Below are 56,718 nucleotides of genomic sequence, written 5' to 3' on the forward strand. Positions count from 1 at the left end.
GGCGGCGTGGTACAGGCGGCCCATTTCGCGGCCCGAGAGCACGATGCGGGCGGTGCGCGCCACGCGGGAGCGTTCGTACAAAGCCAGCGCTTTCGTCCAGTCGTTGTGGTTCACACGCAGGGCTTCGCCCAGAGTGACGGCGTCTTCCATCGCCATGCAGGCACCTTGCGCCATGTACTGCGTGGTGGGGTGGGCGGCGTCGCCCAGGATGGTGGCGCGGCCAAACACCCAGGTGCCGATCGGCTCGCGGTCGGCCGTGGCCCAGCGTTTCCAGGTCTTGGGCAGCTCAATCAGCTGTCGGGCCTTGGGGCTGATGCCCTGGAAGTAGCTCTCGACTTCTTCCTTGGAGCCATCGGTCACGCCCCATTCTTCTTGTTGGCGGCTGTGGAAGGTCACGACCACGTTGTACTGCTCGCCGCCGCGCAGCGGGTAGTGCACCAGGTGGCATTTGGGGCCGGCCCACAGGCTGGCGGCGTTCCACTGCAGGTCCAGCGGGAAGTCTTTTTTCTCGACCACGGCGCGGTAGACCACATGGCCGGTCACGCGAGGGGGGTCGTTCACATACTGCCGGCGCACCACCGACTTGCCGCCGTCGGCACCGATCAGGGCCTGGCCGGTCCAGCGCTTGCCGTTCTGGTCGATGGCGGTGACGGTGTTGTTGGCTTCGTCCTGCTCAATCGAGACGATACGGGTGTTGGTGTGGAACTCGACCTTGCCGGTCTCCTGAGCGCCTTCGAGCAGCGACAAGTGCACGTCCACGCGGTGGATCACGGCGTAGGGGTTGCCAAAGCGCTTGCGAAAGGCCTCGCCGGTTTCGATCTTGCCGACCTGCGACTCGTCGAGCGCGTCGTGCATCACCATGTAATCGGTGTAGACGGCGCGGCCACGGGCCTTGTCGCCCACGCCCAAAGCGTCAAATGCGTGGAAAGCGTTGGGGCCGAGCTGGATGCCTGCACCGATCTCGCCGATCTCGGGCGCTTGCTCCAGCACGGTGACCTGAAAGCCCTGGCGCACCAGGGCGAGCGCGGCGGCCAGACCGCCAATGCCACCGCCTGCGACGATGACGGGAAGTTGAGAAGGCGCAGTGCTCATGGAGACTCCAACAAGTTGACAGTGAAGAAAGTGGTGAGATTATATGCATGCATATCAATTTCACAAAACCCTGTTAATCCCATCATTTTCTAAGTGAAAACCCTTAATTGGATGGCGTGACCAAAGGCCGGGCCACCGCTTCCAGCTGCTGGCGCAGCCATTGGTGGGCCGGGTCTTGCTGGTGGCGCTGGTGCCAGATCATGTACATCGGCATGTCGGGGCAAGGCACGGGCACCGGGGCGCTGGCCAGATCGCGCATCAGGTGGTTTTGAAGCAAGCCGGGTACGGTGGCCAACCATGGCGTGCCCGCAATGAACGAGGGCAGCCCCGAAAAGCCCGGCACCTGCACCGCAAAGCGCCGCACCACGCCACGTGAAAGCAGCAAAGCGTCCAGATCGAGCGGGCGCTGGGGCGTATAGACCACGGTGACGTGTTCGGCGGCCAAATAGTCCTCCGCCGTGGTCGGGGCGCTGCGCACGGCCGGGTCGTAAAACACGCGGTAGCGGTCGGCAAACAGACGCTTTTGCAGGATGTCCGCCCCCTCGGGCGGGCGCGGGCTGATGATGAGCTGGCAGTGTTGCTGGCGCAGCATCTCGGGCGTGGGCACGTCCGAGGGGATCACGCGCAGGCTCACACTGGGCGCTGTTTCACGCAGGCGCTGCATCAGGGCGGGCAGCAGCGCGTCGCGCTGGAAATCGTTGGCCGCGATCGTCACGGTACCGCGCCATTGGGCGGGGTTGAAATTTTCCGAACGCGCAAAGCGCTCCAGCTCTTCCAGCAGCGTGCGGGCCCTCGCGGCCAGCGCCTCGGCCCGGGCGGTGGCGACGATGCCCCGCCCGGACTTGGCAAACAGCACGTCACCAGTGATGCCGCGCAGCTTGTCCAGCAGGTGGCTCACGGCCGACTGCGTCACGCCCAAGCGCTGGGCGGCGGCCGTGATCGAGCCGGTGTCCACCACCGTCACCAGCAGGCGCAGCAGTTTGGCATCCAGATCCAACCAATCGAAATTGTTCATGGGTTATATGAGTATTCATCTGTTTATTTATAGGGATGGTATCCCGATACTTCCAACCAGTCACCGCTTTTTGGAGAAACTCAGATGACCCAACCCACCCGCCAGATCGAAGGCACCACGCCGTTTGACGGCGACATGGCCCGCAAAGGCTATGCCCTCAACAAAATGTGTTTCTCGTTCAACTCGGCCGACAACCGCGCCGCGTTCAAGAACGACGAAGAGGCCTACATGACCCAATACGGGCTGACCGAACCGCAAAAAGCCGCGATCCGCTCGCGTCAGGTGCTTGACTTGATTGCCGCAGGCGGCAACGCCTATTACTTGGCCAAGTTCGCGGGCATTTTCGGCCTCGACATGCAAGACATCGGTGCCCAGCAGACGGGCATGACCAAGGACGAATTCAAGGCCAAGCTCAAAGCTTACGCCTGAAGGATAAGGAATATGCAGGTCGGCGGCTTCAGCCCCGACCTGCAACGCGAAATTGAAAGGACAAAACCATGGCTCAACTCATCGGCGGACTCGCCACTTCCCACATTCCCGCCATCGGCAATGCGATCCACAAAGGTCTGCAAAACGCCCCCTACTGGGCACCGTTTTTTGCCGGTTACCCGCCCGTGCAACAGTGGTTGGGTGCGCAAAAGCCCGACGTGGTCGTCATGTTCTACAACGACCACGGCCTGAACTTCTTCCTCGACAAGATGCCCACTTTTGCCGTGGGCGCTGCGGCCCAGTACAACAACGCCGACGAAGGCTGGGGCATCCCGACGCTGCCACCGTTCAAGGGTGAAGTCGATCTGTCGTGGCAGATCATCAACACCTTGGTGGGCCAGGACTTTGACATCGTGACCTGCCAGGACATGCTGGTGGACCACGCCTGCACCTTGCCGCTCAAACTCTTCTGGCCCGAGGGCGAAGCGCCCGTGACCATCGTACCGATCAACATCAACACGGTGCAATTTCCGCTGCCGTCGGCCAAGCGCGTGTACGCCCTAGGCAAGGCCGTGGGCGAAGCGATTGCGGCTTGGGACAGCAGCAAAAAAGTGGTGGTCTGCGCCTCTGGGGGCCTGAGCCACCAGCTCGACGGCGAGCGCGCCGGTTTCATCAACAAGGCGTTTGACCTGCAGTTCATGGACAGCCTGGTGAGCAACCCCGAATGGGCCACCCAGTTCAGCACGCTGGACTTGGTGGAAAAAACCGGCACGCAAGGCGTGGAACTGCTGATGTGGCTGGCCATGCGCGCCGCTTTGTCGACCGCTGGCCCAAGCGTCAAGGAAGTGCACCGCAATTACCACATCCCGATTTCCAACACGGCCACAGGCTTGATGGCGTTCGAGGTGGCTTGACGATGCCCCGCTCTCTTTTTCTGTGATTTGATCTGTCACCCCGGGCGTAGACGCCAAGTTATTACCCCGGCCGAAGTCCTTGAGTTGTCACCCCGGGCGAAGACCCGGGGTCCAGGGCTTCGTTGCAGGTGTAGATCCCGCATCAAGTGCGGGATGACATTGGGGTCGCGGTGATGTTGTTGGGCTCGGCGCGGGTTGTGGCGGCGTGTCATGGGCTCGGCGTGTTGTGGGGGCAGCGTGTCTTGCGGCGGAGCATCGGGGAAATCCCTTGTCAGTTCTTGGGCGCAGGCTGGCACAAAGCGCATAGAATTAACCGACCGCTCGGTTGGTTAATTCTGATGGCCGAGCTTTGTTCTTTTCTGAAAGCACTTTCCCATGTCCCAAGTCCTGCAAAGTTTCATCGGCGGCCAATGGATCGGCCAGCAAGGCGCACAAAACCTGCGCAGCGCCATCAACGGTGCCACGGTATTCCAAACCCATGCCGAGGCGATTGATTTTGGTGACGCGGTGCACTACGCCCGCACCGTGGGCCTGCCCAATTTGCTCAAGCTGGACTTTCAAGAACGCGCCCAGCGCCTGAAGGCCCTGGCCAAGTACCTCGGCGAGCACAAAGAACAGCTCTACGCCATCTCTGCCCACACGGGTGCCACGCGCGCTGACAGCTGGGTGGACATCGAAGGCGGCGCAGGCACGCTGTTTGCTTATGCGGGTATGGGCAGCAACGAGCTGCCCAGTGGCAACCTGATCCACGAAGGTCCGGCTTTCCCGCTGGGTAAAAAAGGCGGTTTTGCGGGCACGCACATCCTGGTGCCACGCGGCGGCATCGCGGTGCACATCAACGCTTTCAACTTCCCCATCTGGGGTCTGCTCGAAAAGTTTGCACCCAGTTTTTTGGCGGGCATGCCTTGCATCGGCAAACCCGCATCATCGACCAGTTACCTGACCGAAGCCATGGTGCGCTTGGTGGAGCAATCGGGCATCTTGCCTCCAGGCGCGCTGCAGCTGGTGATCGGCTCCACCGGTGACCTGCTCGATCGTTTGAATGGCCAGGATGTGGTCACCTTCACCGGCTCGGCCGACACCGCCGCCATGCTGCGTGTGCACCCGAATGTGGTCAAACACAGCATCCCCTTCAATGCCGAAGCCGACTCGCTCAACTGCGCCATCCTCGCGCCCGATGTGACGCCCGACGACGAAGAGTTCGACCTGTTTGTCAAAGAAGTCGCCCGCGAGATGACCGTCAAGGCGGGTCAGAAGTGCACCGCGATTCGCCGCGCCATCGTGCCGCGCCAGCATCTGGACGCCGTCGCTGAAAAGCTCAAAGCGCGTCTGGCCAAAGTGGTGGTGGGCGACCCGTCGGTCGAAGGCGTGAAGATGGGGGCCTTGGCCTCACATTCTCAACAAGCAGATGTGGCCGAGCGCGTGGCCCTGCTGCGCCAAAGCGCCGAGCTGGTGTTTGGCGGCGGCGTTGATTTCAATCCCGTGGGGCAGGGCGTCGAAGGCGGCGCCTTCTTTCAGCCCACGCTGCTGCTGTGCCAAAAGCCGCTACAAACCGACAGCGTGCACGACGTGGAAGCCTTTGGCCCCGTGAGCACGCTCATGGCGTATGACGGCATTGACGAAGCCCTGCAACTGGCCGCACGCGGCCAAGGCAGCTTGGTCGGCACGCTGGTCACCAAAGACCCACAGATTGCGGCTCGCATCATTCCGGTGGCTGCTGCGCTGCACGGTCGCTTGCATATTCTGGACCGGGAATCGGCGGTGGAGTCGACCGGCCACGGCTCACCTCTGCCCCCGCTCAAACACGGTGGCCCCGGCCGCGCAGGTGGCGGTGAAGAACTCGGCGGCATCCGCGCCGTCAAGCACCTGATGCAGCGCACCGCGCTGCAGGGCTCGCCCACCATGATCGCTGCCGTCACAGGCGAGTACATGCGGGGTGCCAAGCTGATCGAGACCGAGGTTCACCCCTTCCGCCGCTACTTTGAAGAGTTGCAGATTGGCGAGAGCCTGCTCACCCACCGCCGCACCGTGGGCGAGGCCGACATCGTGGCCTTTGGGGGGTTGTCGGGTGACTATTTCTACATGCACTTCGACGAAATCGCAGCCAAAGACTCGCCCTTTGGCAAGCGCATCGCACACGGCTACTTTGTGCTGTCGGCCGCAGCGGGCTTGTTTGTCTCGCCCGCGCCCGGCCCGGTGTTGGCCAACTACGGTCTGGATACCCTGCGCTTCGTCAAGCCCGTGGGCATTGGCGACACCATCCAGGCCCGACTGACGGCCAAGCGCAAGATCGACCGCAACAAGAAAGATGCCAACGGCGTGGGCCAGGGCGTGGTCGCTTGGGATGTGGAAGTGACCAACCAATTGGGCGAGGTCGTGGCCAGCTACGACATCTTGACGTTGGTGGCCAAGAAGGGCTGAACTGGCTTGGCACTGCATTCTTGGGGCATCGGCCCCGAGGGGGTGCCATGAGCAGAGTGGGCGCTTGGCCTACAGCTTGGGCCATGCTGCGTCCGTTGCGGTGAAAATGACCGCATGAACTTCTACGACCAACACGTTCTGCCCTACCTCATCGACTTCGCCTGCGGTCTGCCCATGGTGCAGGCGCAGCGCCGCCAGTTGGTGCCACAGGCGCAGGGCAGGGTGTTGGAGATTGGCATGGGCACAGGCCGTAATCTGGCGTTTTACGACCGCAGCCGCGTCACACGCTTGGTGGGTGTGGACCCGGCCATGCAGATGCACCGCCTAGCCCAAAAGCGCAGCCAAAAGGCAGGCATCGCCGTCGAGCTGATGGGCCTGTCGGCCGAGCAACTGCCCACGGCCGATGCCAGCTTTGATACGGTGGTCTGCACCTACACCCTGTGCAGTATTCCGGATGCGCTGCAGGCCTTGCGCGAGATGCGCCGGGTGCTGGTGCCGGGTGGCCAGCTCTTGTTTTGTGAACATGGCCGTGCCCCGGATGCGGGTGTGCGCCGCTGGCAAGAGCGCTTGCAGCCCCTTTGGGGGCCGCTGGCCGGAGGTTGCCAACTCGGGCGCGACATCCCCGCCTTGCTGCAAGAAGCGGGCTTTGCAGCTCAAACCCAATCGGCCTATCTGGCCGGGCCGCGCCCCATGACGTTTCACTACTGGGGCCAGGCGCAAGCAGCCTGAAACGGCAGCAAGTGAGGGTTAATCCACCATTTTGACGATTTGCAGGGTTTGTACGGGTGCTGGAATCCATTCAGATTGTTAACAATCTGAATGTCATTCAAAAATTCAACCATGCAAAAAATTTACTCTGAAGTCAGTGGCAGCATCTGGAAGGTCGAAGTGGTGGCGGGGCAAACCGTCGCGGCGGGTGATGTTTTGATGATTGTCGAGTCCATGAAAATGGAAATTCCGGTGGAGTCGCCGAGTGCCGGAACTGTTCGCGACTTGTTGGTGGCCGAGGGCGAGGCGGTGCAAGACGGGCAGTGGCTGCTGTCCTTGGATTGAGGGCGTTGTGATGAATACCCACGATTTGCCCCCAGAGTTATTGCGTGACTTGGAGGGTGCGGTGGCGTTTCGCCTCTTTGCCGACCAAGACGAGCCGACCCTGACGGTTTCAGAACAAATTGCATCCCGTGTGGGTGAACGCATCCTCAGCGGGCAGTTGGCCCCGGGGGCGCGCATCGGCGAGCAGGAGTTGGCCGACGAATTCAAAGTCAGCCGGGGCCCGGTGCGTGAGGCCCTGCGTATTTTGGAGCGTGAGGGCTTGGCCACTTTGCTGGCGCGTCGCGGTGCGATCGTGACCGACCTGAGTGCGCAGGAGTTGTCCGAGTTGCTGGACATCCGCGCTGGCTTGTTTGAGGTGGCGGTGCGCAAGCTCATGGCCCAACCCAGTGCCCAACTTTTACCCCTGATGCGGGCAGGCACCGAACGCCTGCAAACCTTGGCTGGGCAAGATGGCGCGGGCGAGCTGTACGCCCAAACCACCTACCGGCTGCTGATTTTGGTGGCCCGCCTGACCGGCAACCGCCGTTTACAGCGCATGCTGACCTCGATTTCTTTGCAGACGCTGCGCTACAGCAAATTGGGCTTGTCTTCGGTGGCGCGACGCCAGCGCTCGGTGTCGCTTTGGCAGCAAGCCATTGTGGCCTTGGAGGCTGGTGATGCCGATCGTGTGGTGCAGCTGACCCGTCAGCGCATTGAAGAGTCTGCCCAAGAAGCGGTGCAGCAATTGGACCTGAAGGGCAAACCATGAACACCAAGTCGAACACCGACCAGAACGCAAGCCCGCAGCGCCAAGGCCCGCTGACCGATCTCAAGGTGATCGAAGTGTGCAGCACGATTGCCGGGCCGGCCTGCGCTCGTTTGTTGGCCGACTTCGGTGCCGACGTGATCAAGATCGAGCCGCCCGATGGTGACCCGGTGCGGCAAATGGGGCAGCATGTGGGTGACGTGTCTTTGTATGCAGCTTCCATCTTGCGCAACAAGCGCTCGATTGCCCTGGACCTCAAGTCCGAGCAGGGACGGGCCTTGGCTTTTGAGCTGATGGTGCAGGCCGACATCGTGGTGGAAAACAACCGCCCGGGGGTGATGGAGCGCCTGGGCTTGGGTTATGAGGCCTTGACGGCACGCAACCCCGGTTTGGTGATGGTGCGCATCAGCGGTTTTGGTCAAGACGGCCCCTATGCCGAGCGACCCGGCTATGGGGCGATTTGTGAAGCCGTGGGGGGCGTGCGCCACATGACGGGCGATCCTGACCGGCCCCCAGCTCGGGTGGCTTTGGCCACCACCGATTATTTGTCTTCGGTCTATGCCGCGTTCGGGGCCATGGCGGCCATTCATTCGCGCGCTCAGACGGGCCAAGGGCAGGTGGTGGATGTGGCTTTGTACGAGGCCGCGTTCACCCAGATGGAGCCAGTGGTGCCCGCACACGACAAGCTGGGCGTGGTGCCCATGCGGGAGGGCTCGAACCTGCCTTCTATGGCCCCCAACAGCTCTTATCCCACCCGTGATGGGGCTTGGGTGCTGATCGCCGCCAACAGCCAACCGATCTGGAAACGGCTGGTGTCCCTGATGCAACAACCCGAGTTGCTGACGGACCCGCGTTTCGAGACGATCCAGGCGCGTGGCCTGCCCGAGCACATGCGTGCCATCGACGCCATCGTCTCCGACTGGAGCCGTGGCCATGAGGCGGCTCAGCTTTTGGCTTTGCTGCACAAAGCCCAGGTGCCCAGCACCTTGATTTACACCATTGCCGACATCTTCAAAGATCCCCATTTCCAGGCGCGTCAGATGCTGCAGCAGGTGCCCCACGCGCAGCTGGGCCACACCACCCAAGCCGGGGTCGTGCCCAGGCTGTCAGCCACACCGGGCGGCATTTACCGCAGCGGCCCCAACTTGGGCGCAGACAGTTTTGATGTGCTGCAGCGCGATCTTCAACTCAGCCCTGAACGTGTACAGGCCTTGGTGGCCAGTGGTGCGGTGGTGCTGCCTTCTTCATCTGTCTGAAAGGAAACCGTCATGCAAGCTCACATCAACCGCCGTCAATCGCTCGGCCTGATCGCAGGCGCTAGCCTGGCCCCCATGGGTTGGGAGGCGCTGGCGCAAGACAGCAGCTGGAAACCCACAGAGATGATCCGCTATGTGATTGGCGTGGCTCCGGGCGGCTCGGTCGATTTGTATGCACGTGGCATCAAGCAAATGCTCGAGTCGCAGCAGCGCCTGCATGGGCAAACCATGCTGGCCGAAAACAAGCCGGGCGCGGCGGGTTTGCTGGGCTTGCAGCAACTGCAACGCAATCGGGGCAACGCGCACCACCTGGGCACCTTTCACACGGGCAGCATTGCGGGGCAAGCCACGGGCATGCTCAAGGCCGACATGCGCGAATTTGTGCCCGTGGCCATGATGGTGGAAGAAACCTCGCTGGTGGCCGTGCGGGCCGACAGCCCGCTGCGCAATGTGCAAGACCTCGTGGCACGTTTGCAGCGCGATGTGTCCTCGGTCAGCTTTGCGGTGGCCCCTGTGCGGGGCCTGAACACGCATTTGGCGATTGCCAAACCCCTCAAAGTCGCGGGGCTGGCGGTGGACAAACTCACGGTGGTGCCTTTCCGCTCTTCGGGGGATTCCATGGTGGCCTTGCTGGGGGGCAATGTGGATGTGGTGTCCGCCACCGGCCCCACCGTCATGCCGCAGGTGCAAGCTGGCAAGGTGCGTGTGTTGGCCAGTGCTTCGCCGCAACGCGGCACGGGCTTGATGGCTGCCGTGCCCACTTGGCGTGAGCAGGGCGTGGCGGCCGACTACATCAGCTACAACGGCGTTTTGTTGCCCGGTGGTGTGGACGCTGAACAAATCCGGTTTTGGGAAAACGCCTTGCGCCAAGTGGCCGAGTCGGCTGCCTGGCAAGCCATGGTCGAAAAATCGGGCAACCGCCCCATGTTCAAAGGCTATGTGGATTCACACCGTTACCTGGAAGCCGAGTTGTCTGAAACGCGCGCCTTGGTCACCGCCTTGGGCTTGGGGGCTGCATGAGCCAGTGGCCTGTTTTTGAGCCTTCGGGCGAGTGGGCAGCTGAACTCACTGAGTTGCAGTTGCGCCGTGCGCAGGCACGCGCCATGGGCGGAGCAGAGGCGCTGGCCCGCTTCAAGGCCAGTGGTCGCCTGAACGCACGTGAGCGCATCGATCACTTGATGGATGCGGGCAGTTTTCGGGAACTGGGGGCGCTGGCGGGCAAAGGCCATTACAGCCGAGAGGGGGCCTTTGAGCGAATGGACCCCACCAACGCCATCGTGGGGCTTGGCCGCGTGCAGGGCCGCAAAGTGGCGGTGCATGCCGATGACTTCACGATCCGTGCGGGCTCGTCGGAAGCCTCCATTGCTGACAAGTGGATTTACATAGAGCGCATGGCGCACCAGTTGCGCATGCCGCTGGTGCGATTGGTCGATTCGGCGGGGGGTAGCGTCAAGCTTTTGATGCAGATCGGCGGGACCAAAATCCCCGAATACCCCAGCTGGCCTGCCAACGAGTTGCTGCAAACCGTGCCCGTGGTGGGGGTAGCCTTGGGCGCATGTGCAGGGCAGGGGGCGGTCAAAGTGCTGTCCTCGCATTTCTCGGTCATGGTGCGTGAGCAAGCACAAGTCATGGCGGCTGGCCCGCATGTGGTGCGTCAGGCTTATGCGCAAGAGGTGGACAAAAACGACCTGGGCGGTCACCGGGTGCACCGCAAAAGCGCCTTGGTGCACAACGAGGCCGAGGACGAAGCCGATGCCTTGGCGCAGGTGCAGCAGTTTTTGAGCTACATGCCGCGCAGCGTGCACCATTTGGCGCCTGTGCTGCCGACACAAGACAGTCCTACACGCGCAGACGATTGGCTCAAAGACGCCATCCCCCGCGAGCGCCGCAAAATTTACGAGCCGCGCAAAATTTTGGCTTCGGTCATGGACATGGACTCGGTGTTCGAAATCGGTCGCTACCAAGGCGGCTCGGTCATCACGGCCTTGGCACGTTTAAATGGGGTGCCCGTCGGTGTGATTGCCAACGACCCCAAAGTGCAAGGCGGCGCGATGACGGTGCAAGCGGCCTACAAAATGGAGCGGCATGTGAAGCTGTGCAGCTTGTTTGGTTTGCCCGTGGTGAACTTTGTGGACCAGCCGGGCAACCAAACAGGCTTGGAGGCCGAGCTGGGCGGGACTTTGTTGGGGGCCATGCGAGTGGGGGAGGCCCTCAACGCTTGCCGCTCGCCTTGGGTGTCGATCTTGGTGCGCCGTTGCTTTGGCATGGCCGGAGCCTTGCACGCGCCCAAATATGGCGAAGCGCTGAACCTGCGCTACGCCTGGCCATCGGCGCGTTGGGGATCTATCCCGATTGAAGGCGGCGTTATGGCCGCGCACAAGGCCGAAATCGATGCCGCGCCTGACCCCGCAGCCAAGCGGGCAGAGCTGGAGGCTTTCTACCTGAACATGACATCGCCGTTTCGCACAGCCGAAAAGTTCGGCATTTTGGACATCATCGACCCCCGTGAGACCCGTGCCATCTTGTGTGACTGGGTCGAGGATGCGCGTGAGCTGGTTAAGCTGAGCCGCGTGGGCGAGAGCGAGGGGTGAGGCTCGGATGACGCCCACATCCGGGATAATCCGCCCCATGAGATCTCCCATTGCTGTTGTTGACGTTGACCGTTGTGAAACTTGGACCCGCTACAAAGCAGGTTTGTGTGACACCTGTGCGGCCAATTGCTGCACCATGCCGGTCGAGGTCAAGATGACTGATCTGGTGCGGCTGGGCATGGTCGATCCGTTCGAGGCCGAGCACGAAGACCCCAAGCAAATTGCCAAGCGCCTGACGAAAGCGGGCGTGATTGACCATTTCAATTTCAAGAACAGCATCTTCAGTTTGGCCCGGCGTGCCAGCGGCGATTGTCATTTGCTGGACGCCAAAACGCGTCGTTGCACCGTGTACGACAAGCGGCCCAATACCTGCCGTTTGCATCCCCAGGTGGGGCCTCGCCCCAACCATTGCCCTTACGGCAACAAGGCCCAATCACGCTGAGCCGCGGGCATTGATCAGGCGCCGGTGGCGCCGCCATCAAAAAAGCCTCCTTGCTTTGCAGCAAGGAGGCTTTGTTTTTGCAGACTGTCAGGCTTACATCGTGTCAATGAAACTGCGCAGTTTGTCCGAGCGGCTAGGGTGCTTGAGCTTGCGCAGCGCCTTGGCTTCGATCTGGCGGATGCGCTCGCGCGTCACGTCAAACTGCTTGCCCACTTCTTCCAGCGTGTGGTCGGTGGACATCTCGATGCCGAAACGCATGCGCAGCACTTTGGCTTCGCGGGGTGTGAGGCTGTCCAGAATGTCTTTGACCACGTCGCGCAGACCCGCTTGCAATGCCGCGTCAATGGGCGCTGTGTGCGTGCTGTCTTCGATGAAGTCACCCAAGTGGCTGTCGTCGTCGTCGCCGATCGGCGTTTCCATCGAGATCGGCTCTTTGGCGATCTTCATGATCTTGCGGATCTTGTCTTCCGGGATCTCCATCTTCTCGGCCAGGATGGAGGCATCGGGCTCAAAGCCGAATTCCTGCAAGTGCTGACGCGAGATGCGGTTCATCTTGTTGATCGTCTCGATCATGTGCACCGGTATACGGATCGTGCGGGCCTGGTCCGCGATCGAGCGGGTGATGGCCTGACGGATCCACCAAGTGGCGTAGGTCGAGAACTTGTAGCCCCGGCGGTATTCGAACTTGTCCACCGCCTTCATCAGGCCGATGTTGCCTTCCTGGATCAAGTCGAGGAACTGCAGGCCGCGGTTGGTGTACTTCTTGGCGATCGAGATCACCAGGCGCAAGTTGGCCTCGATCATCTCTTTCTTGGCATCGCGTGACGAGCGCTCGCCGGCGTTCATGCGCTTGTTGATGTCTTTGAGCTCATCAAGCGGCACCACAACTTGCGATTGCAGGTCCATCAGCTTTTGCTGCAGGTCTTGCACGGGCGGGATGTTGCGGCCCATCACGGCGCTCCAGCTCTTGCCGGCAGCGGCTTGTTTCTCAATCCACTTGAGGTTGAGCAATTGTGATTCCACGCGCTTGCCGTTTTTATCACGGCCGCTGAAGTCAGCGATGAAGTTGTCTTGTGGGTAACCGCATTTGTCCACAATGATGCGGCGCAGCTCGCGCTCTTTCTTGCGCACATCGTCGACCTGGCCGCGCACCATGTCGCACAGCTTTTCAATGGTTTTGGCGGTAAAGCGGATGGTCATCAGCTCTTCCGACAAAGCGGTTTGCACCTTGACATAGGCGGGGGTGCCCCAGCCTTCCTTGTCGTACACCTTGTGCACTTTTTCGAAGTATTCGGTGATCCGGTCAAAGCGTTCCAAGGCCTGGTTCTTCAACTCTTCGAGCTTCTTGGTCAGGGCTTTGGAGCCGCCTTTGCCATCGTCGTCATCGGCTTCGTCGAATTCGTCGAAGTCTTCTTCGGCCACATAGTCGTCGGCCTCGTTCAGGTTGGCGAAACCGTCCACCACGGTGGAGATCACGACCTTGCCTTCACGGATTTCGTTGGCCATGCGCAAGATTTCGGCGATGGTGGCTGGCGACGCGCTGATCGCGGCCATCATGTCCATCAAGCCGCCTTCGATGCGCTTGGCAATCTCGATCTCACCTTCACGGGTCAGCAGTTCCACAGTGCCCATTTCGCGCATGTACATGCGCACGGGGTCGGTGGTGCGGCCGAATTCGCTGTCCACGGTGGACAGGGCGGCTTCGGCGGCTTCTTCGGCTTCTTCTTCGGTCGAGCCCGTGGGCGCGTTGTCGGTGATGATCAGGCTCTCGGCGTCGGGCGTTTGCTCGTACACCGCCACACCCAAGTCGTTCAGGGTGGCAATCACCACTTCCAGGGTTTCGGCATCGACCAGCTTGTCGGGCAAGTGGTCGCTGATTTCGCCGTTGGTCAGGTAGCCGCGCGTCTTGCCAAGCTTGATCAGGGCCTTCAGGCGGTCGCGGCGCTGCTTCATCTCGGCTTCGGTCAGGACGGTTTCGTCCAAGCCGAATTCCTTCATCAAGGCGCGTTCTTTGGCCTTGCTGATCTTCATGCGCAGAGGTTTGACCTTTTCAGCGGTCTCGGAGCCTGCTTCGACGACCGGTTCGCCTTCGAGGTCAGCTTCAATGTCCAAATCGTCATCCAGGCTGGGCTCGGCAATGCTGCCCTTTTTCTTGGGGCCACGCTTGGCGCCGGTCACGGCTTTTTTGGCAGCAGGCTTTTTCTCGGCGGCAGGCGCAGCGGCTTTGGTCGCTTTGGTGGTTTTCTTCACTTCCACTTCGGCCACAGCTTCCTTGGCTTTGGCGGTGGTTTTCTTCACGATCACTTCAGATTTCTTGGCGGGCACGGAGGCGGCTTTCTTCACAGGCTGAGCAGGGGTCGCTCGGGTCGCTGTTGCTTTGACCGCGTTGGGGACTGCTTTGGCTGCTGGTTTTGCTGCCGGTTTGGCAGCAACTTTGGCAGGCACCTTGGCCTTGCTCACCACGGGGGCGGGCTTCTTGGCGGGTGCTTTGGCAGTCACTTTGCTGGCTGCTTTGGGCTTGGCGACGGGCGCGGGGGCTTTTTTGGCAACGACGGTTTTTGCAACGGTTTTGGATTTGGCAGGGGCCTGGGCAGGCTTCTTCGACTTTTGAGCAGGCATGAACACCTCAGAACATCAAAACAGACAAGGAAACGGACACAGTCAGCGCCAAATACATCCCGGCGCGGGCTTGTAGGACACAAATCAACACCCTATATGGGCGTCAAATTTGCAATGGCAAGATGGTGGGCGAACATTTGGAATGCAGTCCTTGCGGAACGGTGACCGGCCCGCATGGGGGCATCGCGCTGTTGGCGGTGGTCTAGCCGGAGGTGCTGCTGTCGCTCTTGCCGAGAAAATGGATTATACCGAAAGTCAAGCCTGGTTCTCACAGTGTAGAAGTGCCAAGCAGGTTTGCCGGAGCTTGTCTGCAAGCGATGTCTGCAGAGCGCAAGCGTCCTTTAGCGTGCAGGTCGGATTGCTGTTTTAGGACGGAAGGCTTTGCAGACCTCGTCGCGGGTTTCCATGTAAGGCCCCCCAATCAAATCGACGCAATACGGCACGGCCGCAAAAATCCCATGCACCACAGCTTTGCCCTCGGCGTCTTTCAGCCCTTCCAGGGTTTCGGCAATCGATTTGGGCTGGCCGGGCAGGTTGATGATCAGGCTTTGGCCTCGGATCACGGCCACTTGGCGCGACAAGATGGCTGTGGGCACGAATTTCAGGCTGATCTGACGCATTTGCTCGCCAAACCCTGGCATTTCCTTGTCGGCCACAGCCAAAGTAGCTTCGGGCGTCACATCGCGCAGGGCCGGGCCTGTGCCGCCAGTCGTCAGCACCAAGCTGCAACCGACATGGACCAACTCGATCAAGGTGGCGCTGATGCGCTCTTTTTCGTCCGGGATCAGGCGGGGCTCAAAGGTGATGGGGTTGTGCAGGGCTTTGGTGAGCCACTCTTGCAGTGCGGGCAGGCCTTTGTCTTCGTAGACACCCGTGCTGGCCCGGTCGCTGATGGACACGATGCCGATCTTGATCGGGTCAAACAAGGATTCACTCATCTTCGGTCTCGTCGGGGGTGTTGTCACTTTCACCGTTGGTCAGCACGCTGCGCACCAGCTTGAACAGTTCGCGGTAAGCACGGCCTTGGCGTGGTGCCAGGCCTTGCGATACCGCAGCGTTGGTGACGGGCACAGCGTCTTTGCGGGCTTGGCGCACCAGGGCGCGCAGCTGCTGAATATCGGTTTGCGGGTAATGCGCAATCCATTCACCCACCGCCGCATCGTCGGCGATCAGGCGGTCGCGCCAGGCTTCAGCCAAGTGCAGGGCTTGGGTGTCTTTGGCGCTGCCCAAGCGTTGGATGTCCAGCGCTTCGCGCACGGCTTGCAGGGTTTCGGGGCTGAGCAAACGCATTTGTTTGCCAATGAATTGCATCTGGCGGCGTTTGCCTTCAAAGTTGGTGATGCGCTTGGCTTCGGCCAGACCATCCACCAGCTTGTCGGGCAGGCTCAGGCCTTCCATGAGGTCTTTGCGCAGGGTCAGCAAGGCTGCGCCGAGTTCTTGCAGTTCGGTGCTTTCGCGCTTGAGCTCGGTGCGACTGGGACCTTCCAGGCCGCCTTTGAGCTCGCGCTTGTACTCCAGGTCAAGTTCGCTGCCTTCGGCAACAAATTGACCACGGACGAAATAGCCTTTTTTGGGTTTACGGGACATGACTGGGGGAACTCGTTCTCAAGGACAGCGCACAGGCTGGGTGGCAAGTATCATAGCGGCCACTGCGAGCCTGGCGCTCGCCATTTTTTTCGAGACCCCTTCCGTGAAAAAAAACGCTCCTGTCTCCGCATCCACTGCGCACCCCCATGACGGCTTCAGTTACTCGCGTGACCATTTTGAGGAGCTGGTCGACATCGCCCTGCACCACGCCAAAAAGCTGGGTGCGACCAACGCGGGTGCTGAAGCGTCTGAAGGCTGTGGCCTGTCGGTCAGCGTGCGCAAGGGCGAGCTGGAGAACGTGGAGCGCAACCGCGACAAATCACTGGGCGTGACGGTCTATGTGGATCACCGCCGCGGCAACGCCAGCACTTCTGATTTTTCCAAAGCAGCGATCGAGCGCACCGTGCAGGCCGCTTACGACATCGCCCGTTTCACAGCCGAAGACCCCACAGCCGGTTTACCCGACGAAGCCGACATCGAAACGAACCACCGCGATCTGGACTTGTTCCACCCCTGGTCCATCAGCAGTGAAGAAGCGGCGCGCATCGCCCTGCAGTGCGAAGCGGCAGCCCTGAAAACCAGCCGCCGCATCACCAACAGCGATGGCGCGGCCGTGTCGGCTCAGCAGAGCCATTTCTTCAGTGCCCACACGCACGGCTTCAGGGGCGGTTATGCCAGTTCACGCCACAGCGTGTCGGTGGCGCCCATTGCCAAATTGCCTGGCCGCAACGCCGAAATGCAGCGCGACGCCTGGTACACCTCGATGCGTTCAGCCGACGAGCTGGCCTCGCCCGAAGCCGTGGGGCGTTACGCGGCCGAACGCGCGTTGTCACGCCTGGGGGCTCGCAAGATCGCCACCACCGAGTGCCCTGTGTTGTTTGAGTCGCCCGTGGCTGCGGGCTTGTTGGGTGGTTTTGTGCAAGCCGTGAGTGGTGGTGCCTTGTACCGCAAGAGCAGTTTTTTGCTGGATTCATTGGGCAAAAAAGTGTTCCCCAAGCACATTGACATCGATGAAGACCCTTTCCTTTTGCGCGGCAAAGGCAGCTCACCTTTTGACGACGAAGGCGTGCGCTCTGCACCCCGCAAAGTGGTCAAAGGCGGGCGCGTGGAAGGCTACTTCCTGAGCAGCTATTCGGCCCGAAAGCTGGGCATGAAGACCACCGGCAATGCGGGCGGTTCGCACAACCTGACGCTGACCTCGCGCTTGACGCAAGCGGGCGACAACCTGGATGAAATGCTCAAAAAACTGGGCACCGGCTTGTTTGTGATCGAGCTGATGGGCCAGGGCGTGAACTACGTCACAGGCGACTATTCACGCGGGGCCAGCGGCTTCTGGGTTGAGAATGGTCAAATTGCTTACCCTGTGCACGAAATCACCATCGCGGGCAACCTCAAAGACATGCTGATGGGCATCGAGGCCGTGGGTGCAGACACCTACAACATGGGGGCCAAAACCACCGGCTCCATTTTGGTCAATCGCATGAAGCTGGCGGGCAGCTGAGGCTCGCTGCGCTGTGCAGGCTGAACTCCTTGCCGCTTTGGCCGCCCTGTCTTGGGCGGTGGGCAGTTTGTTTTCTGCGGCAGCTTCCAGCCGTATGGGCGCATTTGCCTTTACACGCTGGCGCTTGTTTTTTGCGCTCACCTTGCTGTGGGCGTTGGCGCTGTTCACCGGGCAATGGCGCACGCTCGATGCGTCCAATGTGGCGCTGTTGGCTTTGTCGGGCTTCATCGGCATTTTCATTGGCGACACGGCCTTGTTTGCCTGCATGAACCGGCTGGGCCCTCGCCGCAGCGGGGTCTTGTTTGCCACGCATGCCATTTTTTCCACCCTTTTGGCCTGGTTGTTTCTGGGCGAAACCTTGTGGGGCTGGACTTTGCTGGGCGGCAGTTTGCTGGTGGGCGGGGTGATGGTGGCCATTGTTTGGGGTCGCCGCGAGAGCGAAACCCACGCCTGGGAGAAGACGCAAGGCACTTTGATGACCGGTGTCTTGTTGGGCCTGTTGGCTGCGGTGTGCCAGTCGGTGGCGACCTTGATGATCAAACCCTTGATGACTTCGGGTGTCGACGCCGTGGCCGCCTCTGCGGTGCGCACATCGGCCAGTTTTTCAGCCCATCTGGTGCTGCTCTGGGCGGGCGCGCAGGTGGCTCGGGTGCAAACCCCGTTGTCGCTGAAAACCTTGTGGAACACTTGGGCCAGTGCCGCTGTGGCGATGGCCTTGGGCATGACCTTGATCTTGCAGGCCCTGAAAACCGGGCAGGCCAATCTGGTGGGAATCTTCTCGTCGTTGACCCCCATCTTGCTGCTGCCGCTGCTGTGGGGGGTTTACCGCCGCAGCCCCGCTTGGGGGGCTTGGGGTGGGGCGGTCATGGCGGTGCTGGGTTCCGCCTTGATTTTGGGCGCCTGATCGTTGATCAGGCGGTGGCCGTTCAGCCTGCCAATGCGGCTTTGACCGCAGCTGACACTTGGCCCATGTCGGCCTTGCCTGCCAGTTTGGCCTTCACAGCGCCCATCACTTTGCCCATGTCGCCAGGACCTTTGGCCCCCAATTCGGTCACGATGGCCTGAACGGCGGCGGTGACTTCTTCGGCCGACATGCGCTCGGGCAGATACGCCAGCAGCACGGCCATTTCGGCCTTTTCCTTGTCGGCCAGGTCTTGGCGTGCGGCTTGTTCAAAAGCGGCAATGGAGTCTTTGCGTTGTTTGATCAGCTTGTCCACGATGGCCACCACAGCCACATCGTCGAGTTCAATGCGTTCGTCGACTTCTTTTTGCTTCATGGCCGACAACAGCAAGCGGATGGTGCCCAGACGCTCGGCGTCTTTGGCCCGCATGGCGTTCTTCATGTCTTCGGTGATCTGGTCTTTCAGGCTCATGGGAGGCTCCTGGTGGGTGACAAAGAGGGGGGTAGAAACAACAAAGCCCGCCTGAGCGTCCTCCAGCGGGCTTGTTTGCAGACCCTTGCGGGTCATACAAAAAGAAGATCAATACATCTTCTTGGGCAATTGCATGCTGCGAACGCGCTTGTAGTGACGCTTCACGGCAGCCGACTTCTTGCGCTTGCGCTCGGTCGTTGGCTTTTCGTAGAACTCGCGGGCGCGCAGGTCTGTCAGCAGGCCGAGTTTTTCGATGGTGCGCTTGAAGCGACGCAGTGCAACGTCAAACGGCTCGTTTTCTTTCACGCGGATGGTGGTCATTGAATCAATTTTCCAAAAAATGTGCCGGCTGCAGTGACAAGGGAGATCGGGCCCTTGAAACCCAGTTTCGGCGGTTCCCCGTCACGAACTAGTATTTGGCAGACGGGGGTTTGCCAGCAAAGCCTGAGATTATAGCGCCTGCAAGACGACGACTTGCCGACTTTGTGTGTCAGAAAGCACATCTTGGGGCAAATGTTGAAACGACTCTGTGGTTGGCCCCTTTGCCGTCAGGCTTGCAAGAGGGCTGAGTACCTAAAATGCAACACAAATGAAGCTCTTTTTTGCCAATTCCCTCAGCCACTTGACCCGAACCCAACGCTTTGCAGCACTCGTTTTGAGTTTGATGACCCCTTGGTGCTGGGGGCAAGCAGCGCTTTCTTTGCCAGTTGCAGCGTCACCCGGCATCCCCTCGGTTGTGGTGGTTTTGGCCGGTGGCGGGGCCAAAGGCTTTGCCCACTTGGCGGTGTTGCGTCAATTGGAGCGAGACCGCATTCCCATCGCCCGCATTGTCGGCACCAGCATGGGGGCAGTCGTGGGGGGCTTGTATGCCAGCGGCATGAGCACCGACGACATTGAACGCATGGTCGGCGGGCTTGACCCGTCCAAAGTGGCGTTGGACCAACTCAACCGGTTGGAGTTACCTTCTCGCACTCGGGCCTACCAACAAAAATACCCGGTTGAGTTGGAGTTCGGCATCAAAGATGGCGGCGTCAGCTTTGCGCGGGGCGTGAGCGATGGCCAGCGGTTTCTGGCGTTGCTGCAAGCCTTGACGGCGCATGTGCCGCCGAATGTCCACTTCAATGATTTGAAAATCCCGTTCCGTGCCGTGGCCACGCGCTACCGCGATGGCGAGATGAAGGTTTTTGATCAAGGCGCTTTGCACCTGGCCATCCGTGCCAGCATGGCGGCTCCCGCAGTTTTTGCCCCGGTGGAAGTCGATGGTGAGACGTATGTCGATGGTGGCTTGGTCGCCAATTTGCCGATTGAAGTGGCGTTGCGCGAGGGGGCCGATGTGATCGTGGCCTCGTTTTTGGGTGCTGGGGCCGGCGAGGATAAAACAGAAGAGGCCAGCCACGCGCTGGTGGTGGCCAACCGGATGCTGGACATCCTGATTCGCCAAAACGAAAAACGGAACCTGGCCCTGTTGCGCCCCGGGGATGTGCTGGTTCAGCCCGCTGTGCAGGACATTGGATTCGCCGATTTCAACCGTGCGACCGAAATCGTTCAGCGTGGCCAGCAGGCGGTTGGTTTGGTGCAAGACCGACTGGCGGCGTTGAGTGCTGCAAATGCAGCGCAGCCCTTGCCGGCCACCACCACGCGCCTGTCGTTTGACCAGCGGGAAAAACGCATCGTGGCCATCGAGGCGCAAGGCCACAAGGATGTTTCGGAAACCTATATCCAGGCGATGCTCTCGCCCATGCTGGAGCAGGAGTTCTCGCCTCAGCAGGCCGAGCGTTACATGGATGAGCTGTACACCAGCGGGTACTTTGATCTGGTCAGTTACACCCTGGAGCAACAGCGGGGTGATCGGTACAAACTGATCGTGAAGGTGCGTGAAAAGCCCTACAGCCCTCATTTTTTCAAGAGCACGCTGGGCTTTTCCACCGAAGTGGATGGCGTCACGCAATTCACGGCCGGCTTCGGTTACCGCCGACCCTGGTTGACCCCATCAGGTCTGGAGTTCTCGTTGGATGCCCGCATGGGCACGCAGTCTGAATTGGCCGTTCGCCTGTACCAGCCGTTGTCACGGGGATGGAGTGTGGAAGCCGGTGCCTCATGGGATCGGAACTATTTGCCCTTGTACCGAAGCGCCATTTTCAGGGACGAGGAAGGCAACCAGAAGTTGGCCTATTTCAACCAGACAGTGCAGAGCATAGACGCGCAGCTGGTCTATGACTTTGAGCGCAAGGCGAACATCAAGATGGGGGTGACGTCCAGCGCCATTCGCAGAACCTTTGACACCACGACGGATTTGGCGGAAATATCGAACACCGATTTGGTCAAGTACAACGGTGTCAAGGCACAGTTTCAGATCGATCAACTCGACTCCTTGAGTTTTCCGACACGCGGCTACTTTTTGGGGGTCAGTCTGGAACAAGGGGTTTCGGGTGCCCTTTACAACGGCGGACGCCTGACCGCCAAGTGGGCCCATTCGGTGGGGCCGCATATTGTCAATTTGGGTCTCAATCTGGCACAAGACCGTGTCACGCTCGACTGTGCCAACTGCCGCTCCCCCAGTCAGTTGATTCTGGGGGGCTTTCAAAACATGGGTGCTTACCGCATGGGCCAATTGGCCGGTGACCAGCTGGCGCATTTGCAAACCACCTACATGTACCGGCTGACCGACGGGGGCCTGTTCAATCAGAAAACCTATGTGGGCACCGTGCTTGAAGCGGGGGATGCCTGGTACAAGGGCGACGCGATGCGCTGGCGCTACAGCGGCACGCTCTTTGTCGCGGTGGACAGCAAAATCGGCGACATCTATCTGGGTGCTGCCAGAGGCACAGGCAATGCCTACAACCTGTTTTTGCAGCTGGGCAGGCGCTTCAGCTTTTGATCGGTGCGGGCAAAGCCTGGGCGCAGGCATGGGCACTGGCCCAGGCCCATTGGAAGTTGTAGCCGCCCAACCAACCGGTCACGTCAACCACTTCACCGATGAAGTACAAGCCGGGCTGTTTGGACTCCATGGTCTGCGAAGACAGGTCACGCGTGTCGACCCCGCCCAGCGTCACTTCGGCTTTTTTGTAGCCTTCGCTGCCGGTGGGAGTGAGCGTCCAGCTGGACAGCGCTTGCGCCAGTTTGTTCAGCGCTTTATCGGGCACCTCGGCGGCCGTGCGTTGCAGCGCCGGGTCCTGGCTGACCCAGGCTTCAGCCAAGCGGCTGGGCACCAAGCTGGCCAGTTCGTTGCCCAGCAGTTTTTTCGACCGCAACTTGGCGTCTTGCAAGCGCTCAGGCAGGTTGACCTCGGGTGCCAAATTCAGGCGGATGGCGGTGCCGTCTTGCCAATAGCTCGAAATTTGCAGCACGCCTGGGCCTGACAGCCCCCGGTGCGTGAACAGCAGGTCTTCGTCAAAGTGCATGCGGGCTTTTTTCTCGCCTGTCTCGATGCCCACGGGCAAAGCCAGACCGGCCAGTTGGGCATAAGGCGCCCAAGCGGCGCCGTCAAAAGTCAAAGGCACCAGGCCCGGCCGGCGTTCGATCAGGCGCAGACCAAATTGAGTGGCCACTTCGTAGCCCCAGCCCGTGGCACCGATCTTGGGGATGGACAAGCCCCCCGTGGCCACCACCAGCGAGGTGGCTTGTACAGGGCCTTTGTCGGTTTCCAGAACGTAATGTGTGGTTTGTGCGCCTTGTGTGTGGTGCCGCACAGACTTCACGCTGCAGCCGGTCCATAGCGTCACGCGGCCCGCTTCACATTCGGTCAGCAGCATGCGGATGATGTCTTCGGCCGAGTGGTCGCAAAACAGCTGACCCTTGTGCTTTTCATGGAAGGCGATGCCGTGTTTTTGCACCAGATCGATGAAGTCCTGCGGCGTGTAGCGTGACAGGGCCGAGCGGCAAAAGTGCGGGTTCTGGCTGATGAAGTGCTTTTGCGGGGCTGAGGCATCGAGCAAGCGGTTGGTGAAGTTGCAGCGCCCGCCGCCAGAGATGCGGATTTTTTCGGCCACCTTGTCGCTGTGGTCAATCACCAGCACCTTCAGTCCGCGCTGGCCCGCCACGCCTGCGCAAAACAAACCGGCTGCGCCAGCCCCCACGATCACCACATCCCATGTATTCATGGCTCAGGAGTGTAAGGGGCAGGGCGGTGACCCGCTGTTGTTGCCATGTGGGACTGTCTTGTCTTGAATGGAATGGTTGTCTTGTGTGGGAGGTCGCTCCTGCGGCCGAATCCCCGATCCGCCAAAAGCACCAGTCCAACGCACCATTCGCGAGCAGGGGCTCGCTCCCACAAGGGGCATCAGCTCAAGCGGTCCGCTGGGCGGCGGCATGGGGCTCGGCCTGCTGCCACGCCCGTGCCCCTCGCACCACATCGCCGACCACGATCACGCTCGGGCTTTGCAGTCCTTCGTGTTGCACGGTGTCCACCAGTTGGTCCAGTGTGGTCAGGGCTTCGCGTTGGGTGGGCAGGCTGGCGTGCTGAACGATGGCCACGGGCGTGTGGGCGGGCAGGCCTTGCAGCAAGCCCTGGCTGATGTGATCCAAGCTGCTCACGCCCATGTAGATCACCAGCGTCAGCTTGGCCTGGCGTGCGGTGGTGGCCAGTTGCGCCCAGTCGGTGCCGTTGTCGCCGGGTTTGGCGTGGCCGGTCACAAACACCACGCCGTGCGCATGCTCGCGGTGGGTGAGCGGCGCGCCCAGGCTGCTCATACCCGCCAAGCCCGAGGTGATGCCGTTGACCACGGTCACATCGATGCCTGCTTGGCGCAGGTGCTCGACCTCTTCGCCGCCCCGGCCAAAAATGAACGGGTCGCCGCCTTTGAGTCGCACCACATGCTCACCTTCTTGCACAGCGGTGATCATCAGCTTGTCGATGAAGGCCTGCGGCGTACTTTTGCAGCCACCGCGTTTGCCCACGTGCACGATGCGGGCGGTGGGCGATGCGTGTTCGAGCACGGCGTCGTTGACCAGGTCGTCCACCAGCAGCACGGTGGCGCTGGCAATCGCCTTGACGGCTTTTAGGGTCAGCAGCTCCGGGTCGCCCGGGCCTGCGCCGACCAGGGTGCAGCGGCCTTGAAGGGGTGTGTTCATGCTTGCACCTCGCGCAGGATGTGTTGGACTTGCAGCGCAATGGCTTGGGGAACAGGCAGCAGGTTTTGTAAAACGTGCTCAATGTAGAGTGCCGTGGCGGCTGCGTCGGTGCCGGGCAGTTCGGGCATTTTGGCGAGCGAGCCTTCTTGCTGTTCCTGCACGCGCAGGGTTTGACCGTTCTTGAAAACGTCCATCGCCGGGGTGCGCCGGGCATCGGCCACAGCTTCGCCTTCGGTGCCGCGCAGCAGCAGGGCATGTTGACCGGTCAGGGCGAAGGTGGCCGACATGGACAGTAAATATTCGGGGTGCGTGTAGCTGCTCACCACCAGCGAGGGACCATCACAGGGGTTCATGAGCTTCACCAAGCTGTGACCCGGGTTGCGAAGACCCACCACGCGGCGCACCCCCAGCAGCCGGTCCAGTCCGGCATGCAGAACACCTGTTGGGATGAACTGCACCTGACCTGCTGCCGCAGGTGCGACTTGGGCGCGTGCCTCAATGCCCAGGTGCGCAAACACCGCCTGACTGCTCACCCGTTTGTCTTCGGTGGCGCTGCCGTGAACCACCACCGCCACGCCTTCGCGTGCCAGCAGCAGGGCCAGCAGAGGGGTGAGCACCGGCAGCTTGCGTGCCCCGTTGTAACTGGGCAGCACCACCGTAGGCACCTGGCCTGCAGGAACCTTGTTCAGCCGAGCGTGCGTAGCGTCCAGAAAACCGGCCATTTCTTCGGGTGTTTCGCCCTTGATGCGCATGGCGATGCAAAACGCACCCAATTCGAGGTCGCTGACCTGCTGGTCCAGGATCAAGCCCATCAGGTCGGCGGCTTGTGCGCGGCCCAGCGCACGCGCGCCTTCTTTGCCGCGGCCGATGTCCTTGATGTAGTTGCTGATTCCCATGCCCGCAATTGTGCGGGAAATCAGATAACTGCTGGTTATATGGGTATGGCTTCAGGCCGGGTCCATGCCGTGCTGGCGCTTGAGCGCGTCGCACGCGGGTGATTGCCAGAAGGCCAGTAGCGCACGCATGGCGTCCGGCTGGTTGCAGGTCGCAGCCACCGAGCCCGAGAACGTGGTGATGATCTCCACCGCCGGGGGCAGGCCGCCCACGATGGTGATGCCCTGCACGCCCAGCATTTCGCTCAGCTGCTGAAAGCCCAGCGCCACTTCGCCCTGTGCCACCAGCGAGCCCACCGGCACGCCGGGCTTTGCTTGCACGATGCGCGGCGAGATGGTTTCGGCAATGTCCCAGGCCTCGAACTGTTTGGCCAGTTGCACGCCGCTTGGGCCAGTCGAATAGCCCAGCGTGGGCGCGGCCAGGATGGCGGCCTTGAGGGCGGCTTCGGTCGAGATGTCGGGCACGGGTTGGCCCGCAGGCACGGCCACCGCCACGCCCGAGCGCACCAGGTCGGCGCGGCTGCCCGCCAGCACATGGCCGCTGGCGACCAGTTTGTCGATGGCGTCGCTGGCCAGCACCACGCCGTCAAAGGCTTCGCCCGCCTGCACACGTTTGGCGGCATCCACGCCGCCGACCGATTCGATCTGCACCTGGACGTCGGGGGCTTGCGTCTTGTAAAGCGCCACCAGATCGGCCAGCAAGGGTTTGGTGGCCATGGAAGAAATCAGTCGGAGAGTGGTCATGGTGGGGCTTCGAAGTGCGTGGTCGTCCTGCCGAGGATTATGGCCAAGCCGCCAGAGGCGGCCCATGCCCCGCTTAAACTACCTGTTATGCGAATTTTGGGTATCGAATCATCCTGCGACGAGACGGGCGTGGCCTTGGTGGAAACCACGGGCGATGCACTGCCGCGCCTCTTGTCACACGCGCTCTACAGCCAAATCGAGATGCACCAGGCCTATGGCGGCGTGGTGCCCGAGTTGGCCAGCCGCGACCACATCCGTCGGGTGCTGCCGCTCACGCGCCAGGTCATGAGCGAGGCCGGGGTCAGTTTGAGCGATGTCGATGTGGTGGCCTACACCCGGGGGCCGGGTTTGGCCGGGGCGCTCTTGGTGGGCTCTGGCGTGGCCTGTGCACTGGCCGCGTCTTTGGGCAAGCCTGTCTTGGGCGTGCACCATTTGGAGGGCCATTTGCTCTCGCCGTTTTTGAGCGCCGATGCGCCCGAGTTCCCCTTCATCGCCTTGCTGGTGTCGGGTGGTCACACCCAGCTGATGCGGGTGGATGGCGTGGGGCGTTACGAGCTGCTGGGCGAGACGATTGACGACGCCGCTGGCGAGGCCTTTGACAAGTCGGCCAAGCTCATGGGCTTGCCTTATCCCGGTGGCCCGGGCCTGTCGCGTCTGGCCGAGCAGGGCAATCCGGCCGCTTACAAGCTGCCGCGCCCGCTGCTGCACAGTGGTGATCTGGATTTTTCGTTTGCGGGCCTCAAAACGGCGGTGCTGACCCAAAGCCAGAAAATCGGCCCTGCCGCCCACACCGAAGGCGCGCCCGAGCGGGCCGACTTGGCCGCATCGACCCAGGCGGCGATTGTGGAAGTGCTGGTCAAAAAATCGATGACCGCTTTGAAAACCACAGGCATGAAACGCCTGGTGGTGGCCGGGGGCGTAGGGGCCAATCGCGAGTTGCGCGCCCAGCTCAATGCCGCTTGCGCCAAAGCACGGGTGCGGGTGCACTACCCCGAGCTGCACCTGTGCACCGACAACGGCGCCATGATCGCCATGGCCGCTGCCATGCGTTTGCAGTCGGGGGCACAAGTGGCCGAGGCGCGTTACAGCTTCGACGTCAAACCGCGCTGGCCGCTGCACGAGCTGGCTTGAAGAGACATTGAGCTGGCGCAATCGGGTGTTCATGCCTACGGCGCAGATGGATCCCGCATCAAGTGCGGGATGACATTGTTCGTGAGGGTGGGCACTGTTCGAGAGGATGGCACTGTTCTTGAAGGATGGCACTGTTCGTGAAGGGTGGCACTGTTCTTGAAGGATGGCACTGTTCGTGAAGGGTGGCACTGTTCGTGAAAGGTGGCACTGTTCGTGAAAGGTGGCACTGTTCGTGAAAGGTGGCACTGTTCGTGAAAGGTGGCACTGTTCGTGAAAGGTTGCACTGTTCATGCGGGGTGAAATAAGACTTGTCACCCCGGGCGAAGACCCGGGGTCCATGTCTTGCCGACCTTGCGCAAAGACCCGTTACACTGCGCCCCTTTCGTGTCGCAACCCGCTGCAAAACGGGTTCTGTTTTTCATATGCGTTTGCCCCTTATTGCCTCCCGTCGTGCGCTGGTTTCTCTGGCTGCCGTCTTTTGCTTTGCACCCGCTTGGGCGCAATCGCCAGCGCCCATCAAATTGGCCTTGATCGAGGGCTTGAGCGGGCCCTTTGGCAACACGGGTGAGGCCGTGGTGCGCAACATCGCCTGGGCGGTTGAGCGGGTCAATGCCCGGGGCGGCGTCAAGACCGCGCAGGGCATGCGACCCATGGTGCTGGAGCGTTACGACAGCAAAGGCCAAAGCGAAGAAGCCTTGTCGGCCCTCAAATCGGCCATCGACGATGGGGCGCAGGTGGTGCTGCAAGGCAACTCCTCGGCCAATGCGGCAGCTTTGATTGACGCGATCAACAAACACAACGAGCGCGAGCCGGCCAAGCGTGTGCTGTTTTTGAACTACTCGGCGGTGGACCCTATCCTGACGAACGAGAAATGCAGTTTTTGGCATTTCCGTTTTGACGCCCACGCTGACATGCGCATGACCGCGCTGATGCAGGTTTTGCAGGCTGACAAAAAAGTCAAATCGGCTTACCTGATCGGACAAGATTACAGCTTTGGTCAAGCCGTGCTGCGCGAGGCCAAGCGCCAGTTGGCCGATAAACGCCCCGATGTGAAGGTGGTGGGCGACGAGTTGCACCCCATGGGCCGGGTCAAAGACTTTTTGCCCTACGCCGCCAAGATCAAGGCCAGCGGGGCGCAAGCGGTCATCACCGGCAACTGGGGCAATGACCTGACCTTGCTGGTCAAGGCCGCCCGTGAGGCGGGTTACGAAGGCAAGTTCTACACCTTTTATGGCAATGCGCTGGGCGCGCCTGCGGCTTTGGGAGATGCGGGTGTGGACCGTGTGATTGCGGTGGCCGACTGGTTGCCCAATGTGCCGGGCAAAGCCAGCGAAGCGTTTTACCAGTCGTTCCGCCAGCGTTTCAGCAAGCCCTCGGAAGACTATGTGCATGTGCGCATGCAGCTGATGGTGGAGGCCCTGGCCCAGGCCGTCGAAAAAGCCGGTGGCACCGATCCCGTGGCCGTGGCGCTGGCGCTGGAGAAAGCCCGCGTGAGCATGGCCGGGCAAACCGGCTTCATGCGCGCCGAAGACCACCAATTCCAGCAGCCGCTGGTGGTGGGTGTGATGCAACGCCAAGGTGTGCCCGGCGTGCCCTTTGACGTAGAGGGCTCGGGCTACGGCTTCAAGGTGGTGCGCCAGATCAAGGCCGAGCAGGCCCGCCTGCCCAGCAGCTGCCAGATGGTGCGCCCCGGTTGAGGTGGATAGCCCTGCATCCGTTTTTGTGGGAGGTCGCCCCTGCGGCCGAATGTCTGCAAGCCCATCGCTGTTGACAGGGCCGTGTGGTTTACAAGCCTTCGCGAGCGGGGGCTCGCGCCCACCTGATTTATTCAGCGGCCTGCGCTGCGGTCGATGCTGAAGCTACAGCCCGTGATTTGACGACTGAAGTTGGGTTTTGCGCTGACTGGCGTTCGGATTTGAGCCGGGCACGGTAATCCCAGGGTGGCTCCGGGCTGGCCGAGCCTTGCCCTTGCCACAGGCCCAAACGTTTTTCCCGCGCAGCCCGTTCAGCCGCGTCGTAAACGATGCGGTCTTCGGGTGCTTGTTCTTTTTGGTATTGCTTGTAATGCCAGGCCAAACCTGCCTGCAGCTGCTGCAAATTGGCGTCTTCGCCGCGAACCCGCACTTGCCCAACGATGCGGCCATAGCGGTCGCGCTTGTCGAACGTGATGGCCACTGTTTGCCCAAACACGGCTTGCGACAAATGGGCTTTGGACTTTTGCCCGTAAGGCTGACTTTTTTCAGGGGCATCAATGCCTCCCAACCGAATCACATGCTGCTGGCGCTGGGCATCGAGCACCGTGATGGTGTCACCATCAGCCACTTTGACCACGCGTCCTTGCAGTTGATCTGCCAGGGCGAGTGAGCCCCAGCTGAGCAGCAGCCCGCCGATCCAGCTGGCTTGCCTGAATCGCCAGGCCGAGCGTTGATCACGCATGCGCATCAGTCAGCAGAAGCTGCACGCCATTCCGGTGCGCAGATCAATGCGCTTCACCCACAGCGTCCTTGACGCATTTTTTGATGTTGCTGTTTTTGGCAGCACCTGCCAGTTTGCGTTCAGCGGCGGCGGCTTCGCACTTGGCGGTGGCGTCTTTTTCGCATTTTTTCAGGAACGAATTTTTGGCGGCGCCAGCCAATTTCTTTTCAGTGGCGGCAGCCGTACAGCTGGTGTCCTGAGCGTGCACGGAGGTGAACAGCACAGCCGAGGCCAAAATTGCAAATAATTTAGACATGATGATTTTGGTGATTGATTTGACAAAATCATATCCAATATTCATCTTGATGAATTTGTGGCGAGCTTGTCCCGCATTTGCCAATCGGCTGCGGCTCGGCCTGCTAATCTGCGTCCATGAGCTCATCCACCGCTGCCGCTGAACACCTGATCGACTCTGCTTATGCCGCACGGCGTTTGCTGGTCACCCTGGCCTTGATGACCTTGGGGGGCGCGAGCATGTATGTGGTGGCCGTGGTTTTGCCGGCTGTGCAGGCCGAGTTTGGTGTCAGCCGGGCCGATGCGTCGATCCCTTACACCTTGATGATGCTGGGCTTTGGTCTGGGCGGTCTGTACATGCGTCGCTGGGCCGACCGAGCGGGCGTGCATGTGCCATTGCTGTTGGGTGGTGTGGGCACGGGCCTCGGGTTCATTGCGGCGAGTTTTTCAAGCAATATCTGGTGGTTTGCGCTGGCGCACGGCTTGCTGTTGGGGCTGATCGGCAGCTCAACCACCTTTGCACCCTTGGTGGCCGACACGTCTTTGTGGTGGAAAAAGCGTCGCGGTATTGCGGTGGCGGTGTGCGCCAGCGGCAACTACGTGGCGGGTGCCTTGTGGCCGCCTTTGGCCCAGCACGGGGTCGAGACCGTGGGCTGGCGCAGCACCTACGTTGCTTTGGGGCTTTTTTGTGGCTTCGGCATGGCGCTGCTCAGCTTGCTCATGCGCCAGCGGCCGCCCTTGTTGCAAACCCCGGTCGCGGGCAGTGCCCAGGCCCAGCAGTCACAGCGGCCTTTTGGCTTGAGCTTGAACAAAGCGCAATTTTTGTTGTGCGTGGCGGGCGTGGCCTGCTGTGTGGCCATGGCCATGCCGCAGGTGCACATCGTGGCCTACTGCACCGACCTGGGCTTTGGCGCAGCTCGTGGTGCCGAAATGCTCTCACTCATGCTGGCCAGCGGCATTGCCAGTCGGCTCATTTCGGGCTTGATCTGCGACCGCATTGGCGGCTTGCGCACCCTGGTGCTGGGCTCGGTTTTGCAGGGTGTGGCCTTGTTGCTGTTTTTGCCATTCAACGGGTTGGTGTCGCTGTACGTCATCTCGGCCTTGTTTGGCTTGTTTCAAGGCGGCATCGTGCCTGCTTACGCGATCATCGTGCGCGAGTATTTTCCGGCCAAGGAGGCGGGTTCGCGCGTGGGGGCCGTCATCTTTGCCACCCTGATCGGTATGGCCTTGGGCGGCTGGATGTCGGGCAAGGTGTTTGACCTCACGGGTTCGTACCACGCGGCCTTCATCAACGGGGTGTTGTGGAACGCGCTCAACCTGAGCGTGGCCTTGTGGCTGCTGTGGCGCGTTAAGCGGGCGGCGGTCGTGAGCGCCTGATGCCCCTCAGCGCGTCTCGCGCGTCACGTCTTGCTCAAAACTGGCGTTCTGCAGCGGGTCGTTTTCCGCCATCCAGCCTCGGTAAACGGTTTTGAAGTCGGCCACGATCTGTGCCAGTGGCATGTCGTCAAAGGTGCCGCGCTGGTTCACGTACTCCATGTGCCGGTTGCCTGCCTTGTCAAAGGGGTGGTAGATCGAATCGTTGTGCCCGTCAAACTCCAAAGGCAAAAGGCCAAACTTGTCGCACAGCTCGATGTTGAAGGCGGGAGTGGCCTTGACCCATTGGCCGTCCAGCCAGATGTCGGCATAGCCGTGCCAGATGAACACATCGGTCTGCATGGTCTGGCGCAAGCGCTCTGTGCTCAGGTGGTTGCGCACATCGGCATAGCCCAGGCGTGCGTGCAGACCCACGGCACGGCATACCGCGGCCATCAACGCCGCTTTGGGCACGCACCAGCCCGAGCCTTGGGCCATGACCGAGCTGGCACGCATGCCTTGGGGGGACAAGTCAATGCGGTAAGGGTCGTATCGGAACTGGTCACGCACCGCCAGATACAGCGACACGGCGCGTTCGCGGTCGTCTTGGCCTTGTGCGTGTTGGCGCGCAAACGCCATCACGTCCGGGTGGTCACTGTCGATCAGGGCGGTGGCTGCAAGGGTGGCGTCAGAGGGCAGGGTGTTCATGCCATGACTGTAGCCTGTGTCTCAGCCATGCGCCGAGCACAAAAAAACGCCCCAAGCTGAAAAGCCGGGGCGTTGAACCGGAAAATGTCAGGCAACTGCAGGAAGCATGACCCGTTCAGTATACTGTAAATATAAACAGTGCTTTATTCCCTTCTGAGTGGGTCCACAGATTGAACGCCATGCCTTTGCCAAGACGCCGCCGCGATGATGTTGACGACAGTCGGGTTCACGAATACCCGCAGCACTTGCGCGCAGCCATAGAAGACGCCCCCACCGGCGCGGGCGTTTACACCTTTCATGGCCAAGAAGGCGACTTGCCGCTGTACATCGGCAAAAGCATCAACATCCGTGCCCGGCTGCTCTCGCACTTGCGCACGCCCGACGAAGCCCGCATGCTGCGCCAGACCCGGTGCATCAGCCACATCCGCACGGCGGGCGAGATCGGTGCCTTGCTTTTGGAGGCGCAAATGATCAAGGCCCAGCACCCGCTGTTCAACCAGAAATTGCGCCGCAACAAGCAACTGTGCAGCCTGCAAATGGCGGGCGATGTGCCCCAAGTGGTCTATTCCAAAGACATCGACTTTGCGAGTGAGCTCGATCTGTATGGCCTGTTTGCCAGCCGCCACGCTGCGCTCGACGCCCTGCGGGCGATCGCAGACCAGAACAAACTTTGCTACGGTCCGCTGGGCCTTGAAAAGCTGCCGCTCGGCAAGGCCTGTTTCAGAGCCGCGATCCACCAATGCGCGGGTGTGTGCCGGGGCGATGAAAGTCAAGCCGAGCACCGCGAACGCTTGTTCTCCAGTCTGCTTGCACTGCGCGTGGCATGTTGGCCTTACCCCGGCGCGGTGGGCTTGGTCGAGCGCGACGAAGCATTCACGCAAATCCACGTTGTCAAGCACTGGTGCTATCTGGGCAGCGCCCCCACCCTGGACGAAGCGCGTCAGCTGAGTCAAATGACGAGCCAGGTGGCTGCAGGTTTTGACGCCGACGGTTACAAGATCCTGTGCAAGCCGCTGCTGACTCAAAGCGTGGACGTGCAGGTTTTGTAAGCCGGCTGGCACCCGGCCCCAGCATTGGCCCTCAAGCCAAGGCGGGTATTGCAAGCACGCGCGCAGACCCGCTGCTAGACTCAGCCAGTTCAAAAAATACAACGCAGGCATGCCTCACGATTCGCCCATCGACATCGTTTATTTGTGGGTTGACGGGAACGATTCGAGCTGGCGGGCCAAACGTCAGGCCGCCCTGCAGCAACTCCCCAGCGATTCCAGCGCCGCCATGGCCCGCTACAGCAATGTGGAAGGCCGCTTTCGGGACAACCACGAACTGCGCTACAGCCTGCGTGCGCTGGAAAAGTTTTTCCCCGAACACGGTCATGTCTACATCGTCACCGATGCCCAAGCGCCCGATTGGTTGCGTCCGTCGGACCGCCTGACGCTGGTGGACCACCGTGACCTCATGCCAGAAGCCTCATTGCCCACCTTCGATTCCGGGCACATCGAGTCCTGGATTCACCACATCCCCGGCCTGTCCGAGCGGTATTTTTATTTCAACGACGATGTGTTCTTTGGTGCGCCGGTGCAGTTGAGCGACTGGTTTCATCCCGATGGTTTTCACGTGACGTGGTCCGATGAACCCGAGGTCACGGACGAGGCCATGCGCATGGACGCCACGTCGCTCGAAAACGCTTGCCGCCTGTCGATTCAATGGCTCACCGACAAAGCCCGCTCGGGCACGCCCGCACTGCGCGAGCAAGACCCGCTGTACCAAAGCACATTTCGCACCTTCGCGCATTCGCCCCGGCCCATGCTCAAGTCGATCCTGCTGGAGCTGGAAGACACCGCCCCTGAATTGTTTGCGGCCGTGCGCTCGACCGTCTTTCGCAGTTGGGACAAGCCCACCATCATTTCGGATTTTGTATTGCGCTGGGCCTTGGCGCACGGGGTGGCCAGCATCAGGCCTTACCGACACCGGTATGTGTCGACTGGCGAAGGCGATCAGCAATCGCAACTCCAAGCCTTGGTGGCCGAATTCGGTGCGCTCGAATTTTTTTGCATCAACGACACCACCGACGATGCGCAGACCAATGACCCGCGTCTGCAAAACGTGCTGAGTGTGTTGCAGTCGATCCTGCCCCAGGCCTCGTGTTTTGAAAACACCGCATCGCCCGAGCCTGCGCACGCCCATGCGTCCACGGCCTCGCCAGATTTTCAAGCGCACGCCACCTTGGCCGATGCCCCATGGCCGCCCAATGCGCCGGGGCTTCAGCAACGCGCTTGATGGCGCATCGCGGGCCAGATCTTGGCGCTTTTCAGCGCAATGACTCGCGGGTCAGAGGCGAAGGGGGCAAGGGGTACAAATCATTTTCGGCATCCGCCATGGCTTGACGCACGGTCGCTGCCGATGCCTGATGGCCAAGCCCCAAGTCTTGGCTGGTGAGCTTGGATTGGTGTTTGCTTGCCCGACCGCGTACCCGCGTGCGCCACACCTTGAATGAGCCGGCTTTCAGGTGTTTTCGCATCAAGGCGATGACCTCGCTTTCGCTCAATCCCAACTGCGATTGGATGGCTTCAAAGGGGATGTCATCTTGCCAAGCCATGGCGATGAGGGGGGACACATCGGCTTCAGCCCAAGGGGTGAGCTGCGCAAGGCCAAGGTCAGTTTTTTTCATTTTTGATCATGCCAGTGGCCAAGAGACGGTATCTGGAAGACGTCTGTAGCGCTTCAGCTGAGCGCGTTCGCCAGTTGAACCGCCGACCCAAACGCCAAAGTGAAGCCCAAAGCGCCTTGCCCGGCGTTGATGAAAAGATTGCCCGGGCCCGTGGCTTGGCGGCCGATGATGGGCAAGCCCGTGGGCGTGGCCGGGCGCATGCCAGCCCAGGGCTGGATGTCGGTGTAGCGCGAGCAATCGGGAAACAGGGCTTGCGTGGCTTGCTGCAAGGTCTCAATCTGGCGGGTTTGAACGCGGGCATCTTGGCCCACCAACTCCACCATGCCCGCTGCCCGCAGCCGCTGCCCCAAACGTGCAAAGACAATTTTGCGGGCACTGTCGGTGATGCTGACCTGCGGCGCCAAGCCCTGTCCATCGGTGGCCACCGTGATGCTGTAACCCTTGAGTGGATACACCGGCAAGTGCACACCCGCAGACGCCGCCAAAGCCGCCGCCGTGTGACCGGTGCACAGCACGAACGCATCGGCCGAAATTTCATCGCCATTGGCCAAGCCGATTGCCCTGACGTTCTCGCCCGAGCGGACCCAGCGCTGAATGTCCTGACCCAGACGCAAAGTCACACCCCGCGAGATCAGGATCTGCGCCAAGGCTTCGCACACCTGTTTGCAATCGGCCGCGCATTCGCTTTCGGTGTAAATCGCGCCCGAAAAAGGTTCGCGCTGGTGCACCAAAGCAGGTTCAATGGCGCAGGCTTCAGACGCAGTGACCGCCTGTTGTGCAGCACCCCCCAATTGCTGTTGCAAGCCCATCTGTTGCCGCGCCGCTGCAAATGAGGCTTCTGAGCGAAACAGCACCAGCTTGCCCGATGCCGCAAAGTCACAGTCGATGTTTTCGCGCTCGCGCAGCGCGTCAAACACCGCGCGGCTTTGCGCGGCCAGGATCAGCAATTGCGACGTCGTGTGTTGCGACTGCTGGGCATTGCACGCACGCAGAAACTGCCACACCCACATCCATTGGCGCGTGTCCCATTGGGGCCTGATCTTGAGTGCAGAAGAAGGCGACAGCAGCAGCTTGGGCAACTGCGCCCAAATGCCTGGATCGGCCAAAGGTTGTACATAGGAATAGCTCAGTTGTGCGCCGTTGCCCCCGCTGGCGCCTGCAGCCGGTGCCGTGCGGTCGACCACGGTGACCCGGTGACCGCGCTGTGTCAACTCGTAAGCCGTGCTCAGTCCGATGATGCCAGCGCCCATTACGCACACATGCATGGGTTTCCTTTATGCCGATAAATGCCCACACAAGCGGGTGATTGACCCAAAGGGTTAGGGGCATCGATATCAGAGTCTACCCTGATGTCGGCTCGATTTTTGTCCTCATCAGGCACAAGTTGTGCTACAAATGAGCTCTCAGTTTCTTTAACGCACCAAAGAGGAATCACATGAAGCGTCGCCATCTGTTTTGGGTCTTGGGTTTGGCTGCTGCCATGACCGCACCTGTGCAAGCACAGCAATTTTTCCGCATCGGCACCGGTGGTACCGCAGGCACTTATTACCCCGTGGGCGGCATGATCGCCAACGCAGTCAGCCAGCCCGGCAAGATCGTGGCGACAGCGCAAGCGACCAACGGCTCTGTGGCCAACGTCAACGGCGTCGCCGGTGGTGCCATGGAGTCCGGGTTTTCGCAGTCAGATGTGGCCACCTGGGCCTACACCGGCACCGGCGTTTACGAAGGCAAGCCTAAAGTGACCGACCTGCGCATGATCGCCAACCTCTACCCTGAGAGCATCCACCTGGTGGTCAAAAAAGGTTCGGGCATCAAGTCCGTGTCTGACCTCAAGGGCAAGCGCGTGGCGCTGGACGAGCCAGGCTCGGGCACCTTGGTCAATGCCCGCACTGTGCTGGCCGCTTATGGCGTGAAAGAAAGCGACATCAAGCCCGAATACATCAAGCCCAACCAGGCTGGTGACAAGCTCAAAGACGGCGCACTCGACGCTTTCTTCTTTGTGGGTGGTGCGCCAGCGGGTGCAATTGCCGAGTTGGCTTCCAGCGGTGCAGGCATTGAGCTGGTGCCTTTGGCTGGTCCACAGGCCGATGCTCTGCGTAAGTCCAACCCCTACTTGGCGGTGGACACCATTGCTGCAGGTACTTACAAAGACGTGCCTGCCGTGCAGACCATGGCCATGGGCGCCCAGTGGGTGACCAGCGCCAAGGCCGACACTGAAACGGTGTACCAGATCACCAAAGCGCTCTATGGCAAAGCCGCCCAAGATGCACTGGCGGCCGGTCACGCCAAAGGTAAATTCATCACCAAAGAAAACGCGGTCAAGGGTGTGGGCATTCCTTTCCACCCCGGTGCCGAGAAGTTCTACAAAGAAGCCGGTGTGCTGAAGTGATGCAGGCTGCACAGAGCGCCACGACGCTCTGTGTTGTTTTGGACAAGGGTGCATTGCACCCCTCAATGTGAAACAGGGCGCATGTGCGCCCTGTGCTTTGAAGGACAGGTATGACCGAAGCCCGCGAGCGCGACATGCGCGATTTGCAGGAACTTGAAGAAAAGTTTGACCCCGAGATGCGCTTTCGGCCCACGCTGCCGCCCGCATCGGTGATCGTGAAATGGCTGTTGGTCATTTTGTCGGGCTTCCATTACTACACGGCGGGCTTTGGCTTGTTGCGCGAAACCACCCACCGCGGTGTGCACCTGGCCTTTGTGCTGGGCTTGATTTTTTTGGTGTTTGCAGCCTTCAAATCGGATGCAGACACCACCGTCTCCAAAAGCCGCCTGAGCATTGGCGGCGTGCCTCTGGTGGACTGGTTGCTGGGCCTGGCTTGTGCGGCCAGCGTCATGTACATCCCTTATGTGTTTGATGACCTGGCCTTCCGCGTCGGTAACCCGGACACGCTCGACGTGGTCATGGGCTCCATCTTGTTCATCACCTTGCTCGAAGCCACCCGCCGCTCCATGGGTTGGCCCTTGCCCTTGATTGCGCTGGGCTTCACGGCTTACGCGCTGGCTGGCCCTTACTTTCCGGGTTTGCTCAAGCATGCGGGCGCGAGCTGGAGCCAGATGATCAACCACCAGTACCTGACCAGCCAAGGCATTTATGGCGTGGCAGTCGGGGTGGTGGCCACCTATGTTTTTCACTTTGTGCTGTTTGGCGTGCTGGCCACGCGCATTGGTTTGGGCCAGTTGTTTCTGGACATCGCCTCCACCGTGGCCGGGCGTTATGCCGGTGGCCCGGCCAAGGTCAGTGTGTTCGGCTCGGCCATGTTCGGCATGCTCAGCGGCTCGTCGGTGGCCAATGCGGTCACGGTGGGCTCGCTCACCATTCCGGCCATGATCCGGGTGGGCTACCGCCGGGAGTTTGCAGGCGCGGTCGAAGCCGCGTCGTCCACAGGCGGGCAGATCACGCCGCCTGTCTTGGGCGCAGCCGCCTTCTTGATGGTTGAATTTTTGAATGTGTCATATCAGACCATCATCGCGGCGGCCATCGTGCCCGCCTTCATGCACTTCTTTGGCGTGTTCATGCAGGTGCACTTCGAGGCCAAGCGCTACGGCCTGCGTGGTCTGACCGACGAAGAAATGCCCAAGTTGCGCGAGTCTTTTGTGCAGCGTTGGCCCACCTTGATTCCCCTGGTCTTGTTGATCACCATTTTGGTGTCTGGCCGCACCCCTTATCTGGCCGCATTCACCGGCATCACCTCCTGCATGATCGTGGGCCTGACCACCACGGTGTGGGGCAACCGCAGCACCAACTGGCTGTTGCTGGTGGTGCTGCATGTGCTGCTGGCGCTCGTGGCGTTTGTGGACTGGGGCAGCGACGGCGAGACCATCAAGCTGGGCTTTTTGGCGCTGGGCGTGGCCCTGATCTGGGCCGGCCAAAAGTGGCTGGGTGTGATTGGTCGCATCGACAACGCCGTGCTGCTGGAGGCCTTTGAAACCGGGGCCAAATACGCGCTGGCCGTTGGCGCAGCAGCGGCCACCGTGGGCATCGTGATCGGTGTGGTCACGCTCACGGGCGTGGGCTTCAAGATCAGCTTCATCATCACCGGCTGGGCGCAGATGATTGCCGCCTTTTTGATGGACTGGCTGCCCGCCTTCATGGCCGATGCCAAGTCCTTGACTCTGCTGGCGGCGCTGTTCATGACCGGTATCGTTTGTATCCTCATGGGCTGCGGCATCCCGACCACGGCCAACTACATCATCATGGTCACCGTGGCGGCCCCCACCTTAGTGCAACTGGGTGTGGAGCCCTTGGTGGCGCATTTCTTTGTGTTTTATTACGGCGTGCTGGCCGACATCACACCGCCCGTGGCGCTGGCCGCTTATGCGGCTGCAGGCATGGCGGGCAGCGACCCATTCAAGACCGGCAACATGGCCTTCCGTTTGGGGCTGGCCAAAGCGCTGGTGCCCTTTGTGTTCGTGTTTTCGCCTTCGCTGCTGTTGGTGGCCAAAGGCTTCACCTGGGCCGACTTTGCCATCACCTTCACGGGCTGTGTGTTGGGCATCGTCGCGTTGGCGGCTGCGCTCAGCGGCTACCTCATGGCCGAGATGAAGCGCTGGGAGCGCACTCTGTGCGCCTTGGGGGCTCTGTGTCTGATTGCGCCGGGTCTCAAAATCAGCTTGTTGGGTGTGGCCTTCATGCTGCCCGTCTTGATACACCAATGGACAATGAGCCCCTCTCGCAAACGCGCAACGCTGGCATGACGGAAAAAACAGGGGGCTTTTCAGCCCCCTGTGGGGTTTCGGTGTTTGAGCCACTACACTGGCGGGCCTTGGCGTCAGGCCCGCCGGTTTTCGCTGCAGCTTGGCCTTTGTCCCGTTGACCTTCTTTGATTGCCCATGAAATTCAAAATGTCTGAAAAGTCGCTCTTTGCGGCTTTGTTACGCGCCCCGTGGTGGGTGAGTTTTTTGGTGATGTTCGCCGTGGCCTTGGTGGCTGGGGCTTTGCTGCCTGAGGCCTACAAAACAGCGGGCATGCTGGGCGCCTTTCCATTCTTTGTGATCGGTGTCATGGCGGCTTGGCGACAAAGAAACGCCATCTCGCCCAGCCGTATCCAGGAACTGGTTGAACAGGCCCGGGTCATGGGTTGGCGTGATTTTTCGGTGTTGGTCGAAGAGGCGCTCAGACAGCAGGGCTTTGTGGTGACCCGCTTGAACGAAGGCCCAGCCGATTTCCAAATCGAAAAAAATGGCCGTGTTACCTTGGTCAGTGCTAAGCGCTGGAAAGCGGCCACCGTGGGTGCCGAACATTTGCGCGAGCTGCTGGCGGTCCGTCAAAGCCGCGACGCTTTTTCGTGCACCTGCATGAGCTTGGGCGTCTTCAGCCAGGCCGCCATTGATTTGGCCAACGACAGCCCCATGCAGTTGCTGGGGTCAGCCAACATCGCGCAACTCATGCACGATGGGGCCAATGCCCTCCAAGCCTGAAAACGGGCCCATTTTCCGATCCCTATTTTCGGCACCCCAAGGACTCCCATGACCCGACCTCTTTTGACCGAATCGGCCATTCATCCAGCCATCCGCCAACGTATAGCCGAGCACCACTTGCCCGTGATCCAGCAAGTGCAAAACGCCATCGCCCAACACGCGGTGGTGGTGGTCGGCTTGTCGGGCAACCCTTTTGTGGGCAAAGCCCGCAAGGCGCTGGTCGCTGCAGGCGTGGCGCACGAGTACATCGAATTTGGCAGCTATTTCTCGCAATGGCGCCTGCGCAATGCCCTGAAAATGTGGACCGGCTGGCCCACTTTCCCGATGGTCTTTGTGCGCGGCACGCTGGTCGGTGGGGCAGATGACTTGCGACGCCTCATCGACAGCGGCGAACTCCAGACCTTGCTCCAAGCCTGAGCGACATGGCGCTACTTGCAAAACCCGAGCTGTGGCGCACCGAGGTGGGCGATGCGGTGGCTGTGCTCAACATTCCCGGCGCATTGAAGCGGCCACGCACGTTTGACATCGATGTGAGCCTGCTGGTGCGCGTGCCCGAAGACCATGCCGAGGCTTGGCACGCCTTGACGCTGGAGGTCGACGGCAAGCAGCAATGGCACCGCCGGATCGCCAGCAGCTGCCCGGGGCAGACCGATGGGCTCGATTACCACTGCCGCGTGGTGCTTGAAGCCGGTCCTGCCTTGCGCATCCGCGCTGTGGCGGGCACCCGGGGCGCGGTGGTGCAGCGCCTGCTGATCGAAGCGCGAGAAGACGTGCAAGACTAGCGCTGGGTGCTCTGTGCCTCAGGTGACGCCCTGTGGCGTTACCCCTGCGCTGTCCTGGCGCCAAGCCTCACTTGGGCAGGTCTCGGGCACCGCTCTCGGGACGGTACATTTTGAACAGCTGCTCCGGCCCGATGGTGAAGTAATCCGCTGCGCCGCCCCCGCGCAAAATGTGCCCGGCATTGGCTGTGTCATACACCCCGCCTTTGAGCAGGCGCTGGTCAATGTGAATGCCCACCACTTGGCCAAACACCATCCAGGTCTCGACTTTTTGGCCCTGCAGGTCTTGCAGTTGCAGGATCTGCGTGCAGCGGCACTCAAAGCTCACTGGGCTTTGCGCCACACGCGGCACGCTCACAACCTTTGAAGCCTCAGGCGTCAGCCCAGTCAGGTCGAATTCGCTCACCTCGGGCGGCACAGCCTCGCAAGTTTGGTTCATCACCTCGGCCAGATCGCGGGTAACCAAGTTCCACACAAACTCGCCTGTGGCCTCAATGTTGTTGAGTGAGTCCTTGCGCCCGATGCTCGAAAACCCGATCACGGGCGGCACATAGTTGAACGCGCTGAAAAAACTGTACGGTGCCAAATTCAACACCCCGCTGGCGCTGCGGCTCGACACCCAACCAATGGGGCGAGGCCCCACGATGGCATTGAACGGGTCGTGCTTGAGGCCGTGGCCCAGGTGGGGTTCGTAGAAATGCATCATGGCTGCACTTTAAGGGGAGGCCGGGGGCAGGCCAGTCATGTGCATGACAAAGCCCCCATCGGCTCACATCAAGAAATAAAAGAACACGATCATCTGCATCCTGCGCAGACCGTCGGCCCGGCCAATCGGGCGGCCCGAGCCGTCGTAGAGCCGTTCGCCATCCATGCGGCCCATGGGCGAGCCCGAAGCGCTGTACAGGCGATCGCCATCGATGCGGCCAATCGGGATGCCCGAAGTGTTGTAAACCCGATCACCATCAATGCGCCCCAAGGGTCGCCCGGAGCCGTCATAAATTCGCTCACCGTCCACGCGGCCAATCGGTTGGCCAGAGGCGTTGTAATAACGCTCGCTGTCCACGCGACCAATGGGACGGCCACTCCCGTCGTACATGCGTTGGGCAAAAGCGGTCGGCAAGAGCAGCAGTGACAGAAGCAGTGCGGCGGCAAGGCGGTGCAAATTTTTCATGGAGGCTTCATCGTGGGGTTTTGGGGGGCGATTGTGTCTGTTTTTCAGCCAAGTCACCCTTTGAACTCGGTCCGGGGTGCCCCCGGGTATCCCCAAACCCCGTGCCCAAAGGTGTGGATAAGTCCATGAACAACTGCGCCAGGGCGCATCCTGTCTGGCTTGGGCGGTGTTGCTTAAAAAATGGGCAGTTTGTGGCTCATCCACTGAGCCTGAACCCGCGTAGATTGCGGCTATTCTTGACGCCTCACGGTTTCGCTTTGTCTGTACCCGCTCCCCCCGTTGCCTGCATGCCTGCATCCTCCATTTCGCCCGGCTTCATTGCCCTGCACAGCCACCGCTCTGAGGTGCTGGCCGACACCCTCACGGCTTGGCTGCGAGCGCACCCTTTGCTGCCGCTCGAGAGCGAAGTGGTGCTGGTGCAAAGCAACGGCATGGCCGAGTGGATCAAGATCGAACTGGCCCGTCAGGGTGGCGTGTGCGCCGCCACGCGGGTGGAGCTGCCTTCGCGCTTTTTGTGGCGCACTTACCGGCAGGTGCTGGGCAAGCACAACGTGCCACCCGACTCACCGCTCGACAAACTGCCCATGACCTGGCGGCTGATGGCCTTGCTGCCAGGCTGCCTGAGTGATCCCGTGTTCCAACCCGTGGCGGGTTTCTTGAGAGGCGACGAGCCGGACCGCCTGTTGCAACTGGCCAGTCGCCTCGCCGACCTGTTTGACCAGTACCAAATTTACCGCCCCGACTGGCTGCAAGACTGGGCCGCTGGGCGCAACGCGCTGCGCAAAGCCGCTGGGCATGATGAGCTCGGCGAAGACCAGCTCTGGCAGGCCGAACTTTGGCGGCGCGTGCTCGACACTTTGGATGACAGTCAGCGCCAAGCCACCCGCCCGGCGCTGCATGCGCGGGCGCTGGCGCACCTGCAGTCGGGCCAGCCGCTGGCCAGCCCCGTGGCGCGGCGCGTGTCGGTGTTTGGCATGAGCCACATGCCCGGGCAGCTGCTGGAGATGCTGGCGGCACTGGCCGCGCACAGCCAGGTGCTGCTGGCCGTGCCCAACCCTTGTCAGTACCACTGGGGCGACATCATCGACGGGCGCGAGTGGCTGCAGGCCGAGCGGCGACGTCACGCCTACCGAGGCGAGGCATTGGCTGGCTTGCCGCTGGCGCAGATGCATTTGCACGCGCCCACGCTCTTGGCCGCTTGGGGGCGGCAGGGGCGCGACTTCATTCGCCAGCTCGACGCTTTTGACGACCTGCAGGCGGCCCAACAAGTCACGCAGTGGCCGCGCCTGGACTTTTTTGACGATGTGCCTGTCGAAGATGGCACGCGTTTGCTCGCGCAGTTGCAGCGCCGCATCCGGGACCTGGAGCCGTCTAGCGGTGGCACCCCAGCCTTGCCTTTGCGCCAGGACGACCACTCGGTCACGTTCAGCGTGGCGCACAGCCCGGTGCGCGAACTCGAGGTGTTACACGACCAGTTGCTGCAGTGGTTCCACACCGCGCCCGAGCCTTTGTCTCCACGCGATGTGGTGGTCATGGTGCCCGACATCGAAGTCATGGCCCCGGCGATACGCGCCGTGTTTGGTCAATACAAGCGCAGCGATGCGCGTTTCATCCCCTATGACATTGCCGACCTGGGGGCGCAGGCCATCAGCCCGTTGATCCATGCGGTCGAATGGCTGCTGGCCCTGCCGCAGCAGCGCAGCCGCATGAGCGAGCTGGTCGAGCTGCTCGAAGTGCCCGCGCTCGCAGCCCGCTTTGGCCTGAAGGACGAACACCTGCCCACGCTCACGCGCTGGATGGCGGGCTCGGGCATCCGCTGGGGCCTGTCGGCCGAGCACCGTGCTGGCTTGGGTCTGGGCGTGTGCGGCGACGACAACTCGGCGCTGTTTGGCGTGCAGCGCATGCTCATGGGTTATGCCTGCGGTGCCGACCCGGTGGACGATGAGGTGTCATTGGGCGTGTCGCCTTACCCGGAAGTGGGGGGGCTCGATGCCGAGCTGGCCGGGTCGCTCGCGCACCTGCTGCAGGCCCTGATCGATTGGTGGCAAATCTGCACGCAAAGCGCCACGCCCGCAAAGTGGGCCGAGCGTTGCCGCGCCATGCTCGCGGCGCTGTTCAAGCCGCGTGACGACAACGACCGCAATGCCCTGGCAGCGCTCGACCAAGCGCTCAACGACTGGGTGCGGGCTTGCGGTGAGGCGGGTTTTGCCGAAGCCGTGCCGCTGGCCGTGGCCCGATCGGCTTGGCTTGAAGCTTTGAAGGCCCCCCGGCTGGAGCAGCGCTTTCGGGCCGGGGGTGTGACGTTTTGCACATTGATGCCGATGCGGGCGATCCCGTTCAAGGCGGTGTGCCTGCTGGGCATGAACGATGGCGACTACCCGCGCCGCAGCCCGCGTGCCGACTTTGACCTGATGGGCCTGCCCGGCATGACGCGCCCCGGCGACCGCTCACGCCGCGACGACGACCGCCAGCTCATGCTCGAAGCGCTCTTATCGGCGCGTCAGGTCTTGTACGTGAGCTGGAGCGGCCGCAGCGTGCGCGACAACAGCGAACAACCGCCTTCGGTGCTGGTCTCGCAGCTGCGCGATGAGATTGATCTGCTCTGGGGCAAAGACACGGCCAAAGACCTGACCACCGTGCACCCGCTGCAACCGTTCAGCCGCGCTTACTTTGAAGTGGGCAGTGGTTTGTTGACCTATGCCAAAGAGTGGCGGGCGGCGCAAGATGTCCAGCGTGGTGATGGGGCCAGCGAGACGGGCACGCCATCGTCGGCTCTCGCGCTGTTGTCGCCACTCATGGCCGCGAACGATCAAGCCCCGGTCATCTCGCTTGCCCAACTGGCCCGCTTCCTGCGCAAACCTGTGGGTGCGTTTTTCCGCGAGCGGCTGCAGGTGCATTTGGAAGACGAGCGCAGTGAGCTGCATGACGAAGAACTGTTTGGCTTGGGCGGGCTGGACTTGTACCAGTTGCTCGACCACGAACTGCAGCACGTGCCTGCGGATTTGAGCGCAGACGAACTGCCCAGCCATGCAGCGCGTGTGGTGCAGTACTTGCGTGAGGCCGGGGCCTTGCCGCTGGCGGGTGTGGGCACACTCGAAGCGCAAAAGCTCACCCACATCCTGCAAACCCAACTGGCCGCTGCTCTGCACGAGCGCGGGGCCTACCCCGAAGCGGCCGAGCGCGTGCTGGTCGACCAGGTAAACCCGCAAGTGAGTTTGCAAGACGCTTTGGGCGGCGTGCTGGCGGGTGAGGGTGGGCAAATGCTTTTGAGTTTGCGTGCCAATGACGTGGCGGATCTCAAACCCAAAACACCTTTGGCCAGACCTGAAAAACTCATCGACATTTGGCTGCAGTCGCTGGCCGCTGCCGCCATGGGGCATTCAGTGCGCTGTGTGGTGGTGGGCCGCAACGCCGTGGTGCGTGCAGAACCGCAAGACCCTGAGGCCGCCCGCACCCAGTTGCAGACCTTGCTGGCCACCTGGGCCGAGGGCATGCGCTGGCCGCTGCCCTTGCCACCCGGTGTGGCTTTGCAGTGGCTCAAGGACAAAGAAAACACCAATGCGCTGGCCGATGCCTACGAAGGCAGCGACTTCAAGAGCGCAGAAAAAGACAAAGACCCGGCGCTGTCCCGCACCTACCCCACGGTGCAAGACTTGCTGGCCACGGGTGCACTGGATCGACTGGCGCAGGCGGTGTATGCGCCGCTCAAAGCTTGGGCTGCAGAGGCCGAAGTCGAGGCCTTGCCCGATGCGCCTGCAGACGATGAGGGGGACGAGGCATGAGCACCGCACACGCTCTCAACGCCCACAGCTTTCCGCTGCGCGGCAGCCACCTGATCGAGGCGAGCGCAGGCACGGGCAAGACCTGGACGATTGCCGCGCTGTATGTGCGCTTGGTGCTGGGCCATGGCGATGCGGGCACCGCACCCGTGCGCCCCATGCTGCCGCAAGACGTGCTGGTGATGACCTTTACCCGCGCCGCCACGCGTGAGCTGTCAGACCGCATCCGCGCCCGCCTGACCGAGGCGGCGCAGGTGCTCCGGGGCATCGCCCCAACGGACGACGCCTTCCTGAACCAACTCAAAAGCGAATACCCCGAAGGTGAGCCCCGCGAACAAGCGGCGTATCGGCTGGCGCTGGCCGCGCAGGCCATGGACGACGCGGCCGTTTACACCATCGACGCTTGGTGCCAGCGCATGCTGCGCGAGCACGCCTTTGACAGCGGCAGCCTGTTTGAAGAAAACTTGGTCGGTGACGAAGCCGCGCTGCGCCTCGAAGCCGTGCAGGACTACTGGCGTCAGCAGCTCTACCCCATGGCCACACCGCTGGTGGTGCAGGTGCAGCGCGTCTGGCGCGACGTGCCAGCGCTCGACAAGGACATGCGTGCCCTGATGGCGGTGCCGCTGGCCGACCCCGCCCCCGGCACGCTGGCGCAGGTGTTTGGTGAGGCGATGGCCGAGCGCGATGCGCAACTGGCGGCGCTCAAGCAGGGCTGGGTGGAAAAGGCCGACAGCTTGTTGGGCTGGATCGAGGGGCAAATTGAGCACCACAAGTCGAGCTGGGATGGCCGTAAGTTGAGCTACAAAAATTGCGAAGCTTGGCTGGGTGTGCTCAAAGCCTGGGCGCAAAGCGCAGACGAGCCCAAGGTGCTGCAAAAAGACATGAAGACAGGCTGGGACCGCTTCACGCCCAAAGGCCTGCTGGCTTGCCGCAAACCCGGCGAAGCGCCCTTGGACTTGCCGCCCGAATCGCAAGCCTATGCCGATCTGCAAGCCGCTTTGTTGGCCTTGCCCGAACCCGCACAAGCCGCCCGCCTGCACGCCCGCACCCATGTGTTGCAGCGCATGGCTGAGCTGAAAAAACGCAGCGGCCTGTTTGGTTTTGCCGACATGCTGCAACGCCTCGATGTGGCGCTGGCCGACCCCGAGTCGGGCGAGCGTCTGGCGCAGCGACTGCGCGAGCAGTTTCCGGTGGCGATGATCGACGAGTTCCAGGACACCTCGCCGCTGCAGTTCCGCATTTTTGACCGCATTTACCGCACAGCCGAGAACCGGCAAGACGCTGCGCTCCTGCTGATCGGGGACCCCAAGCAATCGATCTACGGCTTTCGCGGTGCCGACATCCATGGCTACTTGGCCGCACGCCGCGCCACCGAAGGCCGTCACCATGTGTTGGGCACCAATTACCGATCCACCCAAGCTGTGGTGGATGTGGTGAATCGCTGGTTTGAAATCCCGAAAGACGCCTTTGGTTACCAACGCGGCGATGAAGATCCGCTGCCTTTCCAGGCTGTTAAAGCCAAGGGCCGCATCGAAGTGTTCACGACCTGTGATGGTGGCGTGAAAGCCATGACCTTGGTGCATGACGCCAAGCTGCGCAGCCAGCGTGATGCGCTGACGCACTTGTCGGCCCTGTGCGCTGAGCAGATCGTGGCTTGGCTGAGTGACCCGCAGGCCCGCTTTGTGGACCTGAGTAAAGGCGATCCGGACAAGGGCGATAAGCCGCTGCAGCCCAAAGACATCGCCGTGCTGGTGCGCACGGGCAAAGAGGCCGCTGCCGTGCGCGACGCTTTGCGTGTGCGGGGCGTGGCCTCGGTTTACCTGTCAGACCGCGACTCGGTGTTTGCCAGCGACGAAGCGCAGGACCTGTGCCTGTGGATGCGCGGCGTGGCCGAGCCCCAAAACATGCGCCGCGTGCGTGCTGCTTTGGGCACGCGCACCGTGGGCCTGTCGCTGGCCGAGTTGTACAGCTTGGCCACGCAAGATGAGTTGCTGGACCAACGCGCTGAGCAGATGCGTGACCTGCGCGGGGTTTGGCAAGGGCAGGGCGTGTTGGCCATGCTGCGCCAGTCCTTGCATGTGTTGCAACTGGCCGGGCGCTGGCGTGGCCAGAGCGATGGCGAACGCCGCCTGACCAATGTGCTGCACCTGGCCGAACTGCTGCAAACCGCCAGCAGCCAGCTGGATGGTGAGCAGGCCCTGATCCGCTGGCTGGCCCAGCAGATCGAGGAGGTCAAGGCGGGGGGCGCAGGCGACAGCGAAGAACAGACCGTGCGACTGGAGAGCGACGAAGACCTGGTCAAGGTCATCACCATCCATGCCAGCAAAGGCTTGGAGTACCCGGTGGTGTGCCTGCCCTTTGCGCACAGCCACCGCATGATGGAAGCCCACAAAACCCCGGTGTTGCAGCTCGATGACGGCCAGGGCGAGCGGCATTGGACCTTGGACTTTGACAAGAACGACACCGAGACTGCCGATCACGACCGCCTGCGTGAAGACCTGCGCCTTTGGTACGTGGCGCTCACGCGTGCGCGGCATGCGCTGTGGGTGGGCTGGAGCCCGGTCACGCGGGGTTCGGGCAAAAGCTGCGTGAACCACAACAGCGCTGCAGGCCATTTGTTGGGCGGTGGTGACGCCATCGATGAAGCTGGCTGGTTGACCAAGCTGCAAGCACTGGAAACCGATGCGCATGCGCAGCGCTTGTCGGTGCAGTTGGTGCCCGCGAGTGAAGGCGTGCCGCTCACGGTCTGGCAGCGGCCCGCCCGCACCACTGAACTGCGCGACGCGCTGGTTTGCACCGCCCGCATCGACAAGTCGTGGACCATTGCGAGCTTCTCGCGCCTGACGCGAGACCTGTCTTCGCAGCCTTTGGCGCAAATGAGCCTGCACATGGCCACACCGCGCCCGGCTGATGACGAACCGCCCGAAGATGCACAGGTCCTGCCCACCCCTGCAACCCCTGTGGGTTCTTTGGCCCCGTGGCACGGCTTTGCCAAAGGCCCGACGGCAGGCAACTTCTTGCACGACCAGCTCGAGTGGTTGGCGGCTGATGATTTTGTGCTCGACGCACCCAAGGCTGAGCGCCTGAAAAAGCGCTGCGAAAACGCAGGCTACAAAGCCCAAGCCGATGTGGTGGTGCAGTGGCTCACCCGTGTTGTGGCGCAGCCCCTGCGTGGGCCAGGTAGCCCGCTGAACGCGCTGAGCACCTTGCTGCCCGAGATGGAGTTCTGGCTGCCTGCCGAGCGGCTGCACGCCCGCGAGGTAGACGCGCTGTGCCAGCAGCACCTGCTGCCCGGCGTGAGCCGCCCGCAACTGCCCGACGCGCAGCTGCACGGCATGCTGATGGGCTTTGCCGACTTGGTTTTTGAGCACGAAGGGCGTTACTGGGTGCTCGACTACAAATCCAACCACCTGGGTGCCGATGACGCGGCCTACACCGCGCAGGCGCTCGATGCCGCCATGGCCCACCACCGCTACGAGGTGCAGGCCGCGCTCTATATGCTGGCGTTGCACCGCCTGCTGCGCAGCCGACTGGGCGTGGCCTACAACCCAGCACAACAACTGGGCGGCGCGGTGTACCTGTTCTTGCGTGGCATCGACGGGCCTGCGGGCGGCTGCTGCACCTTGCCTGCTCCGCTCGAATTGCTCGAAGGCTTGGACGCCATGCTCCATGCCGAGGTGAAAGCATGAGTTTCAAAAAGCCCTCGCGCACGATGTCTGTCCCCACCACGCAAATGGATTGGCTCAACGACCTACCAGCCCAAGGCCTGAGCGCCCCGCAAACGCTGCAATGGCTGCAGTTGTGGACCGAGCAAGGCCTGCTGCGCCACATCGACAGTGCCCTTGCAGCGCAATTGCTGCGGCTCGATGGCCAAGCCAGCCCCGCGCTGCTGGTGGCGGCGGCCATACTCGCGCAAATGGAAGGCCGTGGCCACACCTGTTTGCCCTTGGCTGACCTGTGCGCACCGCCTGTGGCGATGTTGGGTTGGCCCACCGTGGCGGTGGACGGGCCGCAAGGCTTGCGTGCGCTTTGGGCGCACCTGCCCGCCATGCTGGCCGACTGGCAAGCCGCTTTGCAAAGCAACACATCCCGAGCCTGTTCGCGTCTGAGCGATGCACCCGACCAAGGCCAGCCGCTGGTGCTGGGCGGCACGGCCCATGCCCCGCTCCTTTACCTGCGCCGCTATGCGGGTTATGAAAAGCGCGTGGGCCAGGGTCTGTTGCAGCGGGCCAGCGAACCGTTGCCTGTGCCCGAGGCGGTGGCCCGCCAATGGCTGGACCGTTTCTTTGTGCCCAGTACAGAAGCACCTGCTGACACCGATTGGCAAAAGGTGGCCTGCGCCGTAGCGCTGCGTGCGCGTCTGTCGGTCATCACGGGCGGGCCGGGCACAGGCAAGACTTACGCCGCTGCACGCCTGTTGGCATTGCTGCTGGCGCTGCACGAGGAGGGCAGCCCCTTGCGCGTGGCATTGGCTGCGCCCACAGGCAAAGCGGCGGCGCGGCTCAAGCAATCCATCGACAACGCGCTGACCAGTCTGCAAGATCAGGTGCCAGAGGGCAGCGGTCTGGACCTGAACACGCTGATCGCCCGCATGGGCCCGGCCCGCACCTTGCATTCGCTGCTGGGTGCACGGCCCGACACGCGCCAGTTCAGGCACCATGCGGCCAACCCGCTCGATGTGGATGTGCTGATCGTGGACGAAGCCTCGATGGTGCATTTGGAAATGATGGACGCGCTGCTGCAGGCCCTGCCCGCCACGGCGCGGCTGGTGCTGCTGGGCGACAAGGACCAGCTGGCCTCGGTGGAGGCGGGCGCGGTGCTGGGCGACCTGTGCCGCGACGCCGCCGCAGCCCGCTACAGCGCGGACACTGCGCAGTTTGTGCAGACCGTGGCCGGGCAGACCTTGCCTGCCGAGTATCGGTCTGCGGGCGCTGCGCCTTTGCTCGCTCAACAAACCGTGATGCTGCGGCAAAGTCGCCGCTTCAAAGGCGCCATCGGCCAATTGGCCTTGGCCGTGAATCGGGGTGACACCCATGCTGCGCGTGCTGTGTTGTCGGGGGCTTTGGTGGACGACAGTCCTCGCTCGCGAACGCCCGCTGAAGGTGGCACCCCGCATGAAGCCAGCGCACTGCTCGCCCTGCAACCTGCGAGCCCACAAGCTGTCTGTGCTTTGGCGCTGGGCAGTTCGGCCAAGCCGTCCTACGCCGACTACCTGCGCCTCATGCAGCAGGTGCCGAGCGGGCAAGACGCCGAAACCCATGCCAATTGGGTGCGCAGCGTGCTCAAAGCTTTTGAGCGTTTCCGAATCCTGTGCGCCGTGCATCAGGGCGAATGGGGCACCCAAGGACTCAACGCCGCCGTGCAAAAAGCCTTGGCCGATGAAGGGCTGCTCAAAGTCACGGGCGAATGGTTTGCCGGTCGCCCGGTCATGGTCACCCGCAACGATGCGCAGCTGGGCGTTTTCAACGGCGACGTGGGCGTGGTGCTGCCCAACACCGAAGGCACGCTCAAGGTCTGGTTTCTTGACGGCGAGACGCTGCGCTCGGTGAGTGTGATGCGCTTGGCGCAGGTCGAAACGGCTTTTGTCATGACGGTGCACAAGAGCCAGGGCTCGGAGTTCGAGCACACCGCGCTGGTCTTGCCACCGGGCGGTGCTGAAGTGCTGAGCTGTGAGCTGGCCTACACAGGCATCACTCGGGCGCGTGAGCAGTTCACCCTGATCGAGGCTGAGGCCGGATTGCTTGAAGCGGCCATTGACCGCCCGAGCGTGCGGGCCAGCGGCTTGGCTCAGTGGTGGCTTTGACTGCCTGAAATCGCCCCGGGGGCGGGGCTCCCACATCCCTTGTAGGAGCGGCGCCCCCGCCGCGATGACGTTTAACTGGCAAACCCCTCGCAAGCTCCAGCATTGGCCTTGCCCCGGCATTCGCGTAAAAGACGCTTGTCCCGCTCAGCCTTGCTCTCGCCCGTGTTGGGGCTGACGGGCGGTTTGGGTGCTTTACTTTGTTTCGGTTTTTTGGTCTTCGCGGGCTTGTCGGAGGCCGTGACGGCTGTGAAGTTGTCTACCGCATGGCTGGCTGGCGCTATGGCCATCAAGCAAAGCCCCAAACCCGCGCTGGCGAGCGCAGTCATCCAATGCCGTGTGTTCATGGCGGTCTCCCTGTCTGTTGTTGTGCCGTTCATCATAGGCAAGCGCAGCGCTTGTGCAAGGGGTGACAGCTGCCGGGCAGGCCAGCCGTTACGATGAGGGCATGAACAAAAAAACCGCTCCTTTCATGCGCCAGGCCGTCATGGACCTGGAAGAGTCCCGCATCCGCGAAGTGGCCAACGCAGGCATGGGTCGGCCCGATGTGCTGGCTTTCTGGTTTGGCGAATCCGACGAAGTCACGCCCGACATCGTGCGCCAAGCGGCCATCGATTCGATGCAAAAAGGCGAGACCTTTTATTCGCACAACCTGGGCCTGCCCGAGCTGCGCCAGGCCGTGTCCGACTACATGTCTGCCTTGCACGGACCCATTGGTGTGGACCGCCTGGCCATTACTTCGGGCGGCGTGAACGCCTTGATGCTGGCGGCGCAAGCCCTGATCGACGCGGGCGACGAAGTGGTCGCTGTCACGCCCGTCTGGCCCAACCTGACGGCGCAGGCTTTGGTGATGGGCGCGAATTTGAAGTGCGTGTCGCTGCGCCCGGTGGGTGGCCAATGGCAGCTCGACATGGCCGCGCTCAAAGCCGCCATCACCCCCGCCACGCGTATGCTGATCGTCAATTCGCCCAATAACCCCACGGGCTGGACGCTCAGCCGGGCCGAACAGTCCGAGATATTGGCGCACTGCCGCAGCACCGGCACTTGGGTGCTGGCCGATGAGGTGTATGAGCGCCTGTATTACGAAACCGACACGGCCAATGGCTGCGCCCCGTCTTTTCTGGATGTGGCTGAGCCCGACGACCGCCTGGTCGTGGTGCACAGCTTTTCCAAGAGCTTTTTGATGACCGGCTGGCGTCTGGGTTGGCTGGTCATGCCTGCCGCCATGACGCCTCACATGGGCAAATTGATCGAGTTCAACACCTCGTGCGCTTCGGTGTTCACCCAAAAGGCGGGTGTCGTGGCCTTGCAAAACACAGCCGACATCACACCCCGTGTGGTGGCCCACCTCAAAGCCTGCCGCGACACCCTGGTGCCGCTGCTGCAGGCCGTGCCCGGCGTCCAATTGGCCTCGGCCAAAGGCGGGATGTACGCATTTTTCAAGCTCGAAGGGCATCCGGACGCGGTGGCCACTGCGAAACGGCTGGTCGCCGAAGCCGGTCTGGGACTGGCCCCCGGCGAAGCCTTTGCCCCCGAAGCGGCGGGTTGGCTGCGCTGGTGCTTTGCCTCCAAAGACTTGGACAGGCTGAGCCAGGGCGTGGAACGGCTCAAGGGCTGGCTGGCCGAGAACTGATGGAATGTCTTTAATCTGAATCTGACCCTCATTAATGTTTAATCGGAATCTGATCCTCATTAATGACCCTCATTAACGGGGATCTGACCCCCATTAACGCTATTGTCATCCCGGGCGAAGACCCGGGATCCAGGTATTCGACTGCGCTTGTCGGGGTTGAAGCCACCGACCTACAAATCCCGCCGAGAGCAGGAGTGCGGCTGTTATTTGGGGTCACTTTCGGGCTATAATCCGCCTGTTTTGCGATTTGCAAAGCGCACGCCATCCGCTTTTCCGGCAGATGGCGCAAGTCATTAACCCGCTGATATTCCTCAAGAATTCGGCGAAAACAAGGAAATACCATGATTGCATCTTCAATCAAGGCCGAGGTCGTCAAGGCCAACGCACGTGCTGCCAATGACACTGGGTCCCCAGAAGTCCAAGTGGCTTTGCTGACAGCCCGTATCAACGAGCTGACACCTCACTTCAAAACACACGCCAAAGACCATCACGGTCGCCGCGGTCTGCTGCGCATGGTGAGCCGTCGCCGCAAACTGTTGGACTACCTCAAGTCCCGTGATGCTGACCGTTACGTTGCGCTGATCGCCAAGCTTGGCCTGCGTAAGTAATCGTCTCTCCAGATGAAAAGCGCCTGAGTTAGTTCACTAGCTCAGGCGCTTTATTCTTTTTTTCAGTCGGAATTTGTCACAAAGAACCCGCGCTGTGTCATTCCACAAGGCTTTCAAATCAAGGTTTTGTGGAATGGCATCGAGTTCAGAGCGTCAACTTCCGGGCCCACAGTGCAGCCTCATGCGCTTTTGTTTTCAGGAGTTCTGAACATGTCCATTTTCAACAAAGTTACCAAAACCTTCCAGTGGGGCCAGCACACGGTCAAGATGGAAACCGGCGAAGTGGCTCGCCAAGCGGGCGGCGCTGTGCTGCTCGACATGGAAGGCACCGTGGTGCTGGCCACTGTCGTGGGTTCCAAGATCGCCAAAGCCGGTCAAGATTTCTTCCCCCTCACGGTGGACTACATCGAGAAGACTTACGCCGCAGGCAAGATCCCTGGCAGCTTTTTCAAGCGTGAAGCCAAGCCCAGCGAGCACGAGACCCTGACCAGCCGTCTGATCGACCGTCCGATCCGTCCTCTGTTCCCCGAAGGTTTCTACAACGACGTTCACGTGGTCATCCACACCGTGTCTTTGAACCCTGAAGTCGACGCCGACATCGCTGCGATGATCGCCGTGTCTGCCGCCTTGTCCATCTCGGGCATCCCATTCAACGGCCCCATCGGCGCCGCTCGCGTGGGTTACATCAATGGCGAATACGTCTTGAACCCCGGCCAGACCCAGCGCAAAGACAGCGTGATGGACTTGGTTGTGGCTGGTACCGAAGCCGCTGTGCTGATGGTCGAATCTGAAGCCCTGCAACTGTCCGAAGAAATCATGTTGGGCGGCGTGGTGTATGGCCATGAGCAATCCGCGATTGCCATCAACGCGATCCACGAGTTGGTGCGCGAAGCTGGAAAGCCTGTGTGGGACTGGCAAGCGCCTGCCCGCGACATGGCTTTCGAAGCCAAGCTGGCCTCTTTGGCTGAAGAAAAGCTGCGTGCGGCTTACCAGATCCGCAACAAGCAAGCCCGTACACACGCTTGCCGCGAAGCCTACGCTTCGGTCAAAGTCGCTTTGGCCGAAGAGGGCGTGGCCTTTGACAGCGTCAAGCTCGACGGCCTGATGTTCGAAATCGAAGCCCGCATCGTTCGCAGCCAGATTTTGGCGGGTGAGCCCCGTATCGATGGTCGCGACACACGCACTGTGCGCCCCATCGAAATCCGCAACAGCGTGCTGCCCCGCACACACGGCTCGGCCTTGTTCACACGTGGCGAAACCCAAGCTTTGGTGATCACCACTTTGGGCACCGAGCGCGATGCGCAGCGCATTGACGCATTGGCTGGCGAGTTCGAAGACCGCTTCATGTTCCACTACAACATGCCTCCCTTTGCCACTGGCGAAGTGGGCCGCATGGGTTCGACCAAGCGCCGCGAAATCGGCCACGGCCGTCTGGCCAAGCGCGCTTTGGCCGCTGTGCTGCCGAGCAAAGAAGAGTTCCCTTACACCCTGCGTGTGGTGTCCGAGATCACCGAATCGAACGGTTCGTCGTCCATGGCTTCGGTCTGCGGCGGCTGCTTGTCGATGATGGACGCGGGTGTGCCAATGAAAGCCCATGTGGCCGGTATCGCCATGGGCCTGATCAAGGAAGACAACCGCTTTGCGGTGTTGACCGACATCCTGGGTGACGAAGATCACCTGGGTGATATGGACTTCAAAGTGGCCGGTACCACCAACGGTATCACTGCACTGCAGATGGACATCAAGATCCAGGGCATCACCAAAGAAATCATGCAAGTCGCTTTGGCCCAAGCCAAAGAAGCCCGCATGCACATTCTGGGCAAGATGCAAGAAGCGATGAGCGAAGCCAACACTGAAGTGTCTGATTTCGCACCCAAGCTCTTCACCATGAAGATCAACCCCGAGAAGATCCGTGACGTGATCGGCAAAGGCGGCGCGACCATCCGTGCCCTGACCGAAGAAACCGGCTGCCAGATCAACATCTCCGAAGACGGCACGATCACCATCGCGGCCACCGACGGCGAGAAGGCCGAGATCGCCAAGAAGCGCATCGAGCAGATCACCGCTGAAGTTGAAATCGGCAAGGTCTACGAAGGCCCTGTGACCAAGATCTTGGATTTCGGTGCTTTGATCAACCTGTTGCCAGGCAAAGACGGTTTGCTGCACATCAGCCAGATCGCCCACGAGCGCGTTGAAAAAGTGACCGACTACCTGAGCGAAGGCCAGATTGTCAAAGTCAAGGTCATGGAAACCGACGAAAAAGGCCGCATCAAGCTGTCGATGAAGGCTTTGCTGGACCGTCCTGCTCAAGGCTAAACAGCGTTGCTTCGGGTGATCAGCGATCACCCGACATCGCGTGGATTCACCATGAACGTCATTGAAATCCAAAGCTACGGTGCCCCTGAGGTGCTGGTCCCTGGCTCCCGCCCTGACCCCGTTGCAGGGGCAGGGGAGTTGCTCATTCGTGTTTCGGCCAGCGGCATCAACCGCCCCGACGTGCTGCAACGCTTGGGCAATTACCCTGTGCCACCCGGTGCTTCGGACATTCCGGGCCTGGAAGTCGCGGGTGTGGTGGTGTCTGGCGATGCAGCGGCTATGGCCGAGGCGGGCTTGGCTGTGGGCGACCGCGTGTGCGCTTTGGTGGCTGGTGGGGGTTATGCACAGTTGTGCGTGGCACCCGTGGCCCAATGTTTGCCAGTGCCCAAGGGCCTGACGGACATTGAAGCCGCTTCGCTGCCAGAGACGTTCTTCACAGTCTGGAGCAATGTGTTTGACCGCGGGCGCTTGCAAGCGGGTGAGACCCTGTTGATTCAGGGGGGCACCAGCGGCATCGGCGTGACCGCCATCCAAATGGCCAAAGCAGCCGGTGCGACGGTGATCGCCACGGCGGGTTCTGACGACAAATGCCAGGCTTGTCTGGCTTTGGGTGCGGACCATGCCATCAATTACAAGACCATCGACTTCGTGGCTGAGGCCAAGCGCATCACCGGCGGTGTGGGTGTGAATGTGATTCTGGATATGGTCGCGGGTGACTACGTGGCGCGTGAAGTCGAGGCCTTGGCCGAAGATGGCCGTCTGGTCATCATCGCGGTGCAAGGCGGTATCCAAAGCGAGTTCAATGCAGGCTTGGTCTTGCGTCGCCGCTTGACCATCACGGGTTCCACCCTGCGTCCGCGTCCAGTGGCTTTCAAGGCGGCAATTGCCCAGTCT

At 61.5% G+C, this 56,718-nt stretch carries 49 protein-coding genes (1 of these 49 only partly in view); 30 read left to right on the forward strand and 19 right to left on the reverse strand.

Translation table 11 applies throughout. The features are described 5' to 3' along the window. On the reverse strand, positions 1-1,092 hold a 1,092-nt coding region (locus B9Z37_RS10595), incomplete at its 3' end, for a 3-hydroxybenzoate 6-monooxygenase (RefSeq protein ID WP_108313013.1). Positions 1,093-1,195: 103 nt separating this feature from the next. Further along, positions 1,196-2,107: a LysR family transcriptional regulator gene (locus B9Z37_RS10600; RefSeq protein WP_108313014.1), complete on the reverse strand. Its 912-nt coding sequence runs from the start codon at positions 2,105-2,107 to the stop codon at positions 1,196-1,198. 84 nt (positions 2,108-2,191) lie between these two features. Here B9Z37_RS10600 and B9Z37_RS10605 point away from each other — a divergent pair, with 84 nt between their 5' ends. The 10 genes from B9Z37_RS10605 (at position 2,192) to B9Z37_RS10650 (ending at position 11,958) form a co-directional block, all read left to right on the forward strand. Continuing rightward, entirely contained in the window at positions 2,192-2,536 is a 345-nt protein-coding gene (locus tag B9Z37_RS10605) for a protocatechuate 4,5-dioxygenase subunit alpha (protein WP_108313015.1), read from the forward strand. Positions 2,537-2,604: 68 nt separating this feature from the next. After that, on the forward strand, positions 2,605-3,450 hold the full coding sequence (locus B9Z37_RS10610; RefSeq protein WP_108313016.1) for a class III extradiol dioxygenase family protein: 846 nt from the start codon (positions 2,605-2,607) through the stop codon (positions 3,448-3,450). 375 nt (positions 3,451-3,825) lie between these two features. Next, positions 3,826-5,871, forward strand: coding sequence for a phenylacetic acid degradation bifunctional protein PaaZ (gene paaZ / locus B9Z37_RS10615; RefSeq protein ID WP_108313017.1), 2,046 nt, complete (start codon positions 3,826-3,828; stop codon positions 5,869-5,871). Positions 5,872-5,985: 114 nt separating this feature from the next. Beyond that, positions 5,986-6,600, forward strand: coding sequence for a class I SAM-dependent methyltransferase (locus tag B9Z37_RS10620; RefSeq protein WP_108313018.1), 615 nt, complete (start codon positions 5,986-5,988; stop codon positions 6,598-6,600). A 111-nt stretch (positions 6,601-6,711) separates the two neighbouring features. Beyond that, positions 6,712-6,924 (forward strand): biotin/lipoyl-containing protein, encoded by a 213-nt coding sequence (locus tag B9Z37_RS10625; protein ID WP_108313311.1) that lies wholly within the window; start codon positions 6,712-6,714, stop codon positions 6,922-6,924. Between the two features lie 10 nt (positions 6,925-6,934). Next, positions 6,935-7,672 (forward strand): GntR family transcriptional regulator, encoded by a 738-nt coding sequence (locus B9Z37_RS10630; protein WP_108313019.1) that lies wholly within the window; start codon positions 6,935-6,937, stop codon positions 7,670-7,672. Then, positions 7,669-8,925 (forward strand): CaiB/BaiF CoA transferase family protein, encoded by a 1,257-nt coding sequence (locus B9Z37_RS10635; RefSeq protein ID WP_108313020.1) that lies wholly within the window; start codon positions 7,669-7,671, stop codon positions 8,923-8,925. Before B9Z37_RS10630 ends, B9Z37_RS10635 begins: the two co-directional genes overlap by 4 nt. Before the next feature lie 12 nt (positions 8,926-8,937). Continuing rightward, positions 8,938-9,945, forward strand: coding sequence for a Bug family tripartite tricarboxylate transporter substrate binding protein (locus B9Z37_RS10640; protein ID WP_108313021.1), 1,008 nt, complete (start codon positions 8,938-8,940; stop codon positions 9,943-9,945). Next, on the forward strand, positions 9,942-11,516 hold the full coding sequence (locus B9Z37_RS10645; RefSeq protein ID WP_108313022.1) for an acyl-CoA carboxylase subunit beta: 1,575 nt from the start codon (positions 9,942-9,944) through the stop codon (positions 11,514-11,516). Before B9Z37_RS10640 ends, B9Z37_RS10645 begins: the two co-directional genes overlap by 4 nt. Before the next feature lie 37 nt (positions 11,517-11,553). Continuing rightward, entirely contained in the window at positions 11,554-11,958 is a 405-nt protein-coding gene (locus tag B9Z37_RS10650) for a YkgJ family cysteine cluster protein (protein WP_108313023.1), read from the forward strand. Between the two features lie 93 nt (positions 11,959-12,051). Here the strand turns inward: B9Z37_RS10650 and rpoD are convergent, their stop codons facing one another. The 3 genes from rpoD to yjgA form a co-directional block, all read right to left on the reverse strand. Beyond that, positions 12,052-14,577, reverse strand: a complete 2,526-nt coding sequence (gene rpoD, locus B9Z37_RS10655; RefSeq protein WP_108313024.1) for an RNA polymerase sigma factor RpoD — start codon at positions 14,575-14,577, stop codon at positions 12,052-12,054. A gap of 341 nt (positions 14,578-14,918) precedes the next feature. Beyond that, on the reverse strand, positions 14,919-15,515 hold the full coding sequence (gene mog, locus B9Z37_RS10660; RefSeq protein WP_108313025.1) for a molybdopterin adenylyltransferase: 597 nt from the start codon (positions 15,513-15,515) through the stop codon (positions 14,919-14,921). After that, positions 15,508-16,164, reverse strand: coding sequence for a ribosome biogenesis factor YjgA (gene yjgA / locus B9Z37_RS10665; protein ID WP_108313026.1), 657 nt, complete (start codon positions 16,162-16,164; stop codon positions 15,508-15,510). The genes mog and yjgA overlap by 8 nt, the downstream gene beginning before the upstream one ends. Here yjgA and pmbA point away from each other — a divergent pair. Next, entirely contained in the window at positions 16,163-17,665 is a 1,503-nt protein-coding gene (gene pmbA, locus B9Z37_RS10670; RefSeq protein ID WP_240606691.1) for a metalloprotease PmbA, read from the forward strand. The two genes, yjgA and pmbA, sit on opposite strands and share 2 nt — an antisense overlap. A gap of 13 nt (positions 17,666-17,678) precedes the next feature. Further along, a complete protein-coding gene (locus B9Z37_RS10675; protein WP_108313027.1) occupies positions 17,679-18,569 on the forward strand; it encodes a DMT family transporter in 891 nt (296 codons plus the stop codon). 22 nt (positions 18,570-18,591) lie between these two features. On the opposite strand, the gene B9Z37_RS10680 is transcribed toward B9Z37_RS10675, so the two are convergent. Both B9Z37_RS10680 and rpsU read right to left on the reverse strand, forming a co-directional pair. Next, positions 18,592-19,038 carry a GatB/YqeY domain-containing protein gene (locus B9Z37_RS10680; protein ID WP_108313313.1) on the reverse strand — a complete coding sequence of 149 codons (447 nt, stop codon included), beginning with the start codon at positions 19,036-19,038 and terminating at the stop codon, positions 18,592-18,594. Between the two features lie 108 nt (positions 19,039-19,146). Beyond that, positions 19,147-19,359, reverse strand: a complete 213-nt coding sequence (gene rpsU / locus B9Z37_RS10685) for a 30S ribosomal protein S21 (protein ID WP_019428257.1) — start codon at positions 19,357-19,359, stop codon at positions 19,147-19,149. A 268-nt stretch (positions 19,360-19,627) separates the two neighbouring features. Here rpsU and B9Z37_RS10690 point away from each other — a divergent pair, with 268 nt between their 5' ends. Further along, positions 19,628-21,916: a patatin-like phospholipase family protein gene (locus tag B9Z37_RS10690; RefSeq protein ID WP_108313028.1), complete on the forward strand. Its 2,289-nt coding sequence runs from the start codon at positions 19,628-19,630 to the stop codon at positions 21,914-21,916. On the opposite strand, the gene B9Z37_RS10695 is transcribed toward B9Z37_RS10690, so the two are convergent. From B9Z37_RS10695 to B9Z37_RS10710, 4 genes are all read right to left on the reverse strand, one after another. Beyond that, positions 21,906-23,138 carry a BaiN/RdsA family NAD(P)/FAD-dependent oxidoreductase gene (locus B9Z37_RS10695; RefSeq protein ID WP_108313029.1) on the reverse strand — a complete coding sequence of 411 codons (1,233 nt, stop codon included), beginning with the start codon at positions 23,136-23,138 and terminating at the stop codon, positions 21,906-21,908. The genes B9Z37_RS10690 and B9Z37_RS10695 overlap by 11 nt on opposite strands. Before the next feature lie 184 nt (positions 23,139-23,322). Further along, on the reverse strand, positions 23,323-24,108 hold the full coding sequence (gene cobA, locus B9Z37_RS10700; protein WP_108313030.1) for a uroporphyrinogen-III C-methyltransferase: 786 nt from the start codon (positions 24,106-24,108) through the stop codon (positions 23,323-23,325). Then, positions 24,105-25,004, reverse strand: a complete 900-nt coding sequence (ybiB, locus tag B9Z37_RS10705) for a DNA-binding protein YbiB (RefSeq protein ID WP_108313031.1) — start codon at positions 25,002-25,004, stop codon at positions 24,105-24,107. The genes cobA and ybiB overlap by 4 nt, the downstream gene beginning before the upstream one ends. Positions 25,005-25,055: 51 nt before the next feature. After that, entirely contained in the window at positions 25,056-25,745 is a 690-nt protein-coding gene (locus B9Z37_RS10710; RefSeq protein ID WP_108313032.1) for a substrate-binding domain-containing protein, read from the reverse strand. An 87-nt stretch (positions 25,746-25,832) separates the two neighbouring features. On the opposite strand from B9Z37_RS10710, the gene tsaD reads away from it, so the two are divergent. Together tsaD and B9Z37_RS10720 are read left to right on the forward strand one after the other, a co-directional pair. Further along, complete coding sequence (tsaD, locus tag B9Z37_RS10715) at positions 25,833-26,876, forward strand: tRNA (adenosine(37)-N6)-threonylcarbamoyltransferase complex transferase subunit TsaD (RefSeq protein ID WP_108313033.1); 1,044 nt, start codon at positions 25,833-25,835, stop codon at positions 26,874-26,876. A gap of 422 nt (positions 26,877-27,298) precedes the next feature. Next, positions 27,299-28,573 (forward strand): branched-chain amino acid ABC transporter substrate-binding protein, encoded by a 1,275-nt coding sequence (locus B9Z37_RS10720; protein WP_108313034.1) that lies wholly within the window; start codon positions 27,299-27,301, stop codon positions 28,571-28,573. 127 nt (positions 28,574-28,700) lie between these two features. Here the strand turns inward: B9Z37_RS10720 and B9Z37_RS10725 are convergent, their stop codons facing one another. Next, positions 28,701-29,312: a thermonuclease family protein gene (locus tag B9Z37_RS10725; protein ID WP_108313314.1), complete on the reverse strand. Its 612-nt coding sequence runs from the start codon at positions 29,310-29,312 to the stop codon at positions 28,701-28,703. A 43-nt stretch (positions 29,313-29,355) separates the two neighbouring features. Beyond that, positions 29,356-29,733 carry a hypothetical protein gene (locus B9Z37_RS10730; RefSeq protein WP_338066594.1) on the reverse strand — a complete coding sequence of 126 codons (378 nt, stop codon included), beginning with the start codon at positions 29,731-29,733 and terminating at the stop codon, positions 29,356-29,358. Here B9Z37_RS10730 and B9Z37_RS10735 point away from each other — a divergent pair. Further along, positions 29,724-30,962, forward strand: coding sequence for an MFS transporter (locus B9Z37_RS10735; RefSeq protein ID WP_108313035.1), 1,239 nt, complete (start codon positions 29,724-29,726; stop codon positions 30,960-30,962). The genes B9Z37_RS10730 and B9Z37_RS10735 overlap by 10 nt on opposite strands. A gap of 6 nt (positions 30,963-30,968) precedes the next feature. On the opposite strand, the gene B9Z37_RS10740 is transcribed toward B9Z37_RS10735, so the two are convergent. Further along, entirely contained in the window at positions 30,969-31,646 is a 678-nt protein-coding gene (locus B9Z37_RS10740) for a transglutaminase-like domain-containing protein (RefSeq protein WP_108313036.1), read from the reverse strand. A 179-nt stretch (positions 31,647-31,825) separates the two neighbouring features. Between B9Z37_RS10740 and cho the strand changes: the two genes are divergently transcribed. Both cho and B9Z37_RS10750 read left to right on the forward strand, forming a co-directional pair. After that, the gene (gene cho / locus B9Z37_RS10745; protein WP_108313037.1) at positions 31,826-32,695 is read left to right on the forward strand and encodes an excinuclease Cho; all 870 of its coding nucleotides are present in this window, start codon (positions 31,826-31,828) and stop codon (positions 32,693-32,695) included. A gap of 109 nt (positions 32,696-32,804) precedes the next feature. Beyond that, positions 32,805-33,923, forward strand: coding sequence for a stealth family protein (locus B9Z37_RS10750; RefSeq protein ID WP_240606692.1), 1,119 nt, complete (start codon positions 32,805-32,807; stop codon positions 33,921-33,923). 31 nt (positions 33,924-33,954) lie between these two features. Here the strand turns inward: B9Z37_RS10750 and B9Z37_RS10755 are convergent, their stop codons facing one another. Both B9Z37_RS10755 and B9Z37_RS10760 read right to left on the reverse strand, forming a co-directional pair. Beyond that, complete coding sequence (locus B9Z37_RS10755; RefSeq protein WP_108313038.1) at positions 33,955-34,314, reverse strand: TIGR03643 family protein; 360 nt, start codon at positions 34,312-34,314, stop codon at positions 33,955-33,957. A gap of 53 nt (positions 34,315-34,367) precedes the next feature. Next, positions 34,368-35,579, reverse strand: coding sequence for a D-amino acid dehydrogenase (locus tag B9Z37_RS10760; RefSeq protein WP_108313039.1), 1,212 nt, complete (start codon positions 35,577-35,579; stop codon positions 34,368-34,370). A gap of 170 nt (positions 35,580-35,749) precedes the next feature. Here B9Z37_RS10760 and B9Z37_RS10765 point away from each other — a divergent pair, with 170 nt between their 5' ends. The 5 genes from B9Z37_RS10765 to B9Z37_RS10785 all read left to right on the forward strand — a co-directional run bounded on the left by B9Z37_RS10765 (position 35,750) and on the right by B9Z37_RS10785 (position 40,520). Further along, the gene (locus B9Z37_RS10765; RefSeq protein ID WP_108313040.1) at positions 35,750-36,703 is read left to right on the forward strand and encodes a TAXI family TRAP transporter solute-binding subunit; all 954 of its coding nucleotides are present in this window, start codon (positions 35,750-35,752) and stop codon (positions 36,701-36,703) included. A 110-nt stretch (positions 36,704-36,813) separates the two neighbouring features. Further along, a complete protein-coding gene (locus tag B9Z37_RS10770; protein WP_240606693.1) occupies positions 36,814-39,015 on the forward strand; it encodes a TRAP transporter permease in 2,202 nt (733 codons plus the stop codon). A 135-nt stretch (positions 39,016-39,150) separates the two neighbouring features. Next, a complete protein-coding gene (locus B9Z37_RS10775; RefSeq protein WP_108313041.1) occupies positions 39,151-39,738 on the forward strand; it encodes a restriction endonuclease in 588 nt (195 codons plus the stop codon). Positions 39,739-39,786: 48 nt separating this feature from the next. Beyond that, a complete protein-coding gene (locus B9Z37_RS10780; protein ID WP_108313042.1) occupies positions 39,787-40,155 on the forward strand; it encodes a glutaredoxin domain-containing protein in 369 nt (122 codons plus the stop codon). A 5-nt stretch (positions 40,156-40,160) separates the two neighbouring features. Beyond that, entirely contained in the window at positions 40,161-40,520 is a 360-nt protein-coding gene (locus B9Z37_RS10785; RefSeq protein ID WP_108313043.1) for a hypothetical protein, read from the forward strand. A 67-nt stretch (positions 40,521-40,587) separates the two neighbouring features. On the opposite strand, the gene B9Z37_RS10790 is transcribed toward B9Z37_RS10785, so the two are convergent. Together B9Z37_RS10790 and B9Z37_RS10795 are read right to left on the reverse strand one after the other, a co-directional pair. Further along, positions 40,588-41,223 carry a flavin reductase family protein gene (locus B9Z37_RS10790; RefSeq protein WP_108313044.1) on the reverse strand — a complete coding sequence of 212 codons (636 nt, stop codon included), beginning with the start codon at positions 41,221-41,223 and terminating at the stop codon, positions 40,588-40,590. Positions 41,224-41,286: 63 nt separating this feature from the next. Next, on the reverse strand, positions 41,287-41,688 hold the full coding sequence (locus B9Z37_RS10795) for a 5-fold beta-flower protein (RefSeq protein ID WP_108313045.1): 402 nt from the start codon (positions 41,686-41,688) through the stop codon (positions 41,287-41,289). A 287-nt stretch (positions 41,689-41,975) separates the two neighbouring features. On the opposite strand from B9Z37_RS10795, the gene recC reads away from it, so the two are divergent. From recC to recD, 3 genes are read left to right on the forward strand one after another with little or no spacing between them, the layout of a single operon-like run. Continuing rightward, a complete protein-coding gene (recC, locus tag B9Z37_RS10800) occupies positions 41,976-45,470 on the forward strand; it encodes an exodeoxyribonuclease V subunit gamma (RefSeq protein WP_108313046.1) in 3,495 nt (1,164 codons plus the stop codon). Next, on the forward strand, positions 45,467-49,156 hold the full coding sequence (gene recB, locus B9Z37_RS10805) for an exodeoxyribonuclease V subunit beta (RefSeq protein WP_108313047.1): 3,690 nt from the start codon (positions 45,467-45,469) through the stop codon (positions 49,154-49,156). The genes recC and recB overlap by 4 nt, the downstream gene beginning before the upstream one ends. After that, positions 49,153-51,270, forward strand: a complete 2,118-nt coding sequence (gene recD / locus B9Z37_RS10810; RefSeq protein WP_108313048.1) for an exodeoxyribonuclease V subunit alpha — start codon at positions 49,153-49,155, stop codon at positions 51,268-51,270. Before recB ends, recD begins: the two co-directional genes overlap by 4 nt. Before the next feature lie 71 nt (positions 51,271-51,341). Here the strand turns inward: recD and B9Z37_RS10815 are convergent, their stop codons facing one another. After that, the gene (locus tag B9Z37_RS10815; protein ID WP_108313317.1) at positions 51,342-51,614 is read right to left on the reverse strand and encodes a hypothetical protein; all 273 of its coding nucleotides are present in this window, start codon (positions 51,612-51,614) and stop codon (positions 51,342-51,344) included. 101 nt (positions 51,615-51,715) lie between these two features. On the opposite strand from B9Z37_RS10815, the gene B9Z37_RS10820 reads away from it, so the two are divergent. The 4 genes from B9Z37_RS10820 to B9Z37_RS10835 all read left to right on the forward strand — a co-directional run. After that, positions 51,716-52,900 carry a pyridoxal phosphate-dependent aminotransferase gene (locus tag B9Z37_RS10820; protein ID WP_108313318.1) on the forward strand — a complete coding sequence of 395 codons (1,185 nt, stop codon included), beginning with the start codon at positions 51,716-51,718 and terminating at the stop codon, positions 52,898-52,900. Between the two features lie 341 nt (positions 52,901-53,241). Beyond that, positions 53,242-53,508, forward strand: a complete 267-nt coding sequence (rpsO, locus tag B9Z37_RS10825) for a 30S ribosomal protein S15 (RefSeq protein WP_019428565.1) — start codon at positions 53,242-53,244, stop codon at positions 53,506-53,508. 210 nt (positions 53,509-53,718) lie between these two features. Next, positions 53,719-55,824, forward strand: a complete 2,106-nt coding sequence (pnp, locus tag B9Z37_RS10830; protein ID WP_108313049.1) for a polyribonucleotide nucleotidyltransferase — start codon at positions 53,719-53,721, stop codon at positions 55,822-55,824. A gap of 51 nt (positions 55,825-55,875) precedes the next feature. Beyond that, positions 55,876-56,718, forward strand: partial view of an NAD(P)H-quinone oxidoreductase gene (locus B9Z37_RS10835; RefSeq protein WP_108313050.1) — the 5' portion only. It continues 168 nt past the right edge of the window; 843 of the gene's 1,011 nt are visible here — the first part of the coding sequence; its start codon is at positions 55,876-55,878; its stop codon lies beyond the right edge, outside the window.

Source organism: Limnohabitans parvus II-B4 (assembly GCF_003063455.1).
GTDB classification, from domain to species: domain Bacteria; phylum Pseudomonadota; class Gammaproteobacteria; order Burkholderiales; family Burkholderiaceae_C; genus Limnohabitans_A; species Limnohabitans_A parvus.

Excerpts from the sequence above, each read along its gene's own strand:
- B9Z37_RS10680 (WP_108313313.1), bottom strand. The coding sequence starts at position 19,038 with ATGAGCCTGAAAGACCAGATCACCGAAGACATGAAGAACGCCATGCGG.
- recB (WP_108313047.1), top strand. The coding sequence starts at position 45,467 with ATGAGCACCGCACACGCTCTCAACGCCCACAGCTTTCCGCTGCGCGGC.
- mog (WP_108313025.1), bottom strand. The coding sequence starts at position 15,515 with ATGAGTGAATCCTTGTTTGACCCGATCAAGATCGGCATCGTGTCCATC.
- B9Z37_RS10735 (WP_108313035.1), top strand. The coding sequence starts at position 29,724 with ATGAGCTCATCCACCGCTGCCGCTGAACACCTGATCGACTCTGCTTAT.
- rpsO (WP_019428565.1), top strand. The coding sequence starts at position 53,242 with ATGATTGCATCTTCAATCAAGGCCGAGGTCGTCAAGGCCAACGCACGT.
- B9Z37_RS10720 (WP_108313034.1), top strand. The coding sequence starts at position 27,299 with ATGCGTTTGCCCCTTATTGCCTCCCGTCGTGCGCTGGTTTCTCTGGCT.
- B9Z37_RS10600 (WP_108313014.1), bottom strand. The coding sequence starts at position 2,107 with ATGAACAATTTCGATTGGTTGGATCTGGATGCCAAACTGCTGCGCCTG.
- B9Z37_RS10770 (WP_240606693.1), top strand. The coding sequence starts at position 36,814 with ATGACCGAAGCCCGCGAGCGCGACATGCGCGATTTGCAGGAACTTGAA.
- B9Z37_RS10780 (WP_108313042.1), top strand. The coding sequence starts at position 39,787 with ATGACCCGACCTCTTTTGACCGAATCGGCCATTCATCCAGCCATCCGC.
- B9Z37_RS10785 (WP_108313043.1), top strand. The coding sequence starts at position 40,161 with ATGGCGCTACTTGCAAAACCCGAGCTGTGGCGCACCGAGGTGGGCGAT.
- pmbA (WP_240606691.1), top strand. The coding sequence starts at position 16,163 with ATGACTGGGGGAACTCGTTCTCAAGGACAGCGCACAGGCTGGGTGGCA.
- pnp (WP_108313049.1), top strand. The coding sequence starts at position 53,719 with ATGTCCATTTTCAACAAAGTTACCAAAACCTTCCAGTGGGGCCAGCAC.
- B9Z37_RS10750 (WP_240606692.1), top strand. The coding sequence starts at position 32,805 with ATGCCTCACGATTCGCCCATCGACATCGTTTATTTGTGGGTTGACGGG.
- B9Z37_RS10710 (WP_108313032.1), bottom strand. The coding sequence starts at position 25,745 with ATGACCACTCTCCGACTGATTTCTTCCATGGCCACCAAACCCTTGCTG.
- tsaD (WP_108313033.1), top strand. The coding sequence starts at position 25,833 with ATGCGAATTTTGGGTATCGAATCATCCTGCGACGAGACGGGCGTGGCC.
- B9Z37_RS10740 (WP_108313036.1), bottom strand. The coding sequence starts at position 31,646 with ATGAACACCCTGCCCTCTGACGCCACCCTTGCAGCCACCGCCCTGATC.
- B9Z37_RS10625 (WP_108313311.1), top strand. The coding sequence starts at position 6,712 with ATGCAAAAAATTTACTCTGAAGTCAGTGGCAGCATCTGGAAGGTCGAA.
- B9Z37_RS10815 (WP_108313317.1), bottom strand. The coding sequence starts at position 51,614 with ATGAACACACGGCATTGGATGACTGCGCTCGCCAGCGCGGGTTTGGGG.
- B9Z37_RS10605 (WP_108313015.1), top strand. The coding sequence starts at position 2,192 with ATGACCCAACCCACCCGCCAGATCGAAGGCACCACGCCGTTTGACGGC.
- B9Z37_RS10695 (WP_108313029.1), bottom strand. The coding sequence starts at position 23,138 with ATGAATACATGGGATGTGGTGATCGTGGGGGCTGGCGCAGCCGGTTTG.
- B9Z37_RS10620 (WP_108313018.1), top strand. The coding sequence starts at position 5,986 with ATGAACTTCTACGACCAACACGTTCTGCCCTACCTCATCGACTTCGCC.
- B9Z37_RS10690 (WP_108313028.1), top strand. The coding sequence starts at position 19,628 with ATGAAGCTCTTTTTTGCCAATTCCCTCAGCCACTTGACCCGAACCCAA.
- B9Z37_RS10630 (WP_108313019.1), top strand. The coding sequence starts at position 6,935 with ATGAATACCCACGATTTGCCCCCAGAGTTATTGCGTGACTTGGAGGGT.
- paaZ (WP_108313017.1), top strand. The coding sequence starts at position 3,826 with ATGTCCCAAGTCCTGCAAAGTTTCATCGGCGGCCAATGGATCGGCCAG.
- cho (WP_108313037.1), top strand. The coding sequence starts at position 31,826 with ATGCCTTTGCCAAGACGCCGCCGCGATGATGTTGACGACAGTCGGGTT.
- B9Z37_RS10790 (WP_108313044.1), bottom strand. The coding sequence starts at position 41,223 with ATGATGCATTTCTACGAACCCCACCTGGGCCACGGCCTCAAGCACGAC.
- B9Z37_RS10760 (WP_108313039.1), bottom strand. The coding sequence starts at position 35,579 with ATGCATGTGTGCGTAATGGGCGCTGGCATCATCGGACTGAGCACGGCT.
- B9Z37_RS10725 (WP_108313314.1), bottom strand. The coding sequence starts at position 29,312 with ATGCGTGATCAACGCTCGGCCTGGCGATTCAGGCAAGCCAGCTGGATC.
- B9Z37_RS10635 (WP_108313020.1), top strand. The coding sequence starts at position 7,669 with ATGAACACCAAGTCGAACACCGACCAGAACGCAAGCCCGCAGCGCCAA.
- cobA (WP_108313030.1), bottom strand. The coding sequence starts at position 24,108 with ATGAACACACCCCTTCAAGGCCGCTGCACCCTGGTCGGCGCAGGCCCG.
- B9Z37_RS10795 (WP_108313045.1), bottom strand. The coding sequence starts at position 41,688 with ATGAAAAATTTGCACCGCCTTGCCGCCGCACTGCTTCTGTCACTGCTG.
- B9Z37_RS10775 (WP_108313041.1), top strand. The coding sequence starts at position 39,151 with ATGAAATTCAAAATGTCTGAAAAGTCGCTCTTTGCGGCTTTGTTACGC.
- rpsU (WP_019428257.1), bottom strand. The coding sequence starts at position 19,359 with ATGACCACCATCCGCGTGAAAGAAAACGAGCCGTTTGACGTTGCACTG.
- B9Z37_RS10610 (WP_108313016.1), top strand. The coding sequence starts at position 2,605 with ATGGCTCAACTCATCGGCGGACTCGCCACTTCCCACATTCCCGCCATC.
- B9Z37_RS10765 (WP_108313040.1), top strand. The coding sequence starts at position 35,750 with ATGAAGCGTCGCCATCTGTTTTGGGTCTTGGGTTTGGCTGCTGCCATG.
- ybiB (WP_108313031.1), bottom strand. The coding sequence starts at position 25,004 with ATGGGAATCAGCAACTACATCAAGGACATCGGCCGCGGCAAAGAAGGC.
- recC (WP_108313046.1), top strand. The coding sequence starts at position 41,976 with ATGCCTGCATCCTCCATTTCGCCCGGCTTCATTGCCCTGCACAGCCAC.
- B9Z37_RS10645 (WP_108313022.1), top strand. The coding sequence starts at position 9,942 with ATGAGCCAGTGGCCTGTTTTTGAGCCTTCGGGCGAGTGGGCAGCTGAA.
- B9Z37_RS10640 (WP_108313021.1), top strand. The coding sequence starts at position 8,938 with ATGCAAGCTCACATCAACCGCCGTCAATCGCTCGGCCTGATCGCAGGC.
- recD (WP_108313048.1), top strand. The coding sequence starts at position 49,153 with ATGAGTTTCAAAAAGCCCTCGCGCACGATGTCTGTCCCCACCACGCAA.
- rpoD (WP_108313024.1), bottom strand. The coding sequence starts at position 14,577 with ATGCCTGCTCAAAAGTCGAAGAAGCCTGCCCAGGCCCCTGCCAAATCC.
- B9Z37_RS10650 (WP_108313023.1), top strand. The coding sequence starts at position 11,554 with ATGAGATCTCCCATTGCTGTTGTTGACGTTGACCGTTGTGAAACTTGG.
- B9Z37_RS10820 (WP_108313318.1), top strand. The coding sequence starts at position 51,716 with ATGAACAAAAAAACCGCTCCTTTCATGCGCCAGGCCGTCATGGACCTG.
- B9Z37_RS10755 (WP_108313038.1), bottom strand. The coding sequence starts at position 34,314 with ATGAAAAAAACTGACCTTGGCCTTGCGCAGCTCACCCCTTGGGCTGAA.
- yjgA (WP_108313026.1), bottom strand. The coding sequence starts at position 16,164 with ATGTCCCGTAAACCCAAAAAAGGCTATTTCGTCCGTGGTCAATTTGTT.
- B9Z37_RS10730 (WP_338066594.1), bottom strand. The coding sequence starts at position 29,733 with ATGAGCTCATGGACGCAGATTAGCAGGCCGAGCCGCAGCCGATTGGCA.